General features: G+C 38.5%; 33 protein-coding genes (2 of these 33 running past the window's edge). 6 read left to right on the forward strand and 27 right to left on the reverse strand.

Annotated features, from left to right (window positions below; translation table 11 throughout):
* The 7 genes from ABIB40_RS13305 to ABIB40_RS13335 all read right to left on the reverse strand — a co-directional run.
* A protein-coding gene (locus tag ABIB40_RS13305; RefSeq protein WP_354359853.1) for a TIM-barrel domain-containing protein crosses the window boundary here: on the reverse strand, positions 1–1,064 show its start. 1,309 nt of this gene lie to the left of the window's left edge; only the first 1,064 of its 2,373 coding nucleotides appear in the window; the start codon lies at positions 1,062–1,064; the stop codon falls past the left edge of the window.
* 99 nt (positions 1,065–1,163) lie between these two features.
* Positions 1,164–2,804 (reverse strand): RagB/SusD family nutrient uptake outer membrane protein, encoded by a 1,641-nt coding sequence (locus tag ABIB40_RS13310; RefSeq protein ID WP_354359855.1) that lies wholly within the window; start codon positions 2,802–2,804, stop codon positions 1,164–1,166.
* 23 nt (positions 2,805–2,827) lie between these two features.
* Positions 2,828–5,848: a SusC/RagA family TonB-linked outer membrane protein gene (locus ABIB40_RS13315; RefSeq protein WP_354359857.1), complete on the reverse strand. Its 3,021-nt coding sequence runs from the start codon at positions 5,846–5,848 to the stop codon at positions 2,828–2,830.
* Positions 5,849–5,880: 32 nt separating this feature from the next.
* Positions 5,881–7,545: a RagB/SusD family nutrient uptake outer membrane protein gene (locus ABIB40_RS13320; RefSeq protein ID WP_354359859.1), complete on the reverse strand. Its 1,665-nt coding sequence runs from the start codon at positions 7,543–7,545 to the stop codon at positions 5,881–5,883.
* 16 nt (positions 7,546–7,561) lie between these two features.
* The gene (locus ABIB40_RS13325) at positions 7,562–10,960 is read right to left on the reverse strand and encodes a TonB-dependent receptor (protein WP_354359861.1); all 3,399 of its coding nucleotides are present in this window, start codon (positions 10,958–10,960) and stop codon (positions 7,562–7,564) included.
* Positions 10,961–11,160: 200 nt separating this feature from the next.
* Entirely contained in the window at positions 11,161–12,300 is a 1,140-nt protein-coding gene (locus ABIB40_RS13330; RefSeq protein ID WP_354359863.1) for a FecR family protein, read from the reverse strand.
* A gap of 480 nt (positions 12,301–12,780) precedes the next feature.
* Positions 12,781–14,400 (reverse strand): glycoside hydrolase family 76 protein, encoded by a 1,620-nt coding sequence (locus tag ABIB40_RS13335; RefSeq protein ID WP_354359865.1) that lies wholly within the window; start codon positions 14,398–14,400, stop codon positions 12,781–12,783.
* A gap of 984 nt (positions 14,401–15,384) precedes the next feature.
* On the opposite strand from ABIB40_RS13335, the gene ABIB40_RS13340 reads away from it, so the two are divergent.
* A complete protein-coding gene (locus tag ABIB40_RS13340; RefSeq protein WP_354359867.1) occupies positions 15,385–16,956 on the forward strand; it encodes a family 43 glycosylhydrolase in 1,572 nt (523 codons plus the stop codon).
* A gap of 459 nt (positions 16,957–17,415) precedes the next feature.
* On the opposite strand, the gene ABIB40_RS13345 is transcribed toward ABIB40_RS13340, so the two are convergent.
* The 16 genes from ABIB40_RS13345 to ABIB40_RS13420 all read right to left on the reverse strand — a co-directional run bounded on the left by ABIB40_RS13345 (position 17,416) and on the right by ABIB40_RS13420 (position 48,288).
* Positions 17,416–18,321: a metallophosphoesterase family protein gene (locus tag ABIB40_RS13345; protein WP_354359869.1), complete on the reverse strand. Its 906-nt coding sequence runs from the start codon at positions 18,319–18,321 to the stop codon at positions 17,416–17,418.
* A gap of 1,001 nt (positions 18,322–19,322) precedes the next feature.
* Positions 19,323–20,675, reverse strand: a complete 1,353-nt coding sequence (locus ABIB40_RS13350; protein ID WP_354359871.1) for a vanadium-dependent haloperoxidase — start codon at positions 20,673–20,675, stop codon at positions 19,323–19,325.
* A gap of 7 nt (positions 20,676–20,682) precedes the next feature.
* Entirely contained in the window at positions 20,683–24,249 is a 3,567-nt protein-coding gene (locus ABIB40_RS13355) for a VCBS repeat-containing protein (RefSeq protein WP_354359873.1), read from the reverse strand.
* A 99-nt stretch (positions 24,250–24,348) separates the two neighbouring features.
* Positions 24,349–26,100: a RagB/SusD family nutrient uptake outer membrane protein gene (locus ABIB40_RS13360; RefSeq protein ID WP_354359875.1), complete on the reverse strand. Its 1,752-nt coding sequence runs from the start codon at positions 26,098–26,100 to the stop codon at positions 24,349–24,351.
* Between the two features lie 11 nt (positions 26,101–26,111).
* Positions 26,112–29,327 (reverse strand): SusC/RagA family TonB-linked outer membrane protein, encoded by a 3,216-nt coding sequence (locus ABIB40_RS13365; RefSeq protein ID WP_354359877.1) that lies wholly within the window; start codon positions 29,325–29,327, stop codon positions 26,112–26,114.
* 931 nt (positions 29,328–30,258) lie between these two features.
* Entirely contained in the window at positions 30,259–31,686 is a 1,428-nt protein-coding gene (locus tag ABIB40_RS13370; RefSeq protein WP_354359879.1) for an alpha-amylase family glycosyl hydrolase, read from the reverse strand.
* Complete coding sequence (locus ABIB40_RS13375; RefSeq protein WP_354359881.1) at positions 31,686–34,130, reverse strand: glycoside hydrolase family 31 protein; 2,445 nt, start codon at positions 34,128–34,130, stop codon at positions 31,686–31,688. The genes ABIB40_RS13370 and ABIB40_RS13375 overlap by 1 nt, the downstream gene beginning before the upstream one ends.
* Positions 34,131–34,372: 242 nt before the next feature.
* Complete coding sequence (locus ABIB40_RS13380; RefSeq protein ID WP_354359883.1) at positions 34,373–35,413, reverse strand: SusE domain-containing protein; 1,041 nt, start codon at positions 35,411–35,413, stop codon at positions 34,373–34,375.
* Between the two features lie 11 nt (positions 35,414–35,424).
* Complete coding sequence (locus ABIB40_RS13385; RefSeq protein ID WP_354359885.1) at positions 35,425–37,017, reverse strand: RagB/SusD family nutrient uptake outer membrane protein; 1,593 nt, start codon at positions 37,015–37,017, stop codon at positions 35,425–35,427.
* A 10-nt stretch (positions 37,018–37,027) separates the two neighbouring features.
* Positions 37,028–40,006: a SusC/RagA family TonB-linked outer membrane protein gene (locus ABIB40_RS13390; protein ID WP_354359887.1), complete on the reverse strand. Its 2,979-nt coding sequence runs from the start codon at positions 40,004–40,006 to the stop codon at positions 37,028–37,030.
* Between the two features lie 195 nt (positions 40,007–40,201).
* On the reverse strand, positions 40,202–41,821 hold the full coding sequence (gene susR, locus ABIB40_RS13395) for a SusR family glycan utilization regulator (RefSeq protein WP_354359889.1): 1,620 nt from the start codon (positions 41,819–41,821) through the stop codon (positions 40,202–40,204).
* Positions 41,822–42,151: 330 nt separating this feature from the next.
* A complete protein-coding gene (locus ABIB40_RS13400; protein ID WP_354359890.1) occupies positions 42,152–42,868 on the reverse strand; it encodes an SGNH/GDSL hydrolase family protein in 717 nt (238 codons plus the stop codon).
* 196 nt (positions 42,869–43,064) lie between these two features.
* Positions 43,065–44,021 carry a glycoside hydrolase family 43 protein gene (locus ABIB40_RS13405; protein ID WP_354359891.1) on the reverse strand — a complete coding sequence of 319 codons (957 nt, stop codon included), beginning with the start codon at positions 44,019–44,021 and terminating at the stop codon, positions 43,065–43,067.
* Between the two features lie 588 nt (positions 44,022–44,609).
* Positions 44,610–46,145 carry an alpha-N-arabinofuranosidase gene (locus ABIB40_RS13410; protein WP_354359892.1) on the reverse strand — a complete coding sequence of 512 codons (1,536 nt, stop codon included), beginning with the start codon at positions 46,143–46,145 and terminating at the stop codon, positions 44,610–44,612.
* Positions 46,146–46,194: 49 nt separating this feature from the next.
* Positions 46,195–47,382, reverse strand: a complete 1,188-nt coding sequence (pncB, locus tag ABIB40_RS13415; protein WP_354359893.1) for a nicotinate phosphoribosyltransferase — start codon at positions 47,380–47,382, stop codon at positions 46,195–46,197.
* A gap of 27 nt (positions 47,383–47,409) precedes the next feature.
* A complete protein-coding gene (locus tag ABIB40_RS13420) occupies positions 47,410–48,288 on the reverse strand; it encodes a polyphosphate kinase 2 family protein (protein WP_354359894.1) in 879 nt (292 codons plus the stop codon).
* Between the two features lie 133 nt (positions 48,289–48,421).
* Between ABIB40_RS13420 and ABIB40_RS13425 the strand changes: the two genes are divergently transcribed.
* The 3 genes from ABIB40_RS13425 (at position 48,422) to ABIB40_RS13435 (ending at position 54,610) form a co-directional block, all read left to right on the forward strand.
* Entirely contained in the window at positions 48,422–50,881 is a 2,460-nt protein-coding gene (locus ABIB40_RS13425; RefSeq protein ID WP_354359895.1) for a transglycosylase domain-containing protein, read from the forward strand.
* 112 nt (positions 50,882–50,993) lie between these two features.
* Positions 50,994–54,167: a peptidase MA family metallohydrolase gene (locus tag ABIB40_RS13430; protein ID WP_354359896.1), complete on the forward strand. Its 3,174-nt coding sequence runs from the start codon at positions 50,994–50,996 to the stop codon at positions 54,165–54,167.
* A gap of 65 nt (positions 54,168–54,232) precedes the next feature.
* Positions 54,233–54,610: an SRPBCC domain-containing protein gene (locus tag ABIB40_RS13435; protein ID WP_354359897.1), complete on the forward strand. Its 378-nt coding sequence runs from the start codon at positions 54,233–54,235 to the stop codon at positions 54,608–54,610.
* Between the two features lie 66 nt (positions 54,611–54,676).
* Here ABIB40_RS13435 and ABIB40_RS13440 read toward each other — a convergent pair whose 3' ends face one another.
* Complete coding sequence (locus tag ABIB40_RS13440; protein WP_354359898.1) at positions 54,677–55,015, reverse strand: type II toxin-antitoxin system PemK/MazF family toxin; 339 nt, start codon at positions 55,013–55,015, stop codon at positions 54,677–54,679.
* On the reverse strand, positions 55,002–55,214 hold the full coding sequence (locus ABIB40_RS13445; RefSeq protein WP_354359899.1) for a hypothetical protein: 213 nt from the start codon (positions 55,212–55,214) through the stop codon (positions 55,002–55,004). The genes ABIB40_RS13440 and ABIB40_RS13445 overlap by 14 nt, the downstream gene beginning before the upstream one ends.
* A 192-nt stretch (positions 55,215–55,406) precedes the next feature.
* Between ABIB40_RS13445 and ABIB40_RS13450 the strand changes: the two genes are divergently transcribed.
* The gene (locus ABIB40_RS13450; protein ID WP_354359900.1) at positions 55,407–55,619 is read left to right on the forward strand and encodes a hypothetical protein; all 213 of its coding nucleotides are present in this window, start codon (positions 55,407–55,409) and stop codon (positions 55,617–55,619) included.
* Between the two features lie 228 nt (positions 55,620–55,847).
* Here the strand turns inward: ABIB40_RS13450 and ABIB40_RS13455 are convergent, their stop codons facing one another.
* Positions 55,848–56,921: an alanine racemase gene (locus ABIB40_RS13455; RefSeq protein ID WP_354359901.1), complete on the reverse strand. Its 1,074-nt coding sequence runs from the start codon at positions 56,919–56,921 to the stop codon at positions 55,848–55,850.
* A 40-nt stretch (positions 56,922–56,961) separates the two neighbouring features.
* Positions 56,962–57,390, reverse strand: coding sequence for a GNAT family N-acetyltransferase (locus ABIB40_RS13460; RefSeq protein ID WP_354359902.1), 429 nt, complete (start codon positions 57,388–57,390; stop codon positions 56,962–56,964).
* 181 nt (positions 57,391–57,571) lie between these two features.
* On the opposite strand from ABIB40_RS13460, the gene ABIB40_RS13465 reads away from it, so the two are divergent.
* Positions 57,572–57,671 carry the 5' end (the start) of a beta-L-arabinofuranosidase domain-containing protein gene (locus ABIB40_RS13465; protein WP_354359903.1) on the forward strand. The gene runs 1,967 nt beyond the window's last position, so only the first 100 of its 2,067 coding nucleotides appear in the window; its start codon is at positions 57,572–57,574; its stop codon lies off the right edge, out of view.

Consider the following 57,671-nt stretch of genomic DNA (forward strand, 5'->3'; position numbering starts at 1 on the left):
TCCGATGCAAACAAATTATTTTTGTATGCGAAGTCGAAATTCTCTGATTTTTTTGTGATGTAGGTTTCACTAATCGGAACGACTCTTATTCCCTTTTTTAAAAGCTTGGTCAACATCAATTTCGGATTTGGAAAACTATCTAAGGCCCAATTTTGATTGCCCATGTAGGCTTTGCTCTTATACCAGTAGAGGTCAAACACAATTCCATCGAGTGGGATGCCTGCTTTTTGGGTTTGATCTACCATGTTTACTGCTTCCTTCTCAGATTTATAACCATATCTAGATGATATATAACCCATTGCCCAACGTGGAGGTAATGGCTGGCGGCCAGTTAAATAAGTGTAGTGTTCCATTACACTGCCCATTGAACTGCCAGACATAAAATAAAAGCGCATAGCACCAGAAGTTGTATTAAAGGTTACCTGATCTGCTTCCGTTTTTGCTACATCAAACTTGCTTTTTGCATAGTTATCAAAATACAAACCATAGCTTCTATTTGATAGCAGAAACGGGATTGCAATATTTAGATCTACTGCCCCAAACTTGTAACCGCCATGTGCCTGATTGTAATTTTCTAATACAGTTCCTCTTTTGTCTAGGTCTATCGCCCTGAAACCACCTCCATAAAAAGACTCTTTACTGGTTGAAGTAAAATCGAGTTTACGCTTACCATCCGTGGCATCGTAATTTTTTGCTACGGATAGTGTATCTCCTTTTTTATTGATAAAGTAAATAAATAAATCTGCCTTGTTAATAACCACGCTCAAATCGGCGGTTTTTAATTCAACAGACTTCGGTTTATCGCGGTAACTGGCCTTAACCTTCTGCGGTGCGCCGATTGTTGAGTAGCTGACCACAGGCTGTACTGTTTTTTGTTGATAGGTAATTTGGATTACGTCATCGAGATATGGCAGTATAGAAATATTTCCATTCTGGGTTGTAACGAGTAACCGTTTACCATTAAATGAGGATGATTTGAAATTGCCTAGCGATAGCGTATTCTGCGCTATGCTTGGGATAACAATTCCAAAACCAAAAAGCAAAATAAAGAGAATTTTTTTCATTGTAATGATAGGAATTTGGTTTATTTAGTTGGTTTAGAAATTACAAATATTTTTACTTTAATAAACCACTAGACCAATGGATCTAGTGGCTTTAACTATTTACCATCCGGGATTTTGTTCGAGCTTAGGCTCTTTATAAAGCTCGGTTTGTGGAAATGGATATAAGTACATTTTGTCTGTAAATATACGGGTATCTGCTTGAACTGTCTGATAGATGAGCGCCGTGCCCGTTTTTGTTATTTGGATGCCAGAAACCGGTTTGTTCAAAAACTGTTCTCCAAGTTTCCAACGTCGGATATCGAAGAAGCGTTGGTCTTCAAAACAAAGCTCAACACGCCTCTCGTTTTGGATCCGCCCCCTCATCTGCTCTTTAGTTAAGCCTACAGGAAGAGGCGGCATTGTAGCGCGTGCCCTAACTTGATTTATATAGGTATAAACATCAGTAACAGGGCCTTGCGCCTCATTTAGTGCTTCTGCATAGTTTAACAAAATTTCTGAATATCTAAAAAGCACCCAGGCTCTTCTTACTTTTACTGCATTACCTACGCCCCAATAAGCTGATTCACTTAAAAATTTACGCATGTAATAACCTGTACGGGTTGAATTGACATTGCCCGGATTGTTGTCTTTTCCGCCCATAAATGTCTCTACCGCAGCAGATTTAAAATTAGCACCATTTCGGATGATAAATAAATCTAATCTGGGATCACGATCCGCGTAAGGATTTTGGGGGTCGTATCCCGATGTGGCATCCGTAATTGGTTTACCGGTAGTTTTCATATCGAAAGCATTTACCAATTCTTGGGTAGGATCTGTCCTACCCAACGCCCCATCATAACTGATTGGTGCATTGTTTATTTCAATCGTATTTGTGTTGTTTGTTTGCGACGCAAAAATCACTTCCGAGTTATAAGCTAGAGCAGAATAATTCCACAAATTTGGCAATTGTGCCAAAGTTAATAAATTGTTTTTATTAAGGTCTATCACTGCTTTTGCGGCGTTAGCTGCAGCTTGCCATTTAGTCACATCGCCATCTTTATTGTTTAGCGGGCTAGCTGCATAAAGTAATGTACGGCTTTCTAAGGCAAGGGCAGCAGTCTTTGTCGCTCTACCCTTATCTGCATTCGATAAATCAGACAAAGATTCTGGCAACACTATCGCAGCAGAATCACAATCTTTAACAATCTGCACTACAACCTCGTCGAAGCTACTTTTTGGCTGGTTTAAATTCTGAGACAAATCATAAGAATGTGTTGCCAGCACTATGCCACCATAGCGTTCCAACAGCTCAAAATGATATAGTGCTCTTAAAAAAAACGCTTCTCCTCTAAGTTTTGGAATATCAGTTCTGGGCGTTATAGCGCTTGTAGAACTATTCTCAAGAAAAAGATTAGTTCTGCGTATGTAGCTGTAGAAATTGCTATATTGGTCATCGATGGTATTTTGGGCAGTCCAAGTACCATTGTTAAAGATATTAATGTTACCGCTAGGATTAGAATTAACCGCTTCATCTGTACCTGATGCCATTAAAGATCCATCGCCCAAGTCATAACGTAACGGAATCCCACCATAAGCGCCATTTAAAAAGCCGCGACTGTGCAGGTCTGATGCCCATACATCGCTTTCTCTAATACTTCCGTCCGTTAGGTCAAAATCTAAATAATCTTTTTTACACCCCATGAATGCAAGCAATATTAACGCAACAAGCGTTACAGAGACATTGTATTTTCTATTTTTCATAATTTTAGATTAATTAAGCACAACTATAGACTAGTACTAATGCCTACCGTTACCGTTTTATAATAAGGATATGAGTTAGCCCTTCCTGCCAACGGTATTTCTGGATCGACATTCTCCATACCAAGTTTGCTGAATGTTAACAAATTAAATCCAGAAAGGAAGATGCGTGTATTTTTTAAACCGTATTTACTCAAGAAAACAGGAAGCGGTCTGTATCCCAGCTCAACTGATTTAAGTCTTAAAAAATTTCCAGATCGAAACCAAAAATCAGAAGTTGCGGTATTATTGCCTAGATCATTTAATCCCAATCTTGGATAGATTGCTGTATTCGCAGTAGCAGGCGTCCAGCGTTGGAAACTCTCTTGGTTTAAGCCAAACGGCCCACTATTATAAGCCGGCTGTATGTTAATGGTGCTTCCTACTATTCCCTGAAACTGAAAAGATAGATCAAAGCCGGTGTAGCGCATTGTTGCGCCAAAACCATAAATTGTATTGGGAATTACCGATTTATCACTACGTACTAGATCGAGGTTGTTGATAATGTTATCACCGTTGATGTCTTTGTATTTAATATCGCCAGGTCTTGTTACACCAGAAAGAATTTGTGTAGGGCTATTATCTATTTGTGCTTGGTTAGCAAATATTCCGTCTGACTCATAAATAGAATAACCTGTAGCAGGCTGACCGATTGCAGATTGATAGTCTGCAAGTCCTATCTGGCTGTTGTCAACAATAATCTTATTTTTAGAGAGTGCTATATTTCCATTTAAAGAAAGCGTAAGTTTCCCAATTTGCTTATCGTAATTTGCAGACGCTTCAATGCCTTTACTACTTACCTTTCCTCCGTTAACTTGACTTAAAGTTTGCCCTAAGATGGAAGGAATTAGGGAAGCTGTTAACAAATTACTCTTGGTGTTATTGTAAACATCTACTGTAAGTGAAAGTGCGCTGGCTAAAAATTTCGAATCAAATCCAATGTTCGTTGTTCTATTCGTTTCCCAAGTAAGGAATGTATTACCGATAGATGTTTCTTCCGCCACATTACTACCAGAAAAGCCGGTACCAAAAGAATAGCCACCGCCTGTAGCATTTCGAGAGTACTGGCTTTGGTAAGCCAATCTTAATCCGCCAATATCTCCATTGCCCGATAAGCCGTAAGAACCCCTAACTTTTAAATAATTGATAAATTTTACACTTTTTAAAAATGTATCGTCAAAGATTACCCAACCGGCAGAAACGGCAGGGAAAAACCCATATCTATTTGTCGGAGCAAAATTATCGTTACCAGAATATCCTGCAACTAAATCTAAATAATAGCGGCGTTTGTAATTATAATCTATCCGCCCGGCCAATCCCTGACTCTTTACGTCAAGCTGATCTGGCTTGGTATCTGTGTACCTAGTTACTCTAGCAGAAGCGCTAATATTGTGTTCTTTAAAGGTTCGCTCATAGTCAAATCCTGCCCATAGCTCGTTTCTCCTATCATTACCTGAGTAGCCAGCATTTGCGTACCCAAGTGGCGATGCGTTACGGTAACCCACAGACGCGGCACCCGTAGCACCGGTTTGATCAAAGACAGCATAATCTTTTGTAAACCCAGAAGAATAGGTTCCAGCAGCATCATAAGAAAACAATACTTTGGCAGAAAGCCCAGGCACCCAAAAATCAAGTTTTTGGGTTACATTCAAAGTTCCTTGTAGCAATCGGTCAACCACTTTTGTATATCCACGATCAACCAATTGGCCTAAGGGGTTAAAAGCATACTGGGCATTTCCTCCATAACTGCCATCGGCATTAATTAATGGGAAAGCATTAGGGGGCAGTGTGTAAAGACTGTTAAGTATGTCAACTGTACCATCAGTCGGATTTGAACGGTTTTCAATTCGGCCAGCTGTATATAAATCAACTGACAGATATTCGTTTACATTAAAACCTATGTTTCCTCTGAAGTTAAATTTATTGTAATCGTTATTTGCATCATAATCGGATGTTTTTGTGTCCTTAAACAATCCTTTTTGATTGTAGTAACTAACCAAGGTATAATAACGAAGTTTACTATTCCCACCATCTGCCGAAAACACATAGCGCTGCACTGGTGCAACCTTTTTTGTAAAGCGGTCTAAGTAGTTGTTATCAGGATATAAAAGAGGATTGCCACCATTCTTGTATGCGCTAACATCTGCCTGACTGTATCGGGGATTTGTTATCCCATCATTAACTTCAGCTTCAGAATATAAACCAATAAAGTCTAATGAATTTAAAGGTTTAATAAATGATTGAGGAGACTGGAGACCAGATTCAACTTGGAAATTTATACTAGACCGATCTCGATTTCCTTTTTTGGTAGTAACTAATACGACACCATTACCACCCTTTAATCCATACCAAGCAAGAGCTGAGGCATCTTTTAGCACAGTAACACTTTCTATTTCCGAAGGATCCATATCGTTTATCTCACGCTCAACACCATCTACTAGGGTTCTACCGTTTCGTAAACCGTAGGCAGATAGTCCGCGAATCTGAATATTGTTGGTCTCATAACCTGGTTGCGTGTTGGTCTGTTGGATATACACACCCGGAACTCGACCTGCAAACAACGCTCGTACATCTCCCGTTGCGGTTTTCGGAAGTTGATTAGCATTTAAAACCGAGATGGCTTGAGTGACCTGTCTCTTCTTTCTAACACCGAAAGGAATGTGCACGTCATCGTCCTCGCCGGCATCGGTTATCGCCTTTATTAAGGTAACATTAATTTGTGCGTTAGCCTTAATCTCTTGTTGTAAATAATCAGTTTTGTTAAAAATAACTAGATCATTTGGACTTGCAGATATAGTGAAATGTCCAAATTTATCAGAAAGCACAGATTTAGTGCGTTCTTGAATGGTTACCTTAACACCTTCTATTGGTTTGTTAGCTTGATCTTTGATTTCTCCGCTAACGGTTACCGACCCGGATGTATCTGCATTGCTTTGGGCATTAACTGCCGTTTCTAAAAGAAACAGACAGCAGCATAGCAGTAGACTACGAAATATATATTGTTTCATTTTTTTCTTTTTATTAAATGTTGGAAAATACTTTACCACCCTGGATTCTGAACTAAGGCACCATTGCTTTTTTGTATCTCGCTAAGAGGAATAGGATATAAGTACATATTGTCCCTAAATACGCGCTGATAGTCAGATGAAAGTGGTTGGACAGTATACGTAAAGCTTGCTCCAGATTTAACCACGTTCATTCCATTTACTGTTTTAGCAACAACGTTTTCTCCATCTTTCCATCGTAGAAGATCCCACCAACGCAATTCCTCGAAAGCCAGCTCAACGGCTCTTTCGTTATGAATGCGTGCACGCATTTGATCTTTTGTAAGCCCTGTAGGCAGCGCTGGCATTCCGGCACGGGCACGAATTTGATTAATGTAAGTATAAACATCTGCCACAGGGCCTTGTGCCTCGTTTAAAGCCTCTGCATAGTTGAGCAACACTTCGCCATATCTAAAAACAATAAAATTTATCAATGCGGTCGAAGTAGAGCCAGCCTTGTAAACCTCTGGCCACAATTTACGAGTGTAGTAGCCGGTTCTGGTATAGGTAACGGCCGTTGATCTATAATCCGTTCCGCCATCATACATTTGCATATTCCTCCCTTGCCACGGCGCATCGTTATACAGTATATTCGCATAAAAACGCGGGTCGCGATTGGCATAAGGTTGTTGCGGATTATAGCCAGATGTTGGATCTGTAATTGGTTTGCCATTACTCATCTCGTACAAGTCTACGTGATTTTGCGTCGGGTTTAATTGGCCCTGGGCCCCGCCAGATCCGGGCGACATGATGTGATCGCTCAAATATATAAAAGGGCGGGGCGGTCTGATGGAAATTAAAATATATTCTGGTGATGATGGCACATTTAAAAGTGTAGCGTAATCTGCCTGTAGACTATATTTGCCCATGCTTATTATTGCTTTAGCTGCGTCGGCGGCTTTCTGCCATTTTGCAGCAGCGCCACTTGGGTTGTGGAGTGGACTGGCGTCTAACAGTAGCAAGCGGCTTCGCAATGCCTTTACAGAACCGATGGTTATACGGCCATAATCGCCGTCATCCCAATCATTTGCTGGAGAATAGGTAGCACCAAAGCTTTCCGTAGTAAGTATTTGTTCTGCGCTTTGTAAGTCTTTTAAAATGAAACCTACTGTTTCATCGTAAGTATTTCTGGGCAGATCAGTTTCATCGTTCACCGATAAGGGCTTATCCAACAAAATTACCCCGCCAAACCTTTTAACGAGTTCAAAATAATACATCCCACGCAAAAAATACATTTGTGCTTTTATGAGGCTTGGATTTTGTGCGGACGTCCAAGGCACTTGATTCACTTTAGACAACATGGTATTTATTACCCTAATACCCTGATACATGCGGGCATATACGGGCGCCACGTCAGTAGCTCCGGTATTTAGAAAATTTCCGGTATTCATTGCTGAAATCGGTGTTGGTGCACCCGCAAAAACAGCTTCATCAGTAAATTCGCCAGTTGTACCTTTATTTCCATTTCCGTCCAAACGTAAATAGTCATTTAGCATGTAATTGTACGCGTTGTCTGCATATCGGCTAGCTAAAACCGGATCGCCAAACACGTCATCTCCCGATATTGGCACACCCGGATCCCGCTGTAGAAAGTCCTTTTTGCAAGATGTAGTACTTAGGCAGAAAAGGCTAATTAAAAGAATATATAATTGGTTTTTCATTACAATTTTTTTAAGGTTAAAATTGAACATTAGCTCCGAAACTGAAAATTCTCGGGATGGGATAGCTCTGGGCTTTAAGCGCCTCTGGATCAAGCCCTCTAAAATTTGTCCAGGTATAAATATTTTGCCCGTTAGCAAATATTCTCAACCCTTGTAGTTTTAACTTCTGGATGATAGCCGTGGGAAACTGGTAGGAAAGTTCGACGTTTCGGAGTTTCGTGTAACTGGCATCCTGAATAATAAATGAGTTAAGGTCGTAACTCGGGTTGTTTGAAAATGCGCTCGGTTTAATAACAGGCCAAACTGCGGTATTGTTATCGGCTGGCGATCGCCAAGAATTTACCATCTGCGCAAAATAATTCAAGCGTCCTTTTTGCAGATTGAGCAGGTCCGAGCTAATTTTATAGGCTCCCTGAAACAAAGCAGATAACGTAAATCCTTTATAATTAAACGTTGGTTGAAAACCTAAAACATCTTCTGGAATATCCGTATAACCTATTGGCGCCTTGTCTTGTGCATTTATTACCCCGTCGCCATTCATATCCTGATATTTTAAATCGCCAGGTATCACAGCCGTTCCTACTTGGCTGGCTGGGCTATTTTTAATGTCTTCCAAATCCTGATAAAATCCGATAACCTGATAACCATAATATTGGTTTATAGGTCGCCCGGTTGATTTTTGATAGTCTGGTATGGATGGCGCTTCATCTATTTTAACATACTTGTTATGAGCATGCGTTAACTGCAAATTGAAACCGTAAGTAAATTGATTGATCGAGTGCTTAAAATCCAACGAAAATTCATAGCCGCTGTTGTAGTTTTTACCGAAGTTAACTTTGGGTAAGGTTTCGCCATAAATTACAGATGTTGTGTTGTTGCGGCCCAGTAGAATATCGTAACGATCTTCATCAAAAATATCTGCTGTAAAGTTTAGGAGATTTTTAAACAACTGCAATTCGAGACCAAGATCTCTTTTAATTGATTTTTCCCAGGTAACAAACGGATTACCAAACTGACTATGATAAACAACCGGGTTTTGAGTGGCTGAGTTCGGGTTACCGAACCAAACCTGGTTATTTGGATTGGATACTGAACGATCGTTGGGGCCACCACCGCCGTTTTTATAAGCATCTAAGTAAAGGAATCTTCCGCCTACGCCGCCAAAGCCAATTAAACCGTAAGAGCCACGTATTTTTAAGAAATCAATCCATTTAATATCTTTCATAAAGTTCTCTTGGCTAACTGTCCAACCAGCAGAAACGGCGGGAAAAAGACCGTATCTTTTGTTTTTCGGATAATTTTCTGAACCATTATAAGCGCCATTTAATTCTACAAAATATTTGCTGCTGTAATTGTACTTAGCACTTAAAACCAGTCCTTGATTTGCAAACGGAGCATTTGCGCCAGTAACTCCCTGTAATTCTCGTTGAGCGACAGTTATGATGGAGACATTATTGAGGCCAAATGAGCGGTTATAGTTTAGAGAGAATTGTAGGTTAGATTTTATATAACCGTTCCTCGAGGTTTGATATGGCCCTAACTGGTCGTCGTAGGTTCCGGGCACTAATTTTATGGTACTAGTAGCGCGGTCAACCTCATATCCAGATGCTACTCCGCGTTGAGCTCGTTCACTAAGAATGTTTGCATCATAGCCAAAGGTCGCTTTAAAATTTAGCCCTTTGGTAATGGCATCTAGCTGTTGGTTTAAAACAAAAATACTTTCGAAAGCATTATTATCTTGAATGTAATATCCGCTACGTGTTAGCAAAGCATAGGGATTAAATGTGTTTACCCCCAACAAACCAAAATTCTGCACATGGTTATAAGTGTCATCAAGCTGTTGTTGCTCTGGCGTAGTTGGGTTATTATATTGTGGGAAAAATGGCAAGCCCCAAGCTGGCAAAGCGTTAATTCGTGTAATAATATCCTCTGTGCCATTTCCAGAGATACCTCCGTTAGATTGTATACCTCCCAGACCATACTTATGCTCTAAGCGACCGGAAAGCAAAACACTAAATTTTGTCGTTTTTGTAAGTCTAAAATCAAGATTAGAGCGATAATTATATCTGGTAAAAGAGTTTGTGGTTTTGTAATTAGACGGTGTTTTATAATCCTTATACATTCCGTCATCAAATGAATAACCCAATGAAACAAAATATTTCACAAAATCTGATCCACCGGTAAAGTTTAGGTTATGTTGTGTACGTAACCAAGATGGTCTTACCACTTCCTTATACCAGTTAACATTTGGATATAACAAGGGGTTACCTGTTCCATCCTTAAAAATCTGCAAATCTTCTGCTGTAAACGTTTTTTTGAAGGTTGTAGGATATATCCCGTATTTGATTAGATTCTCTTCTCCCTCATTTTGTAATGAAGCGCTTTGATATGCATCTAATATTGGAGGAATGCCCGTATTGCTAACTACCCCGACGGTGCCGGTGTATGATACTGTTGTTTTGCCCGCCTTACCTTTTTTGGTAGTAACGATAATTACCCCGTTTGCACCTTTTATACCAAACAACGCTGTAGAGGAGGCATCTTTAAGAACACTTATAGATTCAATTTCATTAGGGTCTATATTCCCAAATGAGGATCTTTCAATACCGTCTACTATAATAAGAGCAGACGCATCGCTTGATGCTCGCCCCCTTATATAAATTGCGGCAGAATTGTCTCCAGGTTTGCCATTGGTTTGCCTAGAAATAATCCCCGGAACTTGACCTACCAACGTGTTAGTAATGTCAGAAACTGGAGATTTCGCTATCGCGCTGCCAGAAATACTACTGATTGCGGCAGTTTGCTCACTTTTTTTCTGGGTTCCATAACCAACCACTATCACGTCATTTAATTTGCCAGGATCCTCTAGTATTTTAATGTCAATATGGGTGCGTTTTCCAACGGTAACCTCTTGACTAATATACCCTACTGAGGAAACAACAAGCACAGCGTTTTCATCGGGCACATTAATACTAAAATTGCCACTCGCATCTGTTACCGCCCCCAATTTTGTGTTTTTAATTTTGATGCTTACACCAGGCACAGAAAGCCCTTTATCATCGGTAACTTTGCCCGAAATTTTTATGGGTGGAGTATTAACTATGGCTTGAGCATGCACTTTGGCCCTTAGCTTAATGGTTTTGTTCTCGGCATTAATTACATAGCTGATGTTCTGATTTACAAAGCATCTGTCTAGCACCTGGTTAATAGGCACATGCGACACTTTAAGAGTAATAGGGCCGGCAATATGAAGAAGTTGTTCGTCATACAGGAAATCATATCCCGTTTGTTGTTGAATAACTACCAAAACTTCTTCTAGTTTCACATTTTTTACCTCAAGCGTAACATTTTGAGCCGAAGTTTTTGCTCTAGCTTGGAGTAAAAAAAGAACAATCATGATGGAGGTCAGTTTCATGATGCGAAAGAATTTTGACATAAAAAGGAGAGGAAGTCCATCCTTGGAATGAGTAAAAAAATTGTACATTTGAATAGTTGGTTTAAGTCAATAATCGATTGTTGAATGCAATTAATAAGCTTTTTTGACGATTAGACCGCAATTTTCGGGAGCGCTGAGAACGCTCCTGATTTTTTTTGGTCTAACCATAATGTTGTAAATCATTTTGTTATTACCGTAATCCTCCTTCCTTCTACTTTAAAACTTACGTAACCAGTATACTCTAGCAGGTCTAGCAAACCCGCTAGCTTCTTTTCTCGCAAATACATTCCACCGAATGTTCTGTTTGATAATGGGCCTTCAAACTTTACGTCGACATCGTACCAGCGAGAAACTCCTTTCATAATATCTCGGATATTCTCATTCTGAAACCTGAAATATCCCTTTTTCCATGCTATAGCTTCCTCAACATCAGTTTGCGACACAACAACCTTGGAAGAGTTAACGTTTTGAACTGCCTGTTCGCCAGGCTTAAGCACCGTTTCGTAATTAGAATTACTCAATTTAATCGATCCTTCTAGTAAAGTTGTGCTAATATGATTGTCATCTGGATAGGCCGAAATATTAAAATGTGTACCCAAAACCTTAACCTCCTGCTGGCCGGCCACATCTACTTTAAATGGTTTGTTCTTGTTTTTGGCAACCTCAAAATAGGCCTCGCCAATAAGCTTAACCCTTCTTTCATTCCCATTAAAACAAGTTGGATAAATTAAGGTGCTTGCAGCATTTAAAAACACTTTTGTGCCATCTGCAAGTACAAGGTTGTACTGGCCACCTCGGGGAGTCGAAATGCTATTTTTTAAATTTTCGCTCTTGCTGTCATCCGCATTTTCTTGATAGGTTATCTCTCCACTACCATTCTTTGTGACGGAAACATTCCCTTGATTCGACACAATGCCTTGTTTCCTATCATCTAGGACAACCTTATTGCCGTTTGCCAATGTTAAAATAGCTTTATTCTTACCCGGTTCAATCGAGTTTTTCACAAGCTTGGTAGCATTATGAAAGTCTGTTGATTTATGCTGACTAATGAAAACAGCCATGCAAGAAATTATTAGTATTGCAGCGGCAGATGCCCAGTAACTTAATTTAACCTTGCTAAACTTTCTTTGCTTGAGCCTCCGATTCATATCATTTATCATCTCTTTATTGATCGAAATCGGATCCCCCATTTCATCAGTCCATGGAATGTCTGATAAATCAAAACCGTCACAATACAACTCGACAATCTTTTGTTCTTCCGCAGTACACTTACCGAGCAGGTATTTGTTATAGAGTTGTTTAAATTCTTCTGTCGTCATTTATAATATCTGGCATATATATAGACGAAATTTTAACCAAGCATTCACACACTTTTTTAAAAAAATTGTTGTGGCTGGTATCTTACTATTTTAGCAAGAAACCTTTTACATCATAACAGCTAAAGAAAATAGCTCCACTTAAAGGAGAGGAAAGAAAAAAAATAGTTAACATACTAATTAACAAAACGTTAAAATAATAAAATATTGAGAAAATTTTTCGTTTATAAAATAAATTTATTGCCCTACTAAACTTCGTGACAGCAGACATTGCCGGAAGCACCTCGAATACTTTTATTTTCAATCCAGCCATATTGGCCAGTTGCGCAAGACAAATTTGAGAGTTAACCAACCTAAAAGATTATTTAAAAAGAGGACCGAACAATCTGTCCAGCCCTCAATCAAACTAACCATATTTTATAGAAAAGCTTAAAGCTTAAAAACTATCATACAGAATATTATACTGATTATTTGTGAAATTAACTACTGAACCGCCAGCGAAAAGCGTTCGTTATCGCTGTTTGATTCTTGCCATAACACACATTTGGTACCATTAGCTGTATTACCGCCAGTTACGTTAACGCAACTTGAAGGCGCACATTTTGGTTTTAATTTGTAATAACCATCATAATCATAAACCATTTTAAATAACTGTGCAGAATTATTGCTCTGGGTATTATAAATTTCCATAGGCGTATTGTTTGCGGCGCTAGCCCCTGTAACATCCAAAGAAGTTGCCGTGTTGTGTTGAGGCACTAATCTATAATAACCGTACCCGGATGAAATAAGTTTAAATTTTTGATTAGGGCCGGAGTTCCATTGCCAAATCTCAACAAGCGAACTGCTTGGCATTCCTAATATATCTAAAGAACTATTTGCATTTACTTTGGGTGTTAGCCTATAAACCGCGTTGTCGGCAATACCAGCAGGTTGCGAGGTTGGTGTTACTTGTTGCATAATTACGCCTCCAACACATTCTAACGCAGCAGTGATGTTGTCGCTTGGCGTGGTTGATGTCCAGTTATTCCAAATTAGGTTTTTATCTGTTCGTCTTCTATTCCAAGCGGCATCTGCGTTTTGTTTCATCCAGCTGTAATAGGTACTCCAAAGATTATTGTCTCGTACAAATTCGCCAAGACCTCGCGCAAATTCCGACTGCCAAGTACCTTGTCTGGTGCCATTGGTCATAATACCGCCAACAGTTTTGTTGTTTTTTACATAATCAACAGAGCGCTTTGCATCGTCATAATACATAGCGTTGCCCGTTAAACGGTGCAGGTGATTTGCGGCACCAACAAAAGCGCCTATATTGTACACATTGGCAGATGAACTAACCGTGCCGTCGGGCTTAATATTCTCGTAAACGGCGCCGGTAGATTGGTTATAAATTTTTGATTTTACCCAGTTATATATGGCAATAGATTTATTTAGATAGCTCGCGTCTTTGGTGGCTTCATAGATGTAGCATCCCAAAATCATTTCAGGGTTATTGCTCAACCCCGATTTATCCTGATGAGAAACATCCCACCATAATCCGCCACCTAACTCATTTGTCCATCCACGATCATAACTGCGGTTAAAAGCATATTTCGCTTGGTTTAAAAAGGTATTATTTCCTGTTATCTGATAGCCGCGGGCAAACGCTATTCCAGCCCATTGAAGATCATCATTATAGTCATTCCAATTCCAATCATACAAACCACCATTGCCTTGGTTTTGCTGTAAGAATGTATTTAGCAAATTGGTAATCAAGGTTTTATGCGCGGTGCTTTTGGTTCTTACGTACACATCTTCAACCATTTGGATATCTAGCGCTTGTCGCCAAAAATAATCCTTAGAGGAAACATTTAGCGCTTCTTTATAATACTGCGTGTTGCCTGAGGTAACCAGAAAACTGTTGTTGTAAGCATTAAATGATGCATCGGCATTGGCGTTTACATCTAACAAAGCCAGCGCGTTTGCTACCGATTGGGCGTTCTCAACTTTCGCACTTGGCAACAATACATCCGGGTTAGTTTTTTTACAGGAGCTGAGCTCAAAAACTGTAGCTGCCACGCATATTAGCGCAACGCTTAACTTTCCATTAATAATTTTGTGGTTCATAAACTTTGGGATAAAGCATAGTGGTTAGAAAATCGATTAGTTTTATTTCGCTTAATTTTACAATAAGCTTACACAAAAGACGTGCTTAATAGACAAAAAATCGCAGCCATTCGTTCATTTTTTTTGACGTTATATTCTTTTTATCTAGAGACCAATACAATTTGTTGTGCTGTAACTTGAAGTGTCAACTGAGGATTGACAAGTTACAGTAGTTTCAATCTCGAGTATTCTTTATGCCATTTATAATTTTTTAAGGCTGCTGAAAACCAATAATATGGTTGAAACGAGCGAAAGTAGTAGCTGCAAAATCATTGCGTGTGTGCCTGGACCTAATGTGAAAAACATGATGATTCACGACCTCTTATTAATCAATCATTCTAACGGGTCAATAATTTCTGATTTGCCCAAAATTTTTGAAAATTTAAAGTGTCATCTAGAAAGCACGGTGTTTAGCGAAGAGCCTACCGGTTTTGGGTTATACATCCGCCATGCGAAAAATATAAAGCTTAAAAACAGTTTCTGTAAAATGCTTCTGGCGCTATGAGACATTTTCTTTTAGCCGACGATGTTCAAAAAATCAGTTAGATAATGCTGAATAAAAAGAACGGATGCACAACTTATCCTACTATCTATCATTTAAGAAATTTACGGCAAACCGTAATAACGCCATCTATTTTCTGGCCAAAACCATACTGGTTTAATAAAGTTAGAAGAAAGCAACACAGAAAATATTTAGTTAAAGCTCGAGGAAAAAAGCAAAACGAAAATAATTTCATCAGGTAAGGAACTTAACAACTATGTGATAAAACAACTTTAAGAAAGCTTGGTACTCGTATAAAACGGTTCTACTCAGGTATGGAATCGGGATAATTTTATCACCTTTGGTAGAAAAAATGAACAGATTGTATAAAAGCAGGTACGATTTGACTATTCTCTATTTTAATATTTCTGCATCTTTACCTCACACACCAATATAAACCAAAAATGAATCGAAAAATTAAAACCTATGGCATTTTAGTGCTTCTGATATGTAACGGATTAGCCTCCTATAGCCAATCAAAAACCAGCGTAAAAAGCATAGAAAACCAATATCATGCAGATCAAGGAAATGGCTATTTCGTAAATCCAATTTTACGTGGCAACTACGCAGATCCTTCAATAGTAAGGGATGGCAACAGTTATTACATGACGCATTCTTCTTTTGACAACCTGCCGGGACTATTGATTTGGCAATCTCATGACCTTGTAAATTGGAAACCCATTGCACACGCTCTAAATGATTTTGTCGGCGGCGTTTGGGCGCCAGATATTATTAAATACAAAGGTTTGTTTTACATTTATTTTCCTGCGGGAGGCACCAATTGGGTGGTAACAGCAAAGAATCCTGCCGGTCCCTGGAGCAAACCTGTCGATTTAAAAGTTGGAGGAATAGATCCCGGACACGTTGCTGGGCAAGATGGAAAAAGATACCTGAACCTTGCCGGCGGTGGTATGGTTTCATTGGCTGCTGACGGTTTAAGTGTAACCGGCAAGATGGAACAAAATTATAAAGGCTGGGTTTTCCCAAAAGACTGGATTGTGGAATGCTTCTGTTTGGAGTCGCCTAAATTTACGTACCACAACGGTTATTATTATATAACGGCAGCCGAGGGTGGAACTGCGGGACCAGCTACGAGCCACATGGTAGTTTCAGCAAGATCTAAAACGCCTTTTGGACCTTGGGAAAACAGCCCTTACAATCCCATTGTTAGAAACACAAATAGAGATAACAAATGGGCATCGATAGGCCATGGAACACTTGTAGATTCGCCTGATGGAAAGTGGTGGATTGTTTTTCATGGCTTTGAAAACGCCAACAAAACGATTGGCAGGCAAACCTTATTGTTGCCAATAGAATGGACAAAAGATGGCTGGTGTAAAGTGCCCGATACCGCAGACGTAGCAAAACCCTTAAAAAAACCTATGGGCAAAGCAGTTATTCATGGCATGAAATTGTCTGACGATTTTGAGGGTAAGCAATTGGGCAGTCAGTGGAATGTGTTAAAAAATGAGCATAAAGACCGATTTACTGTAGATAGCGGAGCCTTAACCATTAAAGGTTTAGGGAAATCAATTGCTGAAACCCAACCTTTGCCCATTATGCCAGGAAACGACTCTTACCAAGTAACCGTAGCGGTAAGTGCAGGAACCAATACCGCAAGCGGCGGGCTGATGTTGTATTACAATCAAGAATATTATGCTGGTTTAGAATTTTCTGACCACCACATTTATCGGGTAAACAATAGAGGGCAGAGAAGTAGAGAATCAAATGAGATTAAACAAGATATGGTTTACTTAAGGCTAAAAAACGACCATAACGACCTGTTGTATTATTACAGTTTGGATGGCAAAGAGTGGACAAGAACGGATTTGGTTAGCCAAATGTCTGGTTATGAAACCAATACTTTAGGCGGCTGGGGTTATTTAAAGCCCGCGCTATTTTCTATTGGCGAAGGTAATGTTGAATTCAAAAACTTTAAATATGAAGGTTTGGATGGAAATAGGAAATTGAAATAAATTATCAGTCAGTTTAAACGCCCCATTGATAAGTTGAGTCTGGCAATGGGTCGTTTAAACTGGGTTTTCATGCCGCTTACCTATTATAAAACTGATTTCCCCTACAAATATAAGTAATCAATTGTTTAAATTCTCGCTTGTCTGTGAGAAAACAAATTATGTCGAGGTCGCTGATTCCAATAGCTGTATTAATTGTTAATAAGCGTGCAATTACTGGATTAAAGCTTTTTTTCAAAAAATTTTTGCCATTTATTAACGTAAAATAGGCCTGTTTTTGTCGGCTGTTACTCTAATTACAAATAGTCTATCTTCTAAAAATTCACATTCTATCATTTTATTTAAACATCAACAACATCCTTCAATTTCATTACATTTTTAATTGTCAATTCCGTAACCCACGAGAAAACAATGAAAACACCCAAAATGCTTTCTAAGAAGTAGTGATTTTTTTGATTTGGACTATAAATAATTTACATACTTTTCTTCAAAACTTCCATCGGCAAATAAATCTATCAAACCATAACCTGGGGCGGTTTCTCTTCGGTTACCTTTCCACCAGGAGCCACATACTGCGCCGTTACACAGGTACGTTACATTGTTATAAATTACCTTATCTCTCATGTGTAAATGGCCACTTAAAGCCAGCTTAACATTTGGATGTTGATAAAAAAGATTGATGATTTTTGCGGTATCGGTATGCATATCTCCCCCAAGCATCGTCCATTTATTAACGATATTATCCTCAATCATTAGAAGCGCGGTTAATATTGGAATATGAGACATTACCAAAACCGGAGTTTCCAAATTGGTAGATTTTAGTTCGTTTTCTAGCCAGTTAAACTGTTCTTCGCCAAGCTTACCAATGTACCATGTATCGTCTATATCCAGATGTGTGCTATCTAAAACGATAAATTTCCAACCTTTTTTAATGAAACTATAGTAGGCCTTATTTAGCTCTAGTTTGTTCATAGAATATTTTTTGCCATAAAAAACGTCCCCTTTACTATCTTCGTTCCACCAGATATCGTGATTGCCTAATGCATAGACCGTTGGCAATGAACATTCATTTTTAATAATATCCTGCTGAAGTTTCCATTGAGCATCAATTACAGAAATATTCTCTTTATTCATATCGAAGACAACATCGCCACCGTTTAAAATAAAATCTACCTTTGGAGATTGTTGCTGCACATGATGCAGGCATTTGGTAAATTTTGCGGGCGCTCCAAAATCATTTTTCAGATGTACATCGGTAATGTGTGCCAACCTAAGAACAGGTTCTTTGGCATCATTCTTCAACCCAAAATTAATTGCAGGCAGCAACGCTAAACTACCCAAACCCTTTAAAACAGACCTTCTTTCCATTATATATTTTTAAAAAAAGATTACCTATACGTTCTCCTAGCCGGAGGGGCGTCTCTCTTTTTCTTGACAAAAAGAGACAAACCGAGTATTTCTCCGAGCTCATGAATGCGTTTAATCAATAACCATTCGTGAATAAACTCAAGCCGGGCACCTCTCTGGGTAAAAATTCGCCAAGCTGTTTAGTATCGCTGATTCGAGGCCTTACCCAATCACCCCCAACCCCCAATGTCATTAATTTAAGAATCCTGGCGGCGTCATGTCGACGATAGGAGACATCTCACATGTAGGTAATAATAAATATCTGCGCCTAGTTGTGAGATTTTTCACAGCCTTACCATTGACATTATTTATAATCAATTGAATATCAAATAAATGTAATATTATTTGACTTCTACTACCCCTTCATTCGGCCTCACCAAAAAAGACCTCCGCCCCGTCTCACGCTGTGCTAGCCGCACGGGCTTCAAACTTTTTTCTTGATAAAAAAGTTTACAAAAAATCAAGGCTGGCACCTCTTTGGGCAAAAACTCGCCAAGCTGTTTTACATCGATGCTTCGAGGCCTCCCCTTGCTCATAACCTCGCGCGGCTGCGAATCCTCTTCGTAGCTGCAAAGTGTCCGGTTTCTGCAAGCAGCTTCCAGCGTTTTTTCCTCCACACTGCTGCTAGGCCGATCCCACCGTACTGGCTATGCGAGCTTAAACAAAAACGTCATTTATATTGATTTATATGAAATATAACAAACCTTTAACAAACGATTTTATTAAGTTAATGCATTGCCCCAGCCCCTCCTAAAAGAAGGAGGGGAGCTTAATTTACTATGAATTGCGTATTCTGATTTCCGACTTCTTATTTCCCTCTGAGCGTTTTTTCCTCCAAATAGTTGCTAGGCCACCCCACCGAGTTGACTATAGCAATTTTATCTTATCGAATTTTAAACACATACTCAATGATCAAAAATACTAAATCAGGACTTCTTTATCATCAAAAGAGTGAAAAATTTCTATTTCTCCTCTCTACCAATGTCCAATTTTTTAACAATAATATTTCCGATCTTCTTTCCTTCCTCTGCACCTTGGTCTACGCTATATTTATAATGAATTCCACCATAAACTCTGCTTATGGAAGCTTCGTCTGCTGCTTGCAAAAAAGATTTAAACTTTCTCTTCATGCCAATATACTTCATTTCGCTGGTGTCTTCGAATTCGAAATTATTTCCAAAAAAATGCGATAAAACAATGGCGGTTGATCTTGTAATGGTACTGTGGGCACTTGGATATTCTGGAAATGGGGGAGTTTGAAGCATTGGGTTCCAATCTTTATCTATGTATTCGTTGATAAGGGTTATCGGCCGAACAGTGCTGTAAATGTATTTAAGATTCCAACAGCCAATAAAGCCGTCGAATAACGAAATAGATGTGGCGGCGTAAACCTGCGCGGTTTTGAGGAGATCAACATGGGTTTTTTTACATGCAATGCTCGCAATGTACATCCAATGGCCGCCTGGTGTTATTTTCTTGTTTCCAAACATCATGTGGCCTGAGTGTTGAACGGTAAATGGATTGTCATCCCAAAAGGTGGCAATTTCTTTTTGCTCTTGGCTTAGGTTTTTGGTTAGATGATAAACAGAATCTAATTGTTTATAGTAGGCACTCTTTGGATCCAAGCTATATGGAACAGGTTTTAACAAGTTCTTTTCTAAGAAATTTCGGTCTATGGCCAGTGTTTTTATATCATTCCAACACCACTCTACGGCATCAGAATAATCGGGCGCTGTGGGGCGCCATTTGCCTGGTAAATTACTTCCCAAGTAGCGCGCTTTCCCCCTGCTTTTAATGTACCCATCTGCATTCGCCCTTATTAAAATGGTCTTACCTATGCTGTCGCCAAAAGCTACAGATCTTTCATAAACTTCTGGCGAGAGCTCATCTTTAAATTGTAAATCCACCTTGTTTTCATAAGCGGTTAAGGAATCTAAAGAAAACACCATTTTATGCACTACGGCAAAAAAAGCTTTGGTTGCAGCGAAAGTATAATTGTAGTCCTTTCCTTTTTCAGGCTTTGGCATCGGGGCAAAACCATTTAATCTATCAGTAAAAGATACTGCTTTTGGGTCTTTATTCCTCAATGTTTCATAGGCCGCAAGTGATGAATACGCATATATTCTACTGGCTACTGGAGGCGTAAAAACGTCGTAAATAATTATTTTAGTCAGTTGATCTTCGTTTTGATGAAGAATATCAACGTCTTTTATTTTTACATTTTTATTTTTACAGGAACTTATAAAAATGATTGATAACACTACAAGCGAAAACGCTTTAAACGAGGAAGATACTTTTAAATTTTTTCTATTCATTATACTATTAGTAAACTTTTCTGGAAACACCCCTAAAATTGGTTAATCTTATAGAGCTGGCATTTTTAGGAACCTCTATAAATCTTGCCGATTGCGATAAAAAGGAGTTGCCGTAATATAATTCAATTTTTCTTTTCTTTCCATTTTTAAAGGTAATCATTCCAGAGACATCATCTAAATTAACGGTTAAATTTTTGGTGGGTTGGTTAGATTGGAAAACCCTTAGTGGACCTCTATTCTCACTAGCGGCCAACAAAGTTTTTCCAGTTGTTTGCCTTAATTTTACAAGTGCTTTACCGTTACCGGGAATGTAAAAACCACTTTTTAATATAGAAACTGGCGAAAAACCACCCTTACCGTTCCCTTTTAAAACCAAGCCGTTTAATGCGTCATATCTACCACCAGAAACTTCGCCACCAAAATCATTTCCATTAATTGCTAAATCTAAATTTCCGTCTCCATCCCAATCTCCTACAGAAAACCCATTTAAAACAGACACTTGGGCTTCTTTTGGTAGTGGTGTTAAGCTAAACTTCCCATTTCCCTCGTTTTTTAAAAAAGCTGAATATGGATAATTTATCGTTACAGTTAATTCTGATTTGGGTTTATAGGTAGAGAGAATCTCGTCTAATGTTGCTGTTGCAAAAGATTTGTAGTTCTGGTAAGTGGTTCTTAAACTAATCATCTGTTTTACCAAATCATCTCTGTTTTGGGCAGGATATTTTTTCATCTTCCCCTCTTGATCTTTTAAGTACACAAACGGAAATGCATCATAACTTCCGTTGTGATCAAAATCTGCGGCCATAATACCTATAGGATATTGTTTACTAGCCCTATAAAAAGAATTCTTTCCCATGTTTCCAACCACATAATCCATATCTCCGTCGTTATCAAAATCGCCTGCGATAATGCTATTCCAACTCCCCTTAATTCCTGCTATACCACTATCTTTGGTGTCTGCAACAAAAGAACCTTTTACGTTCTTTAAAAAAGTTATGGGCATGTATTCGCCCGTTAATACTAGGTCTGGCCAACCATCGTTGTTGTAATCGCTAAAAACCGCGTCGCAAATCATCCCCGCGTTCTGTAAACCTTTTGCAACCTGCTTGGTTACGTCTGTAAATTTTGCAACTCCATTTTTACTATCGTTCCGAAAAATAAAGCTAGAAACTGGTCTAGGATAAAACCATGGGTCAACACGTCCTGATACAAACAAATCTAAATCTCCATCTCTATCATAATCAGCAGCTCTTACGCAAAATTTACTTGTATAATTAACCGGAATTGCATCGTTTGCCTCTTTAAAATTCCCCTTACCGTCGTTTAAATAAAGTCTATCTTGATATGGCTTGGTATTTCTCTCACTTTCGTATCCGCCACTGGCTATGTAAATGTCCAAATCCCCGTCGGCATCAGCATCGAAAAGCAAAATTCCGGTATCGTAGCTTAATTTTGTAGCCAGCACGTTGGCGCTAAGCAATGGTTTTTGCTTAAATGTGCCGTCTTTCTGCTGAAAAAATAGCTGAGCGCTGTATGTGCTAGATCCACCACTAATAAAATCATCCATTCCGTCGCCGTTTAAGTCGCCTACTGCCAACGCTGGCCCAAAATCTGACAGCTTATGGGGCAATAGCTTTTGAATGTTAAAATCGATAACATCGTTTTCTGGGTGCACGTATTTTACTTTTACCTTATCGGTAACATTTGTAAACAAGCTGTTTTTTGCAAATTGCTCCTTTACAGGAATGATAACTTGGTGGGCAGCTGCATAATTTAAAACCAATTTTTGATTAACCTTCACCTTTTTGATTACCTGCACTCGGTGGTCTGTCCATTGAATTTTTAATGAATCTATTGTAGATAGCTTACCTAACCCGAAATGCCCAATGTCTTCTACGGATGTTAAGTAGCCGCGGGCGGGATAATTTTCCCAAACTTGTTTACCATTTTTGGTATAAAGCGTTACGATAGCGCCGAACCCTTTTTTGTTCAGGTTGTTGCCTTTTAAAGAAACTTGAAGATAGTTGGAGGAATCTGGCTTTAACTTTCGCAGGTTATTTTTAAAGATAAATGCTTGATCGTTAATATTATTTACAATCATATCCATAGCGCCATCGCCATCTAAATCGGCGTAAGCTGCGCCATTAGAGAATGATTTTTCTGTCAAACCCCAATCTGTAGATTCGTTTGTAAAGGTAAGGTTACCATTGTTTTTATAAGCATAATTATGGATTTTAACTTCTGGAATTTCCTTTAATAAGTCTTTTTTGCTCACCAAAGCAAATGCCTCATTTCTAAAAGTACCAAAATCGTGATCTGTAATGTCTTTTGGAAAGCCGTTGGTAATAACAATGTCTTTTAAGCCGTCGTTGTCAAAATCTGTTACCATGGGTGTCCAACTCCAATCTGTTTGCGCCATACCTGCAGCAAAAGAAATCTCACTGAAAGCGTGATCCCCAATAGAATCGTTTTGAGTAACGCGCGGACCTTGGTTAATGTGCAGCATATTTCTAACATACTGATATTGATATTTAAATTCATCGATATTTTGATAAGTCTGATAGCTGTTGGCATTCATCATCATCTTTTTCCTAAAATTATCTTCCGGATTCATGTCTAGTTCAATAACATCTGGCAAACCATCATTGTTAATATCTGTAATATCTGCACCCATGGCGTTCGCCGCCGTATGTTTAAAATAAGATTCGCTTTTGTCTGTAAATGTTCCGTTTCCGTTATTGATGTATAAAATGTCATTTGAAATGTAATCGTTTGACACAAAAATATCTGGGTAGCCGTCTCCATTTATATCAGAAACTGATGCCTGATGGCTGTAGCCTTCTATAGTAATGCCGGCTTGTTTAGAAACATTTGTAAAAAACGGATGGCCTTTGCCTTTATCGCCATCATTACGATATAGACGGTCTGTGCTAGCATGTTCTCCATGAGTTAGTCTTGGCCTAAATCTGTTTGGATAATCGCCGTCTACAATTTCATTTACTGCGATGAAACAATCCAAATCTCCATCTCCATCATAATCAAAAAAAGTAGCCATTGTAGAGTGGCTATCGTCATTTAACCCATATTCGGCCGCCATCTCTTTAAAAATCGGAACTCCATTTTTATCAACTCCCTGATTAACATACAACAGGTTTTCTCGATCTTTTGATTTCTTTTTGATGGTTTCGCACACATAAATGTCATCTAAACCATCGTTGTTAATATCTACTACAGTTACGCCTCTTGCCCACCTACCTTTACCTTCTACATGAGCTTTTGCGGTAACATCTTCAAACTTAAAATTTCCTTTGTTTAAATATAGTTTGTTGCTAACCTCGTTACCCGCAAAATAAATATCTGGCAAACCGTCTCCGTTAAAATCTCCAATGCCAACGCCGCCACCGTTATAAACGTTCGAAAAATCTAAGATGTTTACAGAATCTGTTTCGGTAATCTTATTGTTAAAAGTAACTCCACTTACATTGCTCTCAACCAGGCTAAAAAGCGTTGGGTTATTTTTACAAGAGACACACAGAATGGATAGAAATAGAAATACGAAATATTTGGTACGCATGGAGTATGTTGGCTTTTATAATGCAAAAGTCCTTAAAATGCCAACGAAAAAATGTGGCATTTTAAGGACTAGCAAATTTAATTTATTTAACTCTAACTATCAATATCCAGGATTTTGGGTCAATGTTCCTTTACTTAGATCTATTTGAGTTAGCGGAATTGCAAAATACTCATTCTTTCCTTTTGTAAAAGAAGCATTGGTAAAATAGGAACGTCTGGATTTTTCTTTAGCAATGAAATTATTTAGTACCACATCAGCAGTACCATATCTTACCAAATCGAAGAATCGTTGACCTTCCATTGCCAATTCCAATTTTCTTTCGAACCTTACTGCCTTTTGGGCATATTCTTTTGTAGGGAACGAAGGATAAAGACCGATTTTATAATTTGCGGCAGGGGTATTTGTAAAGCCTTTAGAAGGATCTGAGTTGTCTTTATAAGTTTTAACCCAACCAATCGGGTTTGCCGCCCTCGCTCTTACCCGATTAACCAAAGCCAATGCACCAGCCATATTGCCGAGCTCAGTTTCTACTTCTGCAGATTCTAGCAATACATCCGCAAAACGAATTATGGTGTAATTATTTGCATTAACACCAGTAGACCAAAAAGATTTGTCTGTCAAAGATGCTTGTTGGGTTTTATAATACACATTTTTAATAGGCGCATAAGGTCCGCCACTATTCTGGTCACGTACCCAGTTCTTTCCCGGATGAAGTCCCCAATCTAAATACGGAATACCTCTTCTACCCACCGTCTCATCTAACCGAGGATCTAATGCCGCTGTTTCAGGAGTAAATGGTTTATCTGATTCAATTCCTTGATCATTCTTTACATCGACGTCGTTAAAATTATCTAGAAAAGGAAGGCCATTTGCATCTACACGAAATGAATTAACCAAACTTTGCGTAGGTTGAAAGAATCCACAACAGCCTCCTGGACCACCGTTAGATGGATAATTTAATATCTCGGTTCTGCTACCGCCATTTCCGCCAGAATTATCGTTAACAGAATACTGAGCAGAAAACACCGCTTCCGCACTATTTTTTGTAATTGCGTTGAAATTATCCGCAAAAGGTACTAGATTGTATTTAACGCCGGATGAAGTAGTTCCGTTTGCAATTACATCAGCAAATATCGGCCTTGCGTCTGTATATTTGTGTTGGTAAAGATAAATTCTCGCTAAGAATGCCTTGGCCGCCCAACTATTAACACGACCAACAGCTGGTTGGGTCGCCGGTAAATTTTCTACTGCAAATTTCATATCCGCCTCTATGAATGGCCAGGCATCTTTATCGTTTGGCACCAACAAATTACCGTTTTCATAAGAGATACTTTCATCCACAATCTGTATTTTGTTAAAAACGATTTTCATTTCAAAATTGTAATATGCCCTTAAAAATCTTGCTTCTGCTTCTGTTGATTTCTTTTCGTCTGCAGACATATCTGTTGCCAAAGCCATCACTCTCAACACATCATTTGTTCTTTGTACAGCAGCCAACATAAATGTCCACCTGTCGTTAAAAAAAGAATTTGCCGAGTTTGCTGAATATGTCTCAATAGAGAGGATATCTGACTGATCTCCAGCTTCAGAGCCTTTATAAGCATCATCTGCAGCCACGCTGCCGAATATCCAGTTAGATGGCCCGGTACCATATCCCTGACCGGATGAGCCAAACCCATTAATTAAGGAATAAGCGCCGATAAGTATTTTACCAACACCGGCGGAGTTTGCCACCGTTGTTGGATCTAAAGTTCCTAAAGGAGCTTTATCTAAAAAATCTTTCTTACAAGCGTAGAGCAACATCCCAGTTGAAAGGCCTAATGCTAGTGTTATTTTTAAAGTTCTTTTCATCTTATTGTTGTTTAAAAAGTAAGACTCACGCCTAAATTGTAATTTCTTTGGTTATTAGGGTAATTGCCGAAGTCGAGCCCAAAAGCAGCTGTATCGTTACTTTGGGTATCTTTTGCCGCCCCTATCAGTTCTGGATCTAAGCCGCTGTATTTTGTTATTGTAAATAAATTAGCACCTTGTAAATAAACCCTTACTCTATCTATGCCAAATCTTTTTAATTTTTCCGGAGAAATTGTGTATCCAAGAATTAAAGATCTCAATTTTAGAAACGATGCATCCTCTAGATAATAAGACGAAGCTACAGTATTAGTACTAAAATTCGACGCGTCTTCCGCAATCGGCGTTTTTGGATTAAGTCTGGTTGGAGTCCAGGAGTTGTAAAGCAAATCTTTACCCTTTACCCCAATAAAACCTGAGTAGAAATCTGTGTAGTACTTTAAAAAGTTTATTGCTTGGTTACCCTGCGAACCATAGAAGAAGGCAGATAAATCAAAACCTTTATAATTCGCACCCAAGTTTAAACCGTAGGTAAAATCAGGATTTGGATCTCCAAAAAATGTACGGTCATCTGAGCTAATTTTCTTATCTCCGTTTATATCCGCATATTTGAAACGGCCAGGCGCGGCGTCAGCTTGCGTAGCGGAACTAGATACATCTGCCGCGTCCTTAAAATAACCATCTACTTGATAGCCATAAAAAGCACCAATTGGATGGCCTACTTGGTTTCTAACAAAGTAGCCAACTCTAGTGTTTACACCTGCGTCAAAGAAGTTTCCGGGAATATTTACTACCTTACTCTTATAGGTAGTAAATATGGCCCCCACATCAAATTTAAATTCATTAACATTGCCATGATATGCAACAGATGCATCAACACCTGTGTTAGAAACATCGCCTATATTAACAAAAGGAAGTGCAGCACCTCCAAAAGTTGCAGGAGATTGATCTTGAAAAAGCAGGCCATTAATACTCTTTTTGAAGTATTCTACAGACACATCTAACTTACTTTTAAACAGTGTTGCATCAAAGCCAATATTTGTAACTTTGTCTTCTTCCCATTTAGTTTTTTTGTTACCAGTTCTCGCCGAAGAAAATCCCTGTACGGAACTAGTGCTTGTACCATTAAGATCATAATAAGAATTGGTTGCATCGCCACCATATAGGGTATAAGCATTTGAAGAGTTGATATTAGACTGACTTCCCAAAACTCCGTAACTGCCTTTTAACAACAAGTTATCTATCCACGTCGCAGATTTTAGAAAGTTTTCCGCAGACACTCTCCATCCCACAGAGGCTGCAGGAAACACGCCGTAGCGGTTATCTGGTCCAAATTTTGATGAGCCGTCTCGTCTAACAGTTGCACTTACCAAATATTTATCAGCATAAGAATAATCGGCTTTGAAAAAACTAGATGAAAGCGCATCTTGGTAGGCATAACTGTTATTGGTTTTTGTTCCAGACCCGTTACTTAAATTTAGATAATCTGGGTTTACAGTAAAATAATCTTGTGTGTTACCCCCAAGTCCACGACCATAATTCGAAACCGCCTCGATACCTATTAACGCTTTTACCGAATGTTTGCCAAATACTTGAGCATAATTTACGGTATTGTTAAAAGTCCAGCTGCTGTTGTATTGAGAATTTTCGCTAAAACTGTTGGCTGCGTTGTTTTCGTTATTTTCGTAGGTTTGGAAGTTGAAGCCATAGCTGTATTGGTTATCAATACTTCCACCAAATGAACTTCTAAAAGTAAAATGGTGCAAAAAATCTATCTCGGCAAACACGTTTCCTTGAATGTCCCAAACGTTGTTTTTGTTGTTTTTTGTTCGATCGGTCTGGGCGAACGGATTTTTCGCATTTCCAAGGCCACCCGGTCTAGATCCTGCGTAATTGCCGAAGTAATCATAAACAGGGATAATAGGTTGCTCCCTGTAGGTATGAGAAATCGGGTTATCTTCATTTTGATTGCCCTGTGGCGTTCCGGCCGCGTTACGATAGAATATATACGCGTTTTCTCCAACTCTAATTTTATCTTTAATGCTAAACGTATTATTCGCCCTTAAACTATATCTTTTTAAGTAAGTCTCGTTTAACGTACCTTGTTGATCAAATACGCCAAGAGAATATAAATAAGTAGATTTATCATAACCACCAGAAGCGGTAATGGTGTGGCTATTGATAGGAGCTGTTTTAAAAATTTCATGGAACCAATCCGTTCCTTGTTTATTGGCAGGTATAATTTGATAGATGCCACCTTTTGCATAATCTATGTTATACTGGTCTAACTGCGCCTGCGTAGGTTGACCAATAACACCGTTTTTTGTGCCTATCAATAAATAATCGGGCAAAACAGGTTTGACTCCGTTGCCATACTGTGGATGCGTTGGATTGCCATTGGCGGTCTTTGGATTAGAATTATTTAATGCCAGCCAAGTAACATCGGCCATTTCTTGGGGATTTAGCAAATTAAATACATTGCCCGATGGTGGTTGTTGAAAACCAGTATAACCATCATAAGTAATGGAAGCTTTTCCTTTTCCTTTCTTGGTGGTAACGATAATAACGCCATTAGACCCACGAACACCGTAAACCGCCGCAGAAGCTGCGTCTTTTAGTACCTGAATAGAGGCAATATCTGTAGAATTAATGTTTCTCAAACTGCCTTGAATGCCATCAATAATAACTAGAGGATCTACGTTGCCCAACGATGTGATACCTCTAATCCTGATGCTACTAGGGCCGCCCGGCTCTCCAGACGTCACGATGTTTAATCCTGATGCTTGCCCCTGTAGAGCCTGCTCTGGACTACCTGCTGGGATGTTTTTCAATTGCTCCACATTTACTACCGATACCGAACCGGTAATGTCTTTCTTCTTTTCTTTAGAGTAGCCGGTTACTACAACATCGTTAAGATCGTTAAGAGACGTTTTTAAAACTACGTCATACGTAGAAGCAGCGCCGACGGTAACATCTTTGGGCAAGAAACCTATATAAGAATAGGTAAGCACAGCGCCTTCTTTTACAGTAATGGAATACCTTCCGTCCTGGTCGGTAACTGTGCCGTAAGTTGATCCTTTAATGCTCACTGACACGCCAGGAATCGTTGCCTTGTCATCGCTCGAAGTTACCTTTCCTGTCACATTTTTCTGCGCGAACACCGAAAAGGACGCAAGAATGAACAAAACAAAAGAAAACAACTTCTTTCTGTTAAAGTTTAAATTAATCATAGATTTAGATTTGGTTAAAAATTTGTTTGGATAATTTAATTTGGTTGTTTGATAAAAATTATATAATTAAAGACATTGTTAAATAAAAATTTGGAGTAGCCGATAAATCAATGAACGATGGTAACACCAAAATTACAAAACCTTTAAAGTTTTATACATAACGGGAAATATTTAACAAATCAATTATAATATATCATTTTATTAGTAAATTTGATACATAAAATCATTAATCATTAATAATATGGAAATCATAAAACGTTTTTTCTTTTAAAATTTGTTATTTAGTTTTTACCATTTTTTCGAATAATTAGGAGGAATGCCGATTTTACAGCCGCTTTTTCAGAACTGATAAGATGTTCTTAATTTATTTAAGAAGTTAATTATGCTAATTACAGCTGTATAATAAAAGTGCATCTTTATTCTTCAATCCTTGAGAATCTTAGAGCTTATTAGAAAAAAAAATATAGGCGAGCGGATAATTCGAAAATTTTCAACAGTTAGCTTAAGTATTATCAACAGCCAATTAAAGCAATGTAATTAATGGTTTAAAACCGGCTCTTGCCCACTGAAACTGGCTTTATTACCTCACCCTGTTTAAAAATTTAAAGGAATTTTAGGGTACGGTTTTGCATTACAATACTTTTTATTATTTGTTTAAACAATTCTTGCCCTCAGCTTTTTTTGAACAGGTAGCTATTGCTAAATAATAATCTACATTTAAAATAATCTCTCGCTGGCTCAGACTTTTTTTTCTGGAGGCTATGCGCGTCAACGATTGCCAGGGCATCCTTTTACCCCTACATGCACTAAGTGGAACTTATACACTTTAGGTCTACAGCACTTACACGAGTTCGGGTAAAAAGATAAAACAAAAAGCGTTACCCTTTTCTGGGTAACGCCTGAATTAAAGGGTTTTATATAATCGATATGCTTATTTCTCAGAAAGCAACTTATATTCATAGGGCTGTAGTGTAACGTTATCGCTCAAAGTAAATTGTTTCTTATCAATATCTAGCCAAGCGCTGCCTTTCAACGCTTCTGGAATGTTAAAGATTACTGTTTTATTGTGCACATTTACCAAAACCAAAACACTTTTACCTTGCAGGGTTTTCTTAAATGCAACCACGTCTGCATCGTAATAAGGGGTAATGGTTCCAGTCTTAACGGCCTCGTTAGTTTTTCTAAACGATAAGATTTTTTTGTAGGCCGCAGTAACATCTGGGTTTACAGCCCAATTTATTGGGTCTTTTGTAAAAATACTCATAAGCTTGTCTGTAGCTACTTCTTGGCCGTTGTAGAGTAACGGCACACCATCTAGGCAAGAACTTAACACAAAAGCGGCCTCGCTTCCAAACTTGTTGTTATAAACCGTAGCCGGACTGCCGTCTTCGTTGTTTTTATCGTGATTGGTTGTGTAGCGCAGTTTTGTGCCGCCATTCGCCACGTTGTTCATTTCGCTGGTTTGGGTGGCAAAAAGCGTACTAGGCGTTTTCTTGTCGGCAAAAATGCCTTTTAAATTTTCATAAAAATCGAAGGCATAATTGAGTTGAAATCCATCACCGAATTGAGCTTTTTTATTTCCCTCTGCCAAAAAGATAAGCTTTCTATTTGGGATAGCATTTAAGTTGGCGATGGTACTTTGCCAAAAATCGTCTGGAACAGCATCTGCATAGTCACACCGGTAACCATCTATATTGGCGGTAAAAATCCAATACCGCAGTGCCCTAAGCATAGCTGTTTTCATGTCGGCATTATTGTAATTTAGTGCAGCAACGTCTGCCCAATTCGTTCCCGGAGGATTTATTATATTTCCAGCAGCATCTTGCAAGTACCAAGATTTATTTTTTATCCAGTCGTTATCCCAAGAGGTATGGTCCGCAACCCAATCAAAAATTACGGCCATGTTTTTCTCATGCGCTAAATCTACCAATTTTCTTAACGAGGTAAGATCGCCAAACTCGGTGTTAACAGCAGTATAATCTTTAACCGCATAAGGCGAACCAAGTGGAGGAACACTCTTTAAAACGCCGACAGGGAATGTTGGCATTAACCAAATAACATTTACGCCAAGTGCTTTGATAGAATCTAGCCTATTTATTACGCCTTGAAAATTTGCCTGCTGACTAAAAGAACGGATGTTAACCTCGTACATAACCATGTCTTTTTGAGCCGGAACACCTGCAAATGGAGTTCCATAAGCGGCTGGGTCGCTATAGCTCGGCGGCGGCGTAACTACTACTGGTGGCTTTACCACGGGCTTGCTTTCTGCACCGCCCTTTTTGCAGGAGGCCAAAGAAATAATCAGTAAGCCGCTAAGCAGCAACCTCAATATTTTTTGATTGTAAATATATTTCATCATTAATAATTTAAATTCGTTTCTTTCGCCAACAGGCTAAGCGTTAATGTTTTTACCTTGCAGAATTTAGGCTGGCTAGCAGCACCTTGTGGATCTATGTTTTGATTGCCATTTAACCATTGGTATTCTTCGTTTTTCAAATTCTTGCCATCTAACTTCTCTATTCCTTCAAACCCGTGCAAAATAATTTTTACAACCTTAAATTGCGTTGGGTAATTGCCTTCTGCCTTGGCAAAATTTATACTTTTTTGCTTCGGATTAAAAGTAATCAACCGTTTATAAAAATCGCCTTTCTCATAATTAAAACTAGCTCCGTCGTCTTCATAATATAAAAAACTTTCCGCATCTTTTCCGTTGTAAATGTGTACGGCTAGCGTGTCTGTAGGTTTTTCGCTGGTAGATTGTATAATAGATTGTACTGGGATAATACTTCCTGCTTTAACGAAAACCGGTAGCTCGTCCATTGTTAATTTTATTATCTCAGATTTTTCGCCTTCTTTTTTGGTATCGTCAAATAGGCTGTACCATGCTCCTTTCGGGTAGTAAACTTCTCCAAAATCTTTCCCGTTTTCAAAAGGAGCCACCATAAAAGCTGCGCCAAACTGATATTGATTTTGGAAATCAGGACTATAGACATTTGCATCGAATGCATTATCTATGGCTAGCGAACGCATTAATGGCATACCGTTTTGCGTGGCTTCGTAAAACGAGGAATATAGATACGGCATAAGCTGGTAGCGTAAAGAAATGTAATTTCTAGAAATGCTCAGCACATCTTCTCCATACGTCCACGGCTCAGAAGATTTGGTATTCAAGGCGCTATGGTTTCTAAAATATGGATTAAATGCACCTATTTCTATCCATTTTGCAAACAAAGCAGAAGATGCGCCACCGGTAAATCCGCCAACGTCCATCCCTGTAAAAGCAACACCGCTAAGTCCCATACTAGTCAGTAGTCGGACACCCGCTAACATGTGATCGCTCTCTGCTCGGTTATCTCCGGTCCAAATGGCAGCATAACGCTGAGCGCCCGCGTAAGATGCTCGGGTTAATATGAAAGGCCTCTTTTTAAACTGTTCTTTTGCACCCTCATAACTAGCTCTAGACATCTGCAAACCGTAAACATTGTGTGCTTCTAGATTTGAAGCGCCTCTCCCATCATAATCATATAAAATATTATCTGGCGTTTTTTGCCCCCAGGTAGCAATTTCGTTCATATCATTCCAAATGCCACTTACCCCATTTTTTGCAAAAAAACTAACTTGGTTCTCCCACCAACTTCTGCCTTTCGGGCTTGTAAAATCGGGAAAGTTGCACCAACCTGGCCAAACTTGCGCTGTATAGTTGGTACTGTCCGGATATTTTATAAAAATGTCGTTCTTTAATCCGCTCTGATAAGCGGGCGCATCTTTTTCTACTTTAATGCCCGGATCTACAATTACCGTGGTTTTAAAACCCAATTTATCCAAAGTAGACGTTAGTCCAACGGGGTCTGGAAACCGGCTTTTATCCCAGGTAAACAATTGGTACTTATCCATATAGTGAATATCTAAGGTAATACCATCAGCGGGAATTTTCTTTTCTCGCAATGTTCTAGCAATTCTAAGCACCTCATTCTGTGGATAATAACTATATCTGTTTTGTTGATAACCCAAAGACCATAAAGCCGGCATAGGCATTCTTCCTGTTAATTTTGTGTATGATTTAATAATATCTCTCATGTTTTTATGATAGATAAAGTAGTAATTCATCTCGCCCCCGCGAGCCCCAAAAGAAGAAAACCTGTTGTTACTTGCTCCAAAATTAAAATCGGTTTGGTAGGTATTGTCTAAAAATATTCCATAGTTTAAATGATGATGAATGCCTATGTAAAACGGAATACTAACATACAATGGATCTGCATTTGTGGCATACCCATAAGTATCTGTATTCCAATTGGTATACCCCATACCGCGTCTATCTAAATTTCCCGTTTTTTCTCCCAGCCCAATAAAACGCTCGTCATCTTGCAAATGCTTGTAAGTGGTTACGTTATCGCCAACCCAAGAGGTGCTTAAGCCCATTTCATCTTTGTTTATAACTTCGCCGTTTAAATTGTAAAAGACAATAGAAAAGGGCGATTTTTGTATAACAGCTCTAATAGAATCGGTGGTAACGGTAAGTTCCTTATTATTTTGTACTACGCTTAACTTGGTTTTCTCTGGCTTTTCTACAACCGCGTAAGAGAAGTCGTCTTTTAGTGCGGCCTTATCCATTCTTACCCTAATTACACTTGGGCCATACACCGTAATTTGAATGTTGGCTTGCCCGGTAGAAAGATCAATTTGTTGGCCATTTATACTTACGGAGGTAACTGCGCCAACCTGCCTTACTAATTTGTTTTGCGCAGAACAAGATGTTACGGCAAAAAGAAAGGAAAGAAAGAGCAACAAAGACGATATTTTCATTAAATTAAAGTAAAAGTTTATATTAAATATTTGTGATAGATTGTTAAAATTTGGGCGCTTTTACACGCTTTCCATTATATCTTTTTTTTGGCCGATGAGTCAAGAAAAAAATGATACCATTTCAATCGTTAGCGCGGCTCTCCGTTAAAAAAGCCATCGATAACACAGTAATTAGCGGGTTTTAGACCATTTTTTTTGGGAAACAGCTGGCAAGAACTTATTCTTGCCAGCTGTTGTGTTGGTTATAATTTTGTTACGGTATAGAGGTAGTCTTTTTTACTGGTTTGCGAAAAGTCGGCCTCAATCTTATATTTACCTGCATCTGTTATAGTTACGGCACCGTCGGTTTGAATAAGCGTTCCTGTAAAAGCATCAGAATTTGCAGGCCCGTAGTTTAGAGTCCATTTATCATTCGCCCTAAACTTTACCGCACCGGGTACAAGTTGTACCGTTACGCTCCATTTTTTAGTTGTTTTATCATACGTCATATCCGTAGAAAAATCCCAACCTTTTGGTGTAGCAGAACCAGCTATTCCCCAAGAGTGAACCAAATAAGAACTCCACGTAAGGTCTTTTGTGTTTACGCTAAATTTGTAATAACCTGCATCGTTTACTTTAAGCCCTTCTGCCTTTCCATCGGTGCTTAACTTGCCCGCGCCACCAGAACCAAAATTGATATGGTCCCAATCTGGCGAATTGGTAAATTTAAAATAATCGCCAACAGGCATATTTACATAACCCTCGTAACTAGAGTTGCCCTTATAAACAATTTTATCTGCAGTACCCGGCAACCAGTTTTGATAGACGCCTGGTACATATAAAAATTCTGATGCTACCTCTTTGTAGGTGGTTAATTTATAATCTAAGGTTTGTGAGTAGGTAGTATCTCTGCCAGAAAGATTTGCGCTTACGCGGAAAATCAAATTTGCATCGGCATTTGGTGTTTGTGCAAAAACGTTAATGGCATAACTGTTTAAAGCACCTAAGCTTACCGACAAAGAGTCGGCCTCTGTAGTAGCAAGATTAATGGCTTTGCTAAAATTGCTTCCTTTTACACCCATTTGCAAGCTATAAGTAAGCACGGTATTTACCCCATAATCTGCTTTTTGCCATGTAAACTTTACTTTTTGCGTAGAATCGGCTGGCGTAACAACGCCCGTGGCTCCTTTGCTCGGGCTTACTAGAGTTGGCCCTTTTGCGTCTTTGCTAATAGAAACCAAGTTTTCCTTTTTACAGGCAAAACAGCTTATTGCAAGAACGGTTAACAATATATATTTTTTCATAATTTTAACAATTAATAACCCGGATTTTGAACTAGATTAGTATTTACAAGTAAATCTGACGACGGAATAGGAAAAATTCTAAAATGAGCATCAACAGCCTTGCCACCCTTTACATTTCCCTTCCAGTCCCATAAATAGGCGCCAGTGGTAAAGAGGTTAAACCTAATCAAATCAGTTCTTCTAATCGCTTCCCAATGCAGCTCTCTACCACGCTCATCTATCATAAAGTTTAAAGTAAGCTGGCCAGAGTTAATGTTTCCTGTTGAACCACCGTATGCTCTAGTTCTAAGGTTGTTAACCAACGTTAACGCTGTTCCCATGTCGCCACCTGCACCACCTCTTATCACTGCCTCAGCATAGTTCAAATAAACTTCACCCAACCGAAACAGCGGAAAGTCTGTATCTACAAAAGTGCTGTTTTTACCAATGGTCTTCGTAGAGGTAACGTTTCTAAATTTAGTACTTAAATAACCTTGCGTAAAAATGGTAGGTTTGCTAATCTCTAAATCCTGGCCTTGTGTATAAAACAATGCACGTTTATCTGTATTGCCAGTTTGATCGGCAAATTTATTTGCAAACGTGGTGGTAATTCTATTTCCAGACCACCCGCCAGAGGCAATTCCAAATTGTAGAGCAGGATCTTCTGAACCACCAACACTTGCGTGAACGATAAAGGTTGTTCCTCCATAATCTCTAGTGTTCGTGCCATCGCAGGCAATTGGAAGAATAATCTCATCTCTCCATTTATCATTATCGGCTAAAAATAAATCTGTATATTTTGGGTGTAGTTGGAATCGGCCAGAGCTCATAATGTTTTTACAGGCAGTAATTGCTTCTGTATAGTAGGGTTTACCAGTATAAACTTCCCCATTTAAATAAAGTCTGGCCTGTAAGGCCCAAGCAGCGGCTTTGTCTGCCCTAGCGTATTCATTTGCTCCGGCATCTGCCAAATCTGGAATGATGGCAGTTAATTCTGATGCCACATAATCAAACAAATCTTTTCTAGAAATTTGTTTCGGCAAATATGCGCCGGGCTTATCTTTTTCTGTTACAAAGGGAACATTTCCATATAAGTCTAAAGCGCACCAGTAATAATAAGCCCTTAAAAAGCGCGCTTCAGCTGCATAACGCTTTACATCTGTCTGTAATGCACCATCTAATGATGGCAACTTCTCGTTTGTAGCACGGATATATTCGTTACAGTATGCTATATTTATGAATATTCGCTCGTACATTAATTTTACATAAGAATTTGCATCAGACCATACAAAACCGTGGTATTCAACCAAACCGGGATCTCCCCAAGCATTCAGACATTCATCTGTAGTTACCTCCTGCGCGCTCCAAAGTTCGCGTAAAAAAGAGGTTGTACCCTCATCTGGTGCAGAAATTTCTGGTGCACCGGCCTCCCCTTTTTGGCCTGTTAACGTTAGCGAACCATAAAGTTTGGCCAAAAACTGTTTATAAGCCTGTGGATTATCAAAGACCGTGGCCGATGTTGTAATTTTCGAATCTATTGGCGGCTTATCTAGATCTTTAGTGCAAGAACCAAGAAACCCAAAAGTGATAAAAAATAGAACTAAATAGCTTTTAAATTTTTTCATAATTTTAGTATTAATAAGTTACGTTTAAACCAAATTGAAACATTCTAGACCTCGGGAAGAAGTTGTTATCTAAACCTCCGCTAATTTCAGGATCTAAACCTGTATAGTTTGTAATTACAAAAACATTTTGCACTCCAGCGCTGAGGCGCAGGTTTAACTTGTTATTTGCCAAGTTTTTAAGGTTGTAGCCAACGTTAATGTTGTCCATTCTAAAGAAAGAAGCATCTTCAATGTAAAAGTCTGATAGGTTTGTCTTCAAAGCAGTTAGGAATTTCGTTTTCTCTGCTGCTGTAGTTGGATTGCTTAAAAACCCTAACGAAGAGTAAAAGCCTCTATAAGTGCTATTAGCCGCCACATTATTGTAGTTATAATTCCCTAAAGACAACCTTCCGGAGAATGAAAAATCCCATTGGCGATAATTTAATGTTGAATTTATACCCATTAAAACTTTTGGGCTAGGACTTTTATGGATGTACAAATCGCTGCTATTAATCACGCCATCGTTATTTCTATCCACGTAAGCATCTTCAATTGGCAACCCATTGGTATCGTAAATTTGTTGGTAAACAAAAAAGGAATTGATAGGATAGCCCACTTTCTGTGCTTGTATTTGTCCTGATGTCGTGCCTTGTATGCCGCCTGTCGCCACGATTGAGTTTAAATTGTTACTTAATGTAAGTCTGGTTATCTTGGTTTTGTTAAAACTTAAATTATAACCCATTTGCCATTTTAAGTCTTTTTTCGAGATGAGGATACCGTTTAGGTTAAGCTCTGCACCATTACTGCTTACGTTTCCGACGTTAGAAAGTACGGTTGGCGAGAAGTTTGTTCCTATTGCAGGATTTATAATGCTCAACAAACCGTCGGTTTTTCTGGAATAGACCTCTGCAGATCCCGTTAGCCGGTTATTGAAAAATCCAAAGTCTAAACCGACATTAAAAGTGGCAGTAGATTCCCATTTAACTAAAGGATCGTATCCATCTGGCCGCAAAGTATAATAGAATTCATCTCCAAGCTGGTATCTAGAAGTTTGATCAGAAACGGTATACTTGGCTAAATAAGGGTAGTTGTTTCCGCCAGGTAAATCCTGCTGACCCGTAATACCATATCCAACACGTAACTTAAGCTCTGAGATAGTGGTATTGTTTTTAAGGAAATTTTCCTCTTTTATTTTCCAGGCGACAGCGCCAGCTGGAAAAAGACCCCATTGGTTACCATGAGCAAAACGTGAGCTAGCATCATCTCGCAAAGTTGCGGTAAAAAGGTATTTGTTATTTATGCTGTAGTTTGCACGCCCAAAAAACGATATAAGATAGTATTGCGTACGATAGTCGTTTACAGGTTGTGGTAAAGTCATAGCTTCATCAGCAGATAGGCTATGGCCTTTTCTAAAAGAGTGCGACCATGAGTAACCGCCTGTAATGTCTAAGTTTTGATTGTTTGAAAAATCCTTTTTGTAATTTAAATAAAAATCCACCAATTGGTTTTGTCTATTTTCGGTATAGTTGTTTGATCTACCGCCGGCAACCACCGGGATGTAAACCCATTGTGTGCTGTCTTTTAAATTATTATGCCCTAAGGATTTGGCATAATCATAGCCTAAATTTAAGTTGGCATGTAAATCTTTTAAAAATGGCAAGGCATAATCAAACTGCAGATTTCCAATACTTCTTCTTACTGTAGATTTATTATCTGTTAAATCTAATTGCGCCACTGGGTTTGGTGTTGCCAAAGTAACGGGCGGCCCGTTAATGTCTCCGCCTGTAGTCCAAGTGGTGTAACCTCTCCATCTTGTATTTCCGTTGTAAACCGGCTGCGTTGGGTCATAAGAAACTGCGTTTCCAACAGCACCTTGTTCTGCAAAGTTATTTGTATTGTATAGGCCCTTTAGGTTAAGGTGCAATTTGAGTGCATCTTTAAAAAAGCTCGGATCTAAGCCAACTGCTAGAGTTGTACGTGAAAAGTTATAGGTTTTTAAAACACCATCTGTATTGTTATATCCCAAAGAAACCCTATAGGGCATGGTTGCGGCTGTACCAGATACGCTTACGTTATGGTCCTGTCCAAAAGCATTTTTATAAATTTCGTTCTGCCAATTGGTATTCTCCGAGCCTAATAGCCCTAATACAGAAGGGCTTGAACCATAAAACTCTTTTACCTTCGCTCTAAATTCGTCGCCAGTATAAACTTTTACTTGGTTTGGGTTTGTTGCCAAAGAACCAGTAAAGCTGTAATTTACTTTCGTTTCCTTACCGCCTCGTTTAGTAGTTATTAAAAGTACGCCGTTAGAAGCTCTTGCGCCGTATATGGCTGTGGCCGATGCATCTTTTAAAACAGTAATGTTGGCAATATCATTTGGGTTTATGGTTGCCAATATGTTCGCAGATCCTCCCATTTGTCCATTGTCTATAGGCACGTTATCTATTACAATAAGCGGGTCATTACTTGCACTTAAAGAAGCTCCACCGCGTATTCTTATGGTAGATGTGTTGCCCGGCGCCCCGCTTGTAGACGTTACAACCACGCCTGGAATTTTACCAACAATTGCGTCTTGCACCGAGTTAACAGCACCCTTGTTTAAGTCTTTTGCGGTAACAATACTAAGGGCACCCGTGGCATCGCTCTTTTTTACCGTGCCATAACCAATAACTGCAACATCGTTTAAGGTTTGTGCAGCTGGGAGCATTTTAAAAGTTAGAGATGCATTTCCCTGTAAATTGATGGTTTTAGATTGCGGCTGATAACCCAAAAAGGTTACTGTTACAACTTGCTCTCCATTTTTTAACCCCGAAAGGCTAAAATTTCCGTTAACATCTGTAAGCGTTTTTGCGGTCCTGCCTTTAATAGAAACAACGGCCGCAGGCAAAGATTGGTCGGTTTCATCTATTACTTTGCCAGATATAGATGCGTTCTGCGCAAAAACCCCGGTAAAGAACAGTGAAAAAGCCGAAACCAGAATCAGCCTAAAAACTAAGTAATTTTTTTTCATGAATGGTTTATATTTGATTGGTTAAACTAATCGACATCTATTTCGATACCGACATACCAAAGGACGCAAACAAGAAAGATTTTGCCAAAAGATATAACTTCGATATAGAAATTATTAGCTACAATAAACCTTAAACAACTAACAAACAGATGCTTAAACTATAGATAACGACCTATAATATAGATTATATATTGTTTAAATAGCACTTTGGTCTGGAGTAATGCCCATTAATTTGCGTTCAAATTCATCATTACTTACGATAGATTTCGTTTTTACCCGATTTTTGTAAGAATAAATCGTGTTTACAGAGTAATCTAAAATTCCAGCTATTCTTTCATTATCATGTATGCCCATTCTTATTAAGGCAAAAATGCGAAGTTCTGTGTTCATCAATTCGTTTTTGCCTAAAACAATCTTATTCTCCAGACTAAAAAGCTGATTGAAATCTATAATGAACGATGGAAAAACTTTTAGAAAAATACGATCGAAAGTTTGTAGCAGCTCTTCCCTTTCTTTATCTAAGTGTAGAGTTTCTAAAGTACGCAATGCATCATCGTAACTTCTTGCCTGCAGTTTTTTTTCGATAGTTTTCTTAAACTTTTCCAGTTTTTCTAAATAACGAGAGTTGATGTTAAAGTAATAACCTATATAATCGTTTTTAATAAGATTTGCTTCTGCCAATTGTTGGTTTGCCATCTGTAAACTTTTGTTGGCATCAACAATAATTTCATCTGCCTTTTTTAATTTTTTAAGCTGTCTAAATACAATTATTGCAAAATATACAACAGCCACAACCAACAGCGTAATTAACAAGGCGTAAATGATCAATTGTCTCCGCTGCGCTTCTACTGTTTTAATTTTTTCTCCTTCTATAATAGGCAAAATATTGCCCACTTGTATCTCGCGGTGACGCGCGCCATAAAAATTTGCGTCGTCCATTGCTTGTTTTATATAGCTGTAGGAGTTTTTCATGTCGCCACGTTTATATAAAATGTCTGAAAGACTTAGCAGCGCAGTGGTTTCTTTGGTGGCCGATTTTATATCGGATATTGCCGCCTTAATTAAAAGCTCCAGCGCCTTTTGGCTATTGCCTTTTTGAGCGTAGATATAAGCTAAGGTACTGGCGTTTATGGCGTATTGATGAAGATCCATCTTCATGTTTATAAGCCGTTGATATGCGCTTAAAGATTGCTCGAAATCGCCCTCTCGCAAAGATTTTAAACCACTTAAGAAAAGATATTCGTAGGAGGTAGGAGGTATTTTAGAGAGCGCTTCGGTAATTAGCTTGCCACCAAGTTTGTTGTATTTTTCTGTCAGGGCGGGGTTGCGGTCAAAATCTGCAAGATCGTAATAACTCCTAGAGGCGAGCGCGTAGTATTCTATTTTCTCTTGCCCACTTAATTGTGCGGTGTCTATTTCGTTTAAAATCTCAAACGTTTCTTTAAACATGCCCGAAGACAGCATGGTAAAACCAAGTTTTACATTCGCATAAGCTATTTTTGATGGATTTTGCTCGCGTATCGCTTCTTGCTGCATTAAATGCGCGTAGGTATAGGCAGAATCGTAGTTAAAAGTCTTATAGGCTTCGTAAAGGTTTAGATATGCAAAGTAATTGGATTTTCTACCCGAACTATGCAACTGGTTCTTTAAAACGTTAATTTTATCTCGCTTTAGACTAATGTAAGACTGCTCATTTTTTAATACAGTGTTCAGTTCTGACAAAAGACTATCTACCCTAGATTGCCCTTGTGCCGGAAAAGCAACCGCCATTAAAAGCAATGCAAAAAGAAGATTTTTATAAGTGCGCAATAACATCTAAAATTTAGATTAAAACTATCCTAGAAACTTTAAATATCGGATTAAATTTGAAGATATTCTATTTTTAGCAGGGTTAGTATATTTTTTTTGTTGTGAAGTTTGATGGATTATCCAACGGTTGAGCATTCGGCGAGTTTATCGGTTGATGGTTGGGACAAATTAACGGCTGCACCATAGAAATGCCTTTTGCCTAGAGAAATTTATTTCTTCTAATCTCCTAAAGAACAATTAAATGCGACAGAACTGGTAAGCCTTTTTTAAATCTATCTTTGCAGGGCCAAATATTGTGCGAACGTCTTTACATTAGCAGCTGTACTTTGCAATTCATTACGGGAAAGCAAGAAACAGCGTTTGGAGTTGCCCTAATTTTTTGTAACCTGTTGCATTCATGTGTATCGCATCGTGATAGTACAAAGATTTATTGTATATGCTATATCCGCCTAAAAAAAACTGATCAAGAACAGGTATTCCATGAAGCTCGCAAACCCTTTTTTGCATTTCAACATATTTATTCACTCCCCCTGCATAAAACGGGTCATATCCGCCCCGATCATTAAAAGCCTTGCTAGAAGTAAAAAAGTAAATAATGGCTTTTGGATTTATTTCATAAATTTTCTTTATACAATAGTTAATTCCTCCAGCTTGGGTAACTAATTTTTCCTTATCAAAATGATCAAATTCAGTATAATCTGTATAGGTTCCAACCTCTCTATGGTTTGTATAGTCGTTTGTTGATGCCCAAAGCACATAAATATCAAATACACCAGCTTCATTAACCTGCTGCTGTAAAGATTTTCCTTGTAAAGAAGAAAAACCGGCACCGCCAACTCCAAAATTGCTAACCTTCATTCCCAAACATCTTTCCCATAAAACTTTAGCACTGTCGCTTGCTGGTACTACAGAAACAGAACCTCCAAAAACGGCCACAGATTTCCCATAGTTAAAAGATTCTTTAAAACTTATCGGTTTAACCCTATTTTGCGAATAAATACTAGTCGACAATAGGATTAATAAAACCGTCAAATAGTTCATTTTTCTTTTCATATTGTATTTTTTTTGTTAGATATATATCGGGGGATATACTTGTATCCTTTATAAATGAAGTTGGTCTAATTCGATGGCCTAAATTAACAATAAAATTAATTTTGCTGCTGTAGACCGAGAATTTTAATTGCGAAATAAGAAAAACCTGGAAATTGTTGCACTAACAGCAATTGAAGATTATTTTAAGCCTAAGGCTTTAATCTGCATTTAAATATCTAAAACTCTTCCGCAACATTTCGAACACAAAATTACCTGTTGTAGACTTTTGAAACTTGGCCTGAATAATTGCCGTTCTTCTTGGTGCCACAACTCGGTTAGATTGATGCGTGTGGAAAACGTAGTTTAGTTTCCCCTTCCCATCCAGAAAGAAATCACCGTGGCCGGTACCATTAATAGAAGTTTGTTTTTTGCTCAATATAGGATTACCCGAAAATTTCTTCCATGGGCCTAAAGGGCTTTTGCTTATTGCATACCCTACAGCATAATCAGGATTACGGAAATCGTTTGCCGAATAAAAAAGGTAATAAATATGGTTTCTTTTGAGGACGGTTGGCCCTTCGGTAACGCCCCAATCGGTGTTGGCTGTGTTTTCCCAACCTTCTTGTGCATGTAGGCATTCTACTGCTGTAGCTTCTTTAATCGACTGTAAATCATCGTTCATTTCGGCAACATACATTCGGTTTCCTCTTTCTAACCTTACATGATATAAGTAGATTTTCCCCTTATCGAAAAACACAAAAGGATCTATTATTTTTACGGGGGCTGCTATTGGCTTTTTCTCTTTTTGCGTGAAAGGACCAAGCGGGCTATCACTTTCCGCTATTGCGATTTGCTCGTTGGCCACGTAAGCCATAAAGAACTTTTTGTGGTAGTAAAAAACCTGTGGCGCCCAAAAGCCTTTCGACCCAAAAGCTTCGCCTTTTTTTAGTACGATACCCTCATTTTTCCAATGTACTTTATCTTGCGAGGCATAAGCTATAAACCCATTGTTAGAACCACTTTCGTTTGTACCGTATAAATAATAAGTTTTATGATGATAGAAAATGGTTGGATCTGCTAAATTGATTTGCTTGCTGCTCTGGGCGTAACTGCTTTGCATCGCGAGGAGCGTAATTAGAAAGCACCACAAACACCTTAATCTTCGTATCATCATATTTTTATTGAGTTACATCACTAAAAGCATGGCTAGATTAATTAAAAATGAGGTAAGAAAATCTTCCGATAACATAACCTGCAAAATAAGTTATCCCGATGGATGCAAAAGCAAGGAAGATGTAGATTGGTAGATTTTTTCTCATAATGTTTGTGTTGTAAATGGGCATCAGTATGGATTTTAGAATCTTTTTTTAGACTAATGCGTCAGTTTAAATTATTTTCTAGTTGTTACTTCGATTGTTTTTCCATCAGTCATTCCAAGTTTGTAAATTGGCAATAGACATAAAATGAAAATCGATCCAATAATTACCCAACGGATATAAATGTTGTTTGAGTCGAATATTTTTTCTAGGAGTATTCCCATATTATTTTTAAATTGTTGGTTACTAAGTTAGTTGTTATCTTCGAAAAACGTATTATAAATTTTAAAAAGAGCACAAGGGAAGAAATTGACTTCTAGCATTATCATAATTTCGCTAAAAAATCTTTTTGACCTCGGTGGCGTTTAAGATTAGTTTGACCACTCCTTGCATCCCGCAAAAGCGGAAAAAAAGCAAAAAAGGTTTTGACTAATTTTTTTACATGTCTACTTAAGTTCTAGAACCACCACAGAGAAGGGTGGGATTTCTACAGTTAAATTTTTGGCGTTCAATTTAGCACCATTAAATACTTGCGGATGGATTTCATTAGGTTTATCGAAAGAGTTAAAATCTTGCAGTTTTGCTGATTTTAAAATACGACCTGTAACCGTTTTATAGGCTTCGTCTCCCAAATCGATAGTTATGGTTTGCTTTTTTACAGGATCTATGTTTACCAAAGAAATATGTGTAGAACCTACTTTGTCTTTAGACGCAGATGCAGAAACTGCCGGCAATGCTTTACCATTGTGTACATAATTTTCTGATTTTACCTGTATAGGAATGAGCGTTGCATCTTGGTGCACGTTGTACATTTCCATTACATGATAGGTCGGCGTTTCTATGATTTTGTTGCCTTTTGTTAAAATAACAGCTTGCAATACATTTACCGCTTGCGCAAGGCAGGCCAACCTTACCCTATCGGCATGGTTGTTAAAAATATTTAGGGTACAACCCGCAATCATGGCATCTCTCATGGTATTTTGCTGATACAAAAACCCCGGATTTGTGCCCGGTTCTACATCATACCAACCTCCCCATTCGTCTACCACCAACGCAATTTTCTTTTTAGGATCGTACTTATCCATAATGGCCGAATGCTTGATAACCAATTCGTCCATAAACAGGGCGCTTTTCATCGTTTTGAAATACTCATCTTCATTAAATTTGGTGGCAGAACTTTTATGATTCCAATCGACAGAATAGTGGTGCATGGCAACACCTTGAAGCATGTGATTTGGAATATCGCGCATCAATGTTTCGGTCCAATGGTAATCGTCATCACTTGCACCAGATGCTATTTTAAAAAGGCCACCATCTACTCCCGGATCGCTCATAAATGTGGCGTACTTTCTATAAATATCTTTGTAATAATCGGCAGTCATATTGCCACCGCATCCCCAAGCTTCGTTTCCTACGCCCCAATACTTTACTTTCCAGGGTTTGTCTTGTCCGTTTTTTCTGCGAAGATCAGACATTGGACTTTTTGCATCGTAATTTACATATTGCACCCAATCGGCAAGTTCTTGCACTTCGCCGCTACCAACGTTTCCAGAAAGGTAAGGTTCGGCACCAATTTCCTTACACATATTTAAGAAATCGTGCGTTCCAAAACTATTATCTTCGGTAACGTTTCCCCACCAAGTATTTACCATACTTGGTCTCTTGGACTTATCGCCAATTCCATTTTTCCAATGATAGGTATCGGCAAAACAGCCGCCCGGCCACCGTAAAATGGGCACTTTTAACTTCTTTAGAGCCGCAATAATGTCGTTTCTAACGCCATTTGTATTTGGAATTTGCTTATTTCCTTCGCCCACGTAAAAGCCATCATAAATACATCTTCCTAAATGCTCTGCAAAATGCCCGTAAATATTTTTATTGATGGTTACGGGATTTTTACTTGCTTCTAACTGCACCGTGTTTTGGGCAGAAGCTGCGTTTAACATGCCTAAGGCCATTAAAAATAACAGGGGTTTTTTCATGGGGAAATTTTGATATATTAGTTTGCGTTCGTCTATATGCTGTTCATTTTCACTCGATTCCTAAAATTTCTTTGGCAAGCTCGATGGTTCGTTCGTTACCTGTATGTTTCCCACTCTCATCAGAAAGTTTTACCACGTCAATCCAGTCATCATCTTTTGGCATGGCTTGGGTCATTTTAATTACCATATTCATTGGTTTTGCACCCACATCGTTGGTTAAACTTGTACCGATGCCGAAAGAGATTCCAATTTTTTCTTTACAAGCTTTAGCAATGTGCGCTACTTTCTCGTAGTTCAATCCGTCTGAAAAAATAATGGTTTTGCTTAGCGGATCAATGCCCATCTTTTTATAGTGTGCAACAAGTTTATCGGCAAACTCTAAAGGGTCGCCACTATCGTGCCGAACGCCGTCAAACAATTTCGAGAACATTTTATCAAATTGCCTAAAAAAAACATCGGTGGTATAGGTGTCTGATAAAGCAATGCCCAAATCTCCGCGATAAACTTCTGCCCAATGGCTTAAACCCATTACATTTGCCATTTTAAATCCATATCGAGCACCGTGAAACATAAACCATTCGTGCGCATGCGTACCAATTGGCTTGGTGTTAAACTTCATGGCAAAATGAACATTGCTAGTACCTATAAAAGCGCCTTTGCCAAATTTACTCAGCGCACCCATAACCAAATGATGCACATGGTAAGAATGCCGCCGTCTTGTACCAAACTCGGCTACGGTAATGCCCAACTGACGATAGTTTTCGATTTTACTTTTTGTTTTCTCTATAATTTCTTCGTCAGAAACCCTAGCTAAATCTTTCATTACATAAAAAAGCTCGCTAATAAGCGATAGAATTGGCACTTCCCATAAAATGGTGCGGTACCACAGTACTTCAATATGCACCTCTATCTCATCTGCAGTTTGCACTATAGAAACTTCTTCGGGATTATAGGTGTATCCTTCTAAAAAATCTAAATAAACTGGGTCTAAGTATGGACAAGATTGTTCTAAAAAATATTTTTCGTCTTTGGTTAATTTCAGCGTTGCCATTGCATCGATTGCAGCACGCAACGCTTGGTCAAAATTAGGGGGGAAAGCGTGCTGCCCGCGGTTGATAAATTTATATCGCGCACGCGCAAAAGGAAATAATTTAATCACTCCCTGTTGCATCGTAAACTTGTAAAAGTCGTTATCTAATATGGAGGTAAATCCTGCTTGCGGTTTTAGGTTTGTCATATCATATTAATAACCCATTCGACTTTGTTATTCGCTCAGCAATGCTGTTTTACTTTCATCTAACTTTGCTTCCTCGGCATCGCCCAATGTAGGGAATTTTAAATTTAAACTTTTCAACTTATCTGTAATAATTTCGCTTATTGCCAAGCGGGCATACCACTTTTTATCTGCCGGAATAATGTGCCAAGGCGAATCTTTAGTGGCAGTTTCGTTAATAGCTTCCTCGTAGGCGTCCATATATTTACCCCAGAGCGCTCGTTCCTTTAAATCTCCAGAAGAAAATTTCCAATTTTTTGTGGGGTCGTCTATCCTATCCAAAAACCTGTCTTTTTGTTCTTCTTGGCTCACATTTAAAAAAAACTTTAAAATAACTGTTCCATTGGCGATTAAGTGTTTCTCGAAATTTCTGATGCTCTCATAGCGTTGTGACCAAAACTTCTTATTAATGTCGGAAACGTTAGCGTAACCTGGAATATGTTCGTTTAGAATATATTCTGGATGTACCTTACAAACCAGCACATTCTCGTAGTGCGATCTATTATGGATACCAATTCTGCCGCGCTCTGGCAAAGCTCGGTAATGGCGCCATAAAAAATCGTGGTCGTATTCTAAAGCACTTGGCGTTTTAAAGCTAAATACTTGGCAACCTTGCGGATTTAAGCCACTCATTACATGTTCTATCGCACTATCTTTACCGGCAGCATCCATCGCTTGGAAAAGAATAAGTATAGAGCTACTGTCATCGGCATACAACTTTTCTTGCAAATCGCTCATTTCTATTTTAGCTTTTGCCAAGTCGTCTTTGCCTTGTTTTTTATGGTAATCGCCAGTATTATTTGTTTTGGCATTTTTTAACACAAATTTATTACCGCCATGTACAATAAGTTCTTTAAATTCGTTTTTCATACTTAGTGTTTTAAGATAGAATGAAATTTAAATATAGACTAAAAAAATCCGAAATTAATAGCCTGCTCATTATTTATAGTTTTTCATATATTTAAGCCCACAGCATTTAGCCTTTACCACCATCTACTTTAATATGTTTAAAGAAATAAAAAACAGATACTTACGCTACTTTATAATCCTAATTTACTTCATCATTATTTTCTTTGCATCGCTACAATTAAATTTTCTGGGGTTATTTGGGTATTCACCAAGCCGGAGCGACATTAAGCAACCTACACAAAGAGTTGGTTCTGAGCTCTACACCGCAGATGGAAAATTAATTGGCAGATATTATAAGGAAAACCGCACTCCTGTAAATTATAACGAAATTCCGACCAGCGTAATCAATGCTTTGGTGGCGACAGAAGACGTGCGTTTCTATAAGCATTGGGGCATCGATTTTCAAGCGGTTGGCAGAGCGGTTATTGGCTTAGGGCAAGATGGCGGTGCAAGTACCATTACCCAACAATTGGCAAAGAACCTATACCGCACGAGGTATAACAAATCGCAAGGGTTGCTTGCAAAAATACCCGTGATAAGAACTGTTATTTTTAAGTTTAAAGAATGGATGACAGCCGTAAAGCTAGAAGCCAATTACTCTAAAAACGACATCATCACCATGTATTTAAATACTGTGTCGTTCGGCAATAACACTTATGGCATAAAAACGGCGAGTAGAATTTATTTTGATAGGGAACCAAAAAATTTAAAAATCGAAGAATCTGCCCTTTTGGTTGGTATGTTAAAAGGAACAACCCTTTATAACCCGACTAAAAATCCAAAAAATGCCCTTAATCGGCGCAATGTGGTTTTTACCCAAATGAACAAGTACCATTATTTGAGTACGGATAGCATGGTGATGCTTAAAAGCGAGCCTATAACACTTAATGCAGGAAAATTAGACGACAGCAGCGATGGCGATTCTTATTTACGCGCTGCCGTGGCAAAGTATTTAGAAAAATGGTGTAAAGACAATGGATACGATTTGTACGAAGATGGCTTAAAAATTTACACCACCATCGATTCTAAATTGCAAAAATATGCTGAAGAAGCTGTGCAAGATGAAATGAAGATTTTACAACGTAGGTTTTACAACGTTTGGGGAAAAGAAGATCCATGGTATGATTCTGAGAAGAAAAAGGTTGACTTTCCGGATCGAGCAAAAAAATCGCTGCCAATTTACAACCTGCTGTTAAAGAAATTCCCCAATCAGCCAGATTCTATAGACAACTACTTTAATAAAAAGAAGCGCATGCAGATCTTTACCTATAAAGGTGATAGAGATACGCTGTTCTCTACCATGGATTCCATTCGTTACTACGGTAAAATCTTAAATACAGGTATGATGACCATGGAGCCATCAAGCGGAAAAATTAAAGTATGGGTGGGCGGCATAGACCATAAATTTTTCAAATATGACCATGTAAATCAGGCCAAACGGCAAGCCGGCTCTACTTTTAAACCGTTTGCATACCTCACGGCACTTGAGCAAGGCATGAGCCCATGCGATAAAATGACCGATAAGCCTGTTAGGATTGAGTATCAAGACAAAGGAGTTACTAAATATTGGGAGCCTAAGAATGCAGACTGGGGCAATACTTATCAAGACATGAGCTTACGTTTGGCTATGGCAAGATCCGTGAATTCCATCACGGCACAACTTACCGAAAAAGTAGGCTGGGACAATGTGGTAAAATGGGCGCATGAATGTGGTATAGATAGCCACTTAGAATCCGTTCCATCGGTAAGTTTGGGATCTAACGATGTTAATGTCTACGAGATGGTTAAAGCCTATAGCACCTTTATGGGCAAAGGCGTAAGAACCGACCCAATTTTGGTAGAAAAAATTACCGACCAAGATGACAAGGTAATAGAAGACTTCGTTCCAAAAACTAAGAAGGTGTTAAGTGACGAAATTGCCTGGTTGATGACGTATATGTTTAGAGGTGGAATGGAAGAACCTGGAGGTACATCGCAGGCTTTATGGGAATGGCCAAACCTATTTAAAAAGAACAACCAAATTGGTGGAAAAACTGGTACATCTTCTGATTATGTAGATGCTTGGTATATGGGATTAACGAAAGATTTGGTGACAGGCGTATGGGTAGGTTGCGATGAGCGTACAGCGCATTTTAAAAATGGCGACCAGGGAGAAGGGTCTCATACTGCACTACCTATTTTTGCCAAATTTATGGAAAAAGTCTATCTAGATCCCAACTCGGGATACACTTATGGCCCTTTTCCTAAACCAACCGTACCAATTACTCGCAGCTACAACTGCCCGAGTCCGCGGATTGTAAGAGACACCGCAACGGTAGATACGACAGTTGTTGATTCTACAAGTTTTGAGCCACCTGCTGTAGAAGACCAACAGCAACAGACGCCCACAGAAACAGCACAACCTGTGGTAAAAAAAGAAGAACCAAAAAATACACCACCCAAGAATACGCCACCTGTTACTGCAACACAGCCGCTTAGCAACAAAGAAGAGCGAGAACTTAAAAGAAAACAAAGACAAGAAGAGCGAGAACGAAGAAAAAAAGGAAATGAATAACTGCTGAACATAGATTTTGGTTGTGATATTAAAACTTTGCTAAAGAACCTGTAAAATCTTTTTTGATCGATAATCCGTACATTTATAACATAATATTTCAAACGCACAACACATGAAAATTGGCCATTTCAAATTGAGGCGACTTGCCCCTGTTTTAATCTTATTAGCTGTTTCTTTATCTGCGCAAGCCCAATATTTTGGTCAAAACAAAGTGAGGTATAAAAAAATGGATTTTAAAGTGTTGCAGACGCCGCATTTTGAAATCTACTATTACTTAAAAAATCCTGCTTTTATAAAAAAATTCTCTCAAGATGCAGAGACTTGGTACAAAATGCACCAAGAAGTTTTTAGAGATACTTTTTTAACAAAAAACCCGATTATCCTATACAACAACCACGCAGATTTTCAACAAACAACTGTGTTAGATGGCGATATTGGAATTGGAACAGGCGGTGTAACGGAGGCCTTAAAAAACCGCGTAATTATGCCCATTATGGATTTGAGCAGTCAAACCAGGCACGTACTTGGGCATGAGCTTGTGCACGCTTTCCAATATCATTTGTTGCTCGAAAAGGATTCTATAAGTTTAGAAAATGTTGGCCAAACGCCGCTGTGGATGGTTGAGGGAATGGCTGAGTATTTATCAATTGGAAAAAAAGACGCCTTTACTTCTATGTGGATGCGCGACGCCATGTTAAACCGAGATATTCCTTCTCTTAAAGACCTTACAAATTCAAACAAATATTTCCCTTACAGATACGGTCAAGCATTCTGGACTTATATTGGCTCGCAATATGGCGATACCACCATCGTTCCACTATTTAAAAATACCGCAAAATACGGCTACGAAAACGCCATAAAATACACTTTCGGATATGACGACCAGACTTTATCTGGTTTATGGAAAAAATCCATTGATGACCATTATAGGCCGATGCTGAAAGCCGACAGCAGCCAGATTAAGATTATAGGAACCAAAATCCTCGATAATAAAAATGCCGGCAACCTAAATGTTGCTCCATCTCTTAGCCCAGATGGTAAGTACATTTCTTTTATGAGCGATAAAGATCTTTTTGGTATAGACTTATACCTTGCAGATGCAAAGACCGGAAAGGTTATTAGAAAATTGAGTAGTCAGGTTAGAAATAGCGATATTGACAATTACAATTTTATAGAATCTGCTGGCGCTTGGTCTCCAGACGGAAAACAGTTTGCTTTTAGTATTTTTAGTCAAGGAAAGAACGAACTTCTAATCATCAATGTGGCAAATGGAAATACGGTGTTGCGCACAAAACTGGGCGATGTTGCCGAGTTTAGCAATTTATCTTGGTCGCCAAATGGGAAGGATATTGCGTTTTCTGGTTTATTAGAAGGCCAAAGTGACATATTTTCTTACAATCTAGATAGTAAACAGGTAACCAACATTACCAACGATGTTTATTCTGATTATGCACCAAGCTTTTCTCCGGACGGCAAAAAAATTGTTTTTTCTTCTGAAAAAGTTGCTGTAGAATCAAACAATGTCGCCGCGGTAAACCCTATAAATTTATCTGTTTATGACATCGACTCTAAGACAATTTCTAATATTGATGTATTTGCCGGTGCCAACAACTTAAATGCGCAGTTTTCTGGCGATAGTCAACACGTATATTTCCTATCCAATAGAGATGGATTTAGAAACCTATACAAGTATAATTTCGCAGACAATACGGTAGATCAACTTACAGATTATTTTACCGGAATTAGCGGGATTACAGAATACTCTCCCGCCATTTCGGTATCTAGGAATGACGAGATTGCTTATAGTTATTACCGTTATCAGAGATACACACTTTACGATACGAAGCTAAGTTCATTTACGCCAAAGAGAGTTGGAAATCAAGATGTAAATTTCGATGCAGCTATCCTCCCTCCAATGGAAAATTATGGGGTAAACATCATCAATTCAAACCTTAAAAATTTCGATAGATTTGAAAAAGTAAATCAAGATTCAGTTAGGCTTGTGCCTTATCGCCCAAAATTTAAGTTAGATTATTTGGCAAACAGCGGAGTCGGGGTTTCTACAAGCAGGTTCGGCACCGGTGTGCAAGGCGGTATTGTTGGCATGTTTAGCGATATTTTGGGAACCAACAAAATCATTGCAAATCTATCTGTAAATGGAGAAATTTACGATTTTGGAGGCTTGGTGGGCTACATCAACCAAGAAAGCAGAATAAATTGGGGGGCGGCTATTTCGCACATCCCTTACACTTCTGGCTTTAGTTCTTACGGAGTTGAACAGTTGCCTGCAAACGGTGGGGGAAATATCGATGCCATTAATTATCGCACAGACATCATCCGTACTTTCGAAGATCAATTTCAGGTGTTCGGAGCATATCCGTTCAGCAAGATACATAGATTCGAACTTGGCGGCGCATTTTCCCATTACAGTTACAGAATCGATCGATACAGCAACTATTATAGTCAACAAGGATATTACTTAGGATCGCAGCGAAGTAAATTAAGCAATGACCAAGCAGAAATGGATTATGGAGTTCCGTTTAATCCCTTTACCCTTTATCAACTAAACGCGGCTTTTGTAGGCGACAATTCTCTACTTGGTCTTACCGCACCGCTCGAAGGTTTTAGGTATCGGGTAAGCGGCCAAAAATACTTGGGGACTTATGATTTTTATGCCGTTACCGCCGATTTAAGAAAATATTGGCGCGTTAAACCTGTTACCATTGCTGTACGTAGTTATAACGATTTTAGGATTGGAAAAGATGCAGATAGGCTCTATCCAAATTATATTGGTTACTCTTACTTGATAAGAGGTTATGAAGCAAATTCTATTTACAAAACGCAAACGGGTAACGTAAGTAACACCTTTAACATTAACCAATTGAGCGGCAGCAAGATTGCGGTGTTTAACTTCGAATTGAGGCTTCCATTTACCGGGCCTAAAAAATTGGCACAAATACCCTCAAAATTGTTGTTTTCTGATCTAAATTTATTTTTTGACGCAGGCGTAGCTTGGACAAACGACACGAAGGTTGCGTTTAAATCTAATCCGACCTATACAACCGAACCGGTATTAGACAATCAGGGAAATCCTGTGTCAGATGCCAATGGCGACCCCCTAACTTACCAAAGCACAAACGAGCGTACGCCCGTAATGAGTGCAGGAGTTTCTTTAAGGGTAAATGTATTTGGGTACTTTGTGTTGGAGCCTTATTATGCTTTTCCTTTTCAACGGAAAGATGTTAAAGCAGGTGTGTTTGGGTTGACGTTTGCGCCAGGTTGGTAATTGCAAACCTCCTTTAATTTAGTGAAGAAAGCTAAATTTAAATACCTATTTTATTGATTTAATTTATGGATTACAGAAAATACGTTTACATACCCGCAGTGCCAGAAGAAGTTTATCTGGCGGTTACCAAACCTCTAAGCATCCAATTATGGACAGGTGCCGAGGTTGAATTTGAAGAACAAGCAGAAACAGAATTTTTGTTTTGGGATGGTGATATTTGCGGGAAAAACCTTGCCTTCGAATATGGAAAAAAGATAGAACAAGAGTGGTATTTTGGCACGCAGAAAGAAAAATCTATGGTAACCATAAAGCTGCACCCAGATAAAACTGGCACTTCTTTGGAATTTCGGCAAACCAATATTCCAGATGAGGATTTTGAAGATTTTACAGCTGGTTTGGAAGAAAATTATTTTGGCGGACTGATAGATTTTTTTGAAGAATAGCCACTTCTGTTAAAAAAAGCAGAAGTAAAACCGAACAAAAGTGGGATCTTGTTTCCCTTGTTGAATTTATAAACTCAAAACTCTTTTAATCGCCTCTTTAATTTCTTGAAGAGTATTTATATCGATAAATCCTATTTTTTTGATAAGCCGTTTTTGCGACAGCGATCGAATTTGGAAACAATCGGCAGAGGAAACTTTTGCAAGCCCATTGCTTACGCTAAGGTTGATTTTCACCATCCATGGAGCAATTTTATAATGCTCCTTCCAATCTGTAATTGGTACAATAATTTTAAGTGGCAGTTTACCAAGTCCGTCATCATTCACAATTACCGCAGGTCTCGTTTTCCTTATTTCAGCACCTTTTGTTGGGTCAAGATCGATTAACCAGGCTTCATTTTGCCTCATAAAAACCATCTAAATCTATGCTATTAAAGGAAGTTAACTCTTCGTCGTTCGTATAATCGTTAAAAAGCATATCGGCTGCAACTTCCATTTGCTTTCTCTGTTCCTCCTCTTTAATAGATTTTATAGTTTCTTCCACTACATAAAAACGTTGAGGGAGTGGCAACCTTTTAATTTCTTGCATTAAATATCCTGTTTCCATAGCCAACGTCTTCTAATTTAAAATACTATTTCACCTCTGCTTTTTCCAATCCAGAAATGTGTTTTTTGATGCAAACTTATTTTAAAGGTACGAATAAATTATATTTGAGACACCATCCAATAGGAATTGTAACCCATTTAAAAAACATATTCTACCAAATCTTGTTCTCCTTCTAAATTTAACCACTAAACTATGAATAAGACTATAGGAATTATTTTGATTGTTGTAGGAATTGTAATGTTGGTGTGGACTGGCTTCTCTTATACCAAAAAAGAAAAAATTGTAGACGCCGGGCCAATCCAAATATCTGCAGATAAGCAAAAAGATGTTAACTGGCCTCCGTACGTAGGTGGGATTGTTTTATTAGCAGGGGTTATAGTGCTTGTTACTGCTAAGAAAAAATAACCAATTATACTTTGGAATTTTAGGAACAAGACAACTTATCTAATCTGTTAAAATGCGCTGATATTAGCACGAAGATGCTTGTGTTTGACTTGGGTATGAACCCAACTCAAATTTTAAAAACTGGATTGTTTTTGGCGACTGCCTTTTCAAAACCGTTCTTTTTAGCAATTGCCAAATAAACGATGGGTTTTTTATAGGTGATTGATTCTGGACGAAAGTTCTACTATTTTAGTCAATAATTTGTTTTTCAATATACCTAGAATTCATCAAACCTAACACACCCATGTAGGTAAGGGTAAAAGAGAGCATATCGCCAACTTTTAAACCTTTGCTGTTATCGCCCAAATCCAAAACCAACATATCAGAGCTTGCCTCAATAATTTCAACCTCTTTGTTATCTGGCATCATGTACCGAGGGTTACAATCTAATAAGCCTATATCTAAAATGGCCCTGTAATGCTTCTTACCAATGTCTTGAGGATTGATAGCTGGCATTTCTCCAGACACGTTAATGCTTTGAATTCCACTAGGTGTCTTTGGCTTTTCGAGCAACTCTATAATTTCTGCGTAAAGTTTAAATACATCGTTGTTCATTCCTTTTACCGTTTTGTTTGTAAAAAGATTTAGCCCAAAAAACAACATCTCTCCTATCCTAAAATGGTTTACGGCACTTGGCAACTGTTTTTGGAGCAATAACGGAACGGTTACGCTGGTTCCACCAGAAACCCATGGAATGTGTATGTTAAACTTAGTTTCTATCAATTGCTTGTACAAACTTAGCTGCACAAGTTTATCGTGCGATGGCAATATACCGTTTAAGCAATTTAGGTTTGTACCAAGTCCGACAATATTAATGTTGGGCATATCCACTACCTGTGCATAAAAAGCCATCAACTTATCGCCAATAACTCCCTCGCGCAGATCGCCCATTTCTACCATTATTATAATTTTATGAGTCTTATTCTGCCTTATTGCTTCTTCGCTCAAAAGTTTTATGGTACTCAGCTCGGTATTAAAACTTACATCGGCATAAGTTACTACTTGTTTTAAATTTCTACTTGCCGGCGGCTTAATATACACCGTTTGTGCTTCTGGGGCCACTTGCTTTATGACCTTTAAATTGGTAATTCTGGTGTCGTGAAATTCTGTAACGCCCAACCGAACCAATTCCTCTAAAAATAATTTATTACCGCAGAGCAACTTAGAAACCACTCCCCACTCTACGTTTGCCTCTAAAAACCAAGCTTGAAGCTTTTGATAATTGTGCTCTAGTTTACTGCGATATAACTTTAAATACGCCATTATTTTTTTTTAGTCGATAAAATAATTAGATTTTTGACATCTACCGTTGCAGACGCATCTCTAAATATTTATTACTAAAGCCCAGTCGCTCATATAATTTCTTCGCAGGATTATCTGCTTCCACATGCAGGGCAATATCTCCTTTAGCGGTTTCGATGGTTTTTACCATCAAGGTTTTTCCAAGCCCCTTTCCTCTCATATCTTCGTGCACGGCAATGTAAACCAAAATATTTTCGGGAATATACTTCTTCATCCCGGTTTCGTTTACAACTACAGCTGCAAGAATTTCAGCCTCTTCTACAGCCAAAATAACAAATCCGCCCTTGGCAAACACATAGCCAAGGCAAGCAAGAATGTCTTCTTTCTTATCTCCGAACCGCCCTAAATGGTGTTCTAAAAAAGCCGCAACTTTATGGTTTGTAAAAATTAAATCTTCCCCCGTTTCACCGCTCAGTTTTTTAAAAATCATGTTGACTATTTTTTTTTGAAAAAAGCAGATAAAGTGTAAATACTTTAATTGCTTTTATATAAGAATGTTGCAAATATAAAATTTCAATCGTCAAAATGTAATTTTACTAAATCGTTTTTCTGATAAAATTGCTCTTTACGTATCGTTTTTGTACTTTAGAGCGTCAAATTTTAACCACAATATGAAAAAATTATTTTTTTATCAAGCTTTTGCGTTAACGCTAATTTTGGGCACAAGCTTTTCCATCCGCGCAAGCGCACAACAAGAAATTAAAGCAGAAA

Source organism: Pedobacter sp. UYP30, assembly GCF_040547165.1.
Taxonomy (GTDB): Bacteria; Bacteroidota; Bacteroidia; order Sphingobacteriales; family Sphingobacteriaceae; genus Pedobacter.

Bases quoted from the DNA above. Each gene is read 5' to 3' on its own strand.
- ABIB40_RS13310 (WP_354359855.1), bottom strand. From the start codon at position 2,804: ATGAAAAATAGAAAATACAATGTCTCTGTAACGCTTGTTGCGTTAATA.
- ABIB40_RS13315 (WP_354359857.1), bottom strand. From the start codon at position 5,848: ATGAAACAATATATATTTCGTAGTCTACTGCTATGCTGCTGTCTGTTT.
- ABIB40_RS13320 (WP_354359859.1), bottom strand. From the start codon at position 7,545: ATGAAAAACCAATTATATATTCTTTTAATTAGCCTTTTCTGCCTAAGT.
- ABIB40_RS13325 (WP_354359861.1), bottom strand. From the start codon at position 10,960: ATGAAACTGACCTCCATCATGATTGTTCTTTTTTTACTCCAAGCTAGA.
- ABIB40_RS13330 (WP_354359863.1), bottom strand. From the start codon at position 12,300: ATGACGACAGAAGAATTTAAACAACTCTATAACAAATACCTGCTCGGT.
- ABIB40_RS13335 (WP_354359865.1), bottom strand. From the start codon at position 14,400: ATGAACCACAAAATTATTAATGGAAAGTTAAGCGTTGCGCTAATATGC.
- ABIB40_RS13340 (WP_354359867.1), top strand. From the start codon at position 15,385: ATGAATCGAAAAATTAAAACCTATGGCATTTTAGTGCTTCTGATATGT.
- ABIB40_RS13345 (WP_354359869.1), bottom strand. From the start codon at position 18,321: ATGGAAAGAAGGTCTGTTTTAAAGGGTTTGGGTAGTTTAGCGTTGCTG.
- ABIB40_RS13350 (WP_354359871.1), bottom strand. From the start codon at position 20,675: ATGAATAGAAAAAATTTAAAAGTATCTTCCTCGTTTAAAGCGTTTTCG.
- ABIB40_RS13355 (WP_354359873.1), bottom strand. From the start codon at position 24,249: ATGCGTACCAAATATTTCGTATTTCTATTTCTATCCATTCTGTGTGTC.
- ABIB40_RS13360 (WP_354359875.1), bottom strand. From the start codon at position 26,100: ATGAAAAGAACTTTAAAAATAACACTAGCATTAGGCCTTTCAACTGGG.
- ABIB40_RS13365 (WP_354359877.1), bottom strand. From the start codon at position 29,327: ATGATTAATTTAAACTTTAACAGAAAGAAGTTGTTTTCTTTTGTTTTG.
- ABIB40_RS13370 (WP_354359879.1), bottom strand. From the start codon at position 31,686: ATGATGAAATATATTTACAATCAAAAAATATTGAGGTTGCTGCTTAGC.
- ABIB40_RS13375 (WP_354359881.1), bottom strand. From the start codon at position 34,130: ATGAAAATATCGTCTTTGTTGCTCTTTCTTTCCTTTCTTTTTGCCGTA.
- ABIB40_RS13380 (WP_354359883.1), bottom strand. From the start codon at position 35,413: ATGAAAAAATATATATTGTTAACCGTTCTTGCAATAAGCTGTTTTGCC.
- ABIB40_RS13385 (WP_354359885.1), bottom strand. From the start codon at position 37,017: ATGAAAAAATTTAAAAGCTATTTAGTTCTATTTTTTATCACTTTTGGG.
- ABIB40_RS13390 (WP_354359887.1), bottom strand. From the start codon at position 40,006: ATGAAAAAAAATTACTTAGTTTTTAGGCTGATTCTGGTTTCGGCTTTT.
- susR (WP_354359889.1), bottom strand. From the start codon at position 41,821: ATGTTATTGCGCACTTATAAAAATCTTCTTTTTGCATTGCTTTTAATG.
- ABIB40_RS13400 (WP_354359890.1), bottom strand. From the start codon at position 42,868: ATGAAAAGAAAAATGAACTATTTGACGGTTTTATTAATCCTATTGTCG.
- ABIB40_RS13405 (WP_354359891.1), bottom strand. From the start codon at position 44,021: ATGATGATACGAAGATTAAGGTGTTTGTGGTGCTTTCTAATTACGCTC.
- ABIB40_RS13410 (WP_354359892.1), bottom strand. From the start codon at position 46,145: ATGAAAAAACCCCTGTTATTTTTAATGGCCTTAGGCATGTTAAACGCA.
- pncB (WP_354359893.1), bottom strand. From the start codon at position 47,382: ATGACAAACCTAAAACCGCAAGCAGGATTTACCTCCATATTAGATAAC.
- ABIB40_RS13420 (WP_354359894.1), bottom strand. From the start codon at position 48,288: ATGAAAAACGAATTTAAAGAACTTATTGTACATGGCGGTAATAAATTT.
- ABIB40_RS13425 (WP_354359895.1), top strand. From the start codon at position 48,422: ATGTTTAAAGAAATAAAAAACAGATACTTACGCTACTTTATAATCCTA.
- ABIB40_RS13430 (WP_354359896.1), top strand. From the start codon at position 50,994: ATGAAAATTGGCCATTTCAAATTGAGGCGACTTGCCCCTGTTTTAATC.
- ABIB40_RS13435 (WP_354359897.1), top strand. From the start codon at position 54,233: ATGGATTACAGAAAATACGTTTACATACCCGCAGTGCCAGAAGAAGTT.
- ABIB40_RS13440 (WP_354359898.1), bottom strand. From the start codon at position 55,015: ATGAGGCAAAATGAAGCCTGGTTAATCGATCTTGACCCAACAAAAGGT.
- ABIB40_RS13445 (WP_354359899.1), bottom strand. From the start codon at position 55,214: ATGGAAACAGGATATTTAATGCAAGAAATTAAAAGGTTGCCACTCCCT.
- ABIB40_RS13450 (WP_354359900.1), top strand. From the start codon at position 55,407: ATGAATAAGACTATAGGAATTATTTTGATTGTTGTAGGAATTGTAATG.
- ABIB40_RS13455 (WP_354359901.1), bottom strand. From the start codon at position 56,921: ATGGCGTATTTAAAGTTATATCGCAGTAAACTAGAGCACAATTATCAA.
- ABIB40_RS13460 (WP_354359902.1), bottom strand. From the start codon at position 57,390: ATGATTTTTAAAAAACTGAGCGGTGAAACGGGGGAAGATTTAATTTTT.